Source organism: Gammaproteobacteria bacterium (assembly GCA_013696315.1).
Taxonomy (GTDB): Bacteria; Pseudomonadota; Gammaproteobacteria; order JACCYU01; family JACCYU01; genus JACCYU01.
Genome location: JACCYU010000099.1, coordinates 1 through 43,852, shown reverse-complemented (window position 1 = coordinate 43,852; position 43,852 = coordinate 1). Strand labels below are relative to the sequence as shown.

Annotated in this window: 40 protein-coding genes and 1 pseudogene; 16 read left to right on the top strand and 25 right to left on the bottom strand. The window is 59.8% G+C overall.

The annotated features are described in order from the left end of the window. From H0V34_05940 to H0V34_05895, 10 genes are all read right to left on the bottom strand, one after another. Window positions 1–167: hypothetical protein (locus H0V34_05940; protein ID MBA2491252.1), on the bottom strand; the 167-nt coding region annotated here is incomplete at its 3' end. A gap of 169 nt (window positions 168–336) precedes the next feature. Next, entirely contained in the window at window positions 337–1,530 is a 1,194-nt protein-coding gene (locus H0V34_05935; protein ID MBA2491251.1) for a hypothetical protein, read from the bottom strand. Between the two features lie 578 nt (window positions 1,531–2,108). Beyond that, window positions 2,109–2,654 carry a hypothetical protein gene (locus H0V34_05930; GenBank protein MBA2491250.1) on the bottom strand — a complete coding sequence of 182 codons (546 nt, stop codon included), beginning with the start codon at window positions 2,652–2,654 and terminating at the stop codon, window positions 2,109–2,111. 2 nt (window positions 2,655–2,656) lie between these two features. Beyond that, the gene (locus H0V34_05925) at window positions 2,657–4,393 is read right to left on the bottom strand and encodes an ABC transporter ATP-binding protein (protein MBA2491249.1); all 1,737 of its coding nucleotides are present in this window, start codon (window positions 4,391–4,393) and stop codon (window positions 2,657–2,659) included. Beyond that, window positions 4,390–5,490: a DUF1611 domain-containing protein gene (locus H0V34_05920; GenBank protein MBA2491248.1), complete on the bottom strand. Its 1,101-nt coding sequence runs from the start codon at window positions 5,488–5,490 to the stop codon at window positions 4,390–4,392. Before H0V34_05920 ends, H0V34_05925 begins: the two co-directional genes overlap by 4 nt. Window positions 5,491–5,625: 135 nt before the next feature. Further along, entirely contained in the window at window positions 5,626–6,057 is a 432-nt protein-coding gene (locus H0V34_05915; protein MBA2491247.1) for a response regulator, read from the bottom strand. 394 nt (window positions 6,058–6,451) lie between these two features. Continuing rightward, window positions 6,452–6,841 carry a response regulator gene (locus H0V34_05910; protein ID MBA2491246.1) on the bottom strand — a complete coding sequence of 130 codons (390 nt, stop codon included), beginning with the start codon at window positions 6,839–6,841 and terminating at the stop codon, window positions 6,452–6,454. 227 nt (window positions 6,842–7,068) lie between these two features. Further along, on the bottom strand, window positions 7,069–8,421 hold the full coding sequence (locus H0V34_05905) for a sigma-54-dependent Fis family transcriptional regulator (GenBank protein ID MBA2491245.1): 1,353 nt from the start codon (window positions 8,419–8,421) through the stop codon (window positions 7,069–7,071). Beyond that, a complete protein-coding gene (locus tag H0V34_05900; GenBank protein ID MBA2491244.1) occupies window positions 8,400–10,289 on the bottom strand; it encodes a HAMP domain-containing protein in 1,890 nt (629 codons plus the stop codon). Before H0V34_05900 ends, H0V34_05905 begins: the two co-directional genes overlap by 22 nt. Before the next feature lie 316 nt (window positions 10,290–10,605). Then, window positions 10,606–11,439 (bottom strand): hypothetical protein, encoded by an 834-nt coding sequence (locus tag H0V34_05895; GenBank protein ID MBA2491243.1) that lies wholly within the window; start codon window positions 11,437–11,439, stop codon window positions 10,606–10,608. 270 nt (window positions 11,440–11,709) lie between these two features. On the opposite strand from H0V34_05895, the gene H0V34_05890 reads away from it, so the two are divergent. From H0V34_05890 to H0V34_05880, 3 genes are all read left to right on the top strand, one after another. Further along, complete coding sequence (locus H0V34_05890) at window positions 11,710–12,633, top strand: hypothetical protein (GenBank protein ID MBA2491242.1); 924 nt, start codon at window positions 11,710–11,712, stop codon at window positions 12,631–12,633. Between the two features lie 198 nt (window positions 12,634–12,831). Beyond that, window positions 12,832–14,559 carry a hypothetical protein gene (locus tag H0V34_05885; GenBank protein ID MBA2491241.1) on the top strand — a complete coding sequence of 576 codons (1,728 nt, stop codon included), beginning with the start codon at window positions 12,832–12,834 and terminating at the stop codon, window positions 14,557–14,559. Window positions 14,560–15,081: 522 nt separating this feature from the next. Next, complete coding sequence (locus H0V34_05880) at window positions 15,082–15,660, top strand: PRC-barrel domain-containing protein (GenBank protein ID MBA2491240.1); 579 nt, start codon at window positions 15,082–15,084, stop codon at window positions 15,658–15,660. A 75-nt stretch (window positions 15,661–15,735) separates the two neighbouring features. On the opposite strand, the gene H0V34_05875 is transcribed toward H0V34_05880, so the two are convergent. From H0V34_05875 to H0V34_05865, 3 genes are read right to left on the bottom strand one after another with little or no spacing between them, the layout of a single operon-like run. Then, window positions 15,736–16,413, bottom strand: a complete 678-nt coding sequence (locus H0V34_05875) for a polysaccharide deacetylase family protein (protein ID MBA2491239.1) — start codon at window positions 16,411–16,413, stop codon at window positions 15,736–15,738. Continuing rightward, a complete protein-coding gene (locus H0V34_05870; GenBank protein ID MBA2491238.1) occupies window positions 16,391–16,954 on the bottom strand; it encodes a hypothetical protein in 564 nt (187 codons plus the stop codon). The genes H0V34_05875 and H0V34_05870 overlap by 23 nt, the downstream gene beginning before the upstream one ends. A 23-nt stretch (window positions 16,955–16,977) precedes the next feature. After that, a complete protein-coding gene (locus tag H0V34_05865; protein ID MBA2491237.1) occupies window positions 16,978–18,309 on the bottom strand; it encodes a hypothetical protein in 1,332 nt (443 codons plus the stop codon). A gap of 252 nt (window positions 18,310–18,561) precedes the next feature. Between H0V34_05865 and H0V34_05860 the strand changes: the two genes are divergently transcribed. Beyond that, window positions 18,562–19,272 (top strand): single-stranded DNA-binding protein, encoded by a 711-nt coding sequence (locus tag H0V34_05860; protein ID MBA2491236.1) that lies wholly within the window; start codon window positions 18,562–18,564, stop codon window positions 19,270–19,272. A 158-nt stretch (window positions 19,273–19,430) separates the two neighbouring features. Here H0V34_05860 and H0V34_05855 read toward each other — a convergent pair whose 3' ends face one another. Further along, window positions 19,431–19,655: a DUF378 domain-containing protein gene (locus H0V34_05855; protein ID MBA2491235.1), complete on the bottom strand. Its 225-nt coding sequence runs from the start codon at window positions 19,653–19,655 to the stop codon at window positions 19,431–19,433. Window positions 19,656–19,692: 37 nt separating this feature from the next. Here H0V34_05855 and H0V34_05850 point away from each other — a divergent pair, with 37 nt between their 5' ends. The 5 genes from H0V34_05850 to H0V34_05830 are packed head-to-tail and all read left to right on the top strand — an operon-like array spanning window position 19,693 to window position 23,535. Then, window positions 19,693–20,094 (top strand): hypothetical protein, encoded by a 402-nt coding sequence (locus H0V34_05850; GenBank protein MBA2491234.1) that lies wholly within the window; start codon window positions 19,693–19,695, stop codon window positions 20,092–20,094. Window positions 20,095–20,113: 19 nt separating this feature from the next. Then, window positions 20,114–20,509, top strand: a complete 396-nt coding sequence (gene sdhC, locus H0V34_05845; protein ID MBA2491233.1) for a succinate dehydrogenase, cytochrome b556 subunit — start codon at window positions 20,114–20,116, stop codon at window positions 20,507–20,509. After that, a complete protein-coding gene (sdhD, locus tag H0V34_05840; GenBank protein ID MBA2491232.1) occupies window positions 20,509–20,895 on the top strand; it encodes a succinate dehydrogenase, hydrophobic membrane anchor protein in 387 nt (128 codons plus the stop codon). The genes sdhC and sdhD overlap by 1 nt, the downstream gene beginning before the upstream one ends. After that, window positions 20,892–22,697, top strand: coding sequence for a succinate dehydrogenase flavoprotein subunit (locus H0V34_05835; GenBank protein ID MBA2491231.1), 1,806 nt, complete (start codon window positions 20,892–20,894; stop codon window positions 22,695–22,697). Before sdhD ends, H0V34_05835 begins: the two co-directional genes overlap by 4 nt. A gap of 52 nt (window positions 22,698–22,749) precedes the next feature. Beyond that, window positions 22,750–23,535: a succinate dehydrogenase iron-sulfur subunit gene (locus H0V34_05830; protein MBA2491230.1), complete on the top strand. Its 786-nt coding sequence runs from the start codon at window positions 22,750–22,752 to the stop codon at window positions 23,533–23,535. 46 nt (window positions 23,536–23,581) lie between these two features. On the opposite strand, the gene H0V34_05825 is transcribed toward H0V34_05830, so the two are convergent. Further along, a complete protein-coding gene (locus H0V34_05825) occupies window positions 23,582–24,034 on the bottom strand; it encodes a hypothetical protein (GenBank protein MBA2491229.1) in 453 nt (150 codons plus the stop codon). 106 nt (window positions 24,035–24,140) lie between these two features. On the opposite strand from H0V34_05825, the gene H0V34_05820 reads away from it, so the two are divergent. After that, window positions 24,141–25,541, top strand: a complete 1,401-nt coding sequence (locus H0V34_05820; protein ID MBA2491228.1) for a deoxyribodipyrimidine photo-lyase — start codon at window positions 24,141–24,143, stop codon at window positions 25,539–25,541. Between the two features lie 23 nt (window positions 25,542–25,564). Here H0V34_05820 and H0V34_05815 read toward each other — a convergent pair. Beyond that, a pseudogene (locus tag H0V34_05815) lies at window positions 25,565–26,478 on the bottom strand (SDR family oxidoreductase). Window positions 26,479–26,508: 30 nt separating this feature from the next. Here H0V34_05815 and H0V34_05810 point away from each other — a divergent pair. Further along, window positions 26,509–27,210 (top strand): BON domain-containing protein, encoded by a 702-nt coding sequence (locus H0V34_05810; GenBank protein MBA2491227.1) that lies wholly within the window; start codon window positions 26,509–26,511, stop codon window positions 27,208–27,210. Between the two features lie 33 nt (window positions 27,211–27,243). Here H0V34_05810 and H0V34_05805 read toward each other — a convergent pair whose 3' ends face one another. Continuing rightward, window positions 27,244–27,498: a DUF883 family protein gene (locus tag H0V34_05805; protein MBA2491226.1), complete on the bottom strand. Its 255-nt coding sequence runs from the start codon at window positions 27,496–27,498 to the stop codon at window positions 27,244–27,246. A gap of 467 nt (window positions 27,499–27,965) precedes the next feature. Beyond that, entirely contained in the window at window positions 27,966–28,220 is a 255-nt protein-coding gene (locus H0V34_05800) for a CsbD family protein (GenBank protein ID MBA2491225.1), read from the bottom strand. A gap of 480 nt (window positions 28,221–28,700) precedes the next feature. Here H0V34_05800 and H0V34_05795 point away from each other — a divergent pair, with 480 nt between their 5' ends. The 4 genes from H0V34_05795 (at window position 28,701) to H0V34_05780 (ending at window position 32,195) form a co-directional block, all read left to right on the top strand. Then, on the top strand, window positions 28,701–28,886 hold the full coding sequence (locus H0V34_05795) for a sigma 54-interacting transcriptional regulator (GenBank protein MBA2491224.1): 186 nt from the start codon (window positions 28,701–28,703) through the stop codon (window positions 28,884–28,886). A gap of 213 nt (window positions 28,887–29,099) precedes the next feature. Further along, on the top strand, window positions 29,100–29,759 hold the full coding sequence (locus H0V34_05790) for a peroxiredoxin (protein MBA2491223.1): 660 nt from the start codon (window positions 29,100–29,102) through the stop codon (window positions 29,757–29,759). Window positions 29,760–31,254: 1,495 nt separating this feature from the next. Further along, the gene (locus tag H0V34_05785; protein ID MBA2491222.1) at window positions 31,255–31,476 is read left to right on the top strand and encodes a hypothetical protein; all 222 of its coding nucleotides are present in this window, start codon (window positions 31,255–31,257) and stop codon (window positions 31,474–31,476) included. Window positions 31,477–31,643: 167 nt separating this feature from the next. Continuing rightward, window positions 31,644–32,195, top strand: coding sequence for a flavin reductase family protein (locus H0V34_05780; protein MBA2491221.1), 552 nt, complete (start codon window positions 31,644–31,646; stop codon window positions 32,193–32,195). 21 nt (window positions 32,196–32,216) lie between these two features. Here H0V34_05780 and H0V34_05775 read toward each other — a convergent pair whose 3' ends face one another. From H0V34_05775 to H0V34_05745, 7 genes are all read right to left on the bottom strand, one after another. Then, complete coding sequence (locus tag H0V34_05775) at window positions 32,217–32,561, bottom strand: small multidrug resistance protein (protein MBA2491220.1); 345 nt, start codon at window positions 32,559–32,561, stop codon at window positions 32,217–32,219. 237 nt (window positions 32,562–32,798) lie between these two features. Further along, entirely contained in the window at window positions 32,799–33,629 is an 831-nt protein-coding gene (locus H0V34_05770; protein MBA2491219.1) for a class I SAM-dependent methyltransferase, read from the bottom strand. 26 nt (window positions 33,630–33,655) lie between these two features. After that, window positions 33,656–34,993 (bottom strand): FAD-dependent oxidoreductase, encoded by a 1,338-nt coding sequence (locus tag H0V34_05765; GenBank protein MBA2491218.1) that lies wholly within the window; start codon window positions 34,991–34,993, stop codon window positions 33,656–33,658. A gap of 371 nt (window positions 34,994–35,364) precedes the next feature. After that, complete coding sequence (locus H0V34_05760; protein ID MBA2491217.1) at window positions 35,365–38,256, bottom strand: aminotransferase class III-fold pyridoxal phosphate-dependent enzyme; 2,892 nt, start codon at window positions 38,254–38,256, stop codon at window positions 35,365–35,367. Continuing rightward, window positions 38,237–38,632, bottom strand: coding sequence for a UDP-N-acetylglucosamine 2-epimerase (locus H0V34_05755; GenBank protein MBA2491216.1), 396 nt, complete (start codon window positions 38,630–38,632; stop codon window positions 38,237–38,239). The genes H0V34_05760 and H0V34_05755 overlap by 20 nt, the downstream gene beginning before the upstream one ends. Window positions 38,633–38,728: 96 nt before the next feature. Further along, on the bottom strand, window positions 38,729–40,204 hold the full coding sequence (locus H0V34_05750) for a UbiA family prenyltransferase (protein MBA2491215.1): 1,476 nt from the start codon (window positions 40,202–40,204) through the stop codon (window positions 38,729–38,731). A gap of 379 nt (window positions 40,205–40,583) precedes the next feature. Next, the gene (locus H0V34_05745) at window positions 40,584–42,302 is read right to left on the bottom strand and encodes a hypothetical protein (GenBank protein ID MBA2491214.1); all 1,719 of its coding nucleotides are present in this window, start codon (window positions 42,300–42,302) and stop codon (window positions 40,584–40,586) included. 717 nt (window positions 42,303–43,019) lie between these two features. Between H0V34_05745 and H0V34_05740 the strand changes: the two genes are divergently transcribed. Further along, window positions 43,020–43,778 (top strand): transposase, encoded by a 759-nt coding sequence (locus H0V34_05740; GenBank protein ID MBA2491213.1) that lies wholly within the window; start codon window positions 43,020–43,022, stop codon window positions 43,776–43,778. Window positions 43,779–43,852: the final 74 nt, after the last annotated feature.

The following is a 43,852-nucleotide window of genomic DNA, read 5'->3' as shown; positions in this document are numbered from 1 at the left end:
CGGCTTATCTTGATGATCGCCGCGATCACCTCGGACGCGCGGAGATCCATTGCGGCGAGCTGTAATCGACGATGGTTAACGAGCAGCGTCCAGGCCAGCAAAATCAGGCTCTGGTCTACGCAAAAGTAGTGCCGCCCGACGCCGATATAGCGATATTCTGTTTCCATCCCGTCTCGCCTTGTTAATCCTGGCGGCGTGTGCCGAAAGCTCGATTGTGCGTAACGATTCGACACCATGAAATCCATCGCGCCGTATGCCGTGCCCCGTCTATGCGCGGCGGCCGGCGAACAGTGTGAAAATTGCCGATGTCCAGCGATTACAACGAGGAACCGATATTCAGAAAAAGTATTGGAGGCGAGTTTGGACGAGGCTCTCGTCGGTCTTGTCGCCGTCGCTTTCTTCCCGTTGCACATGTACGCCGTTCAGCATCAGCTTGACGTGCTCCATGGGATACCAGTTGAGCCCTAAGGCGAAGGCCTCGCCACGATCGCCATCGAGCTCCTCGCCATCCTCGAAATCCACGTAGCTGTAGCGGGCGGCCAGCTCCCAGGCGCCGCGCGTGAAAAGCTCCAGAGGGCTGCTTAGCGATCGTAGACGTACAGGGCGCTCCGGCTCAACGCCATAAAAGATTCCGTTGCTCGTGCTGTAGTCGCGCCGTTCGCCGGTGAGGATCCAGTTCCCTTCGACGTAATAGCCCCAATAGCCCGCGTCCGGATCGTCTTCCTCGTCGTCCTCCTGATCGATGTCGGCGCGTATGTATTCGGTCCGTAACAAACGCGAATTCGCGCGCAGAGCGAACTCCAGACCGGTCAAAACATAATCATCCGTTTCTTCGGCATCCCGGCTCGATATAATCAGGTCCTCGAGCAGAAACGATTCCGGATCCGAGCTGAAGTCCACCTCATCGTCATCGGGCGGCCTGCGGAAGCTCAGGGCTCCACCCACATGTACCAGCAGATTGTCGCGGCGCCAGGGTGTGCCAGTGATCCTGCCGGTCAGGGCGTAATCATCGTCGGGATCGGCGATCGCGGGCGAGTCGATGAAGGGGCCGTACGCGCCTATCCGCGCGCCCCAGTACTCGCCGCGCGTGCCCATGTCGGCCCCGAAGTTATAGCTGGGTGCGAAGGCGGCTGGCAGCGGCCGCTCCATCAATGTGAGATCGTTGGAGCTTTCCAGCACGACCATGCTGAACGGCTCCTGCATCAGGCCGAGGCGCAACCCTACGTCATCGAAACCTTCGTAATCCAGCCGCAGATCATTAAGGCCCAGCTCGCCGTCGGGAAAGTTGGCGCGCACGCGAAATTCCCAGTCATCCCACTCAACGCCGAAGCCTAGACGCGCTCGGCGTACATCGAAGTCGCGCGTGTCCGCAGGGTCGGTCGTGGCGATTTTGGAGTCGAGCATCAGACGCCCGGAAAACTTCAACTCCACATCCTCGCCGACGTCGAAGGAAACGGCGGGCGCGCCAGGCGTGGTAACGATCAGCGCGGTTAGAGTCAGCGCACGCATTGCCGTCTGTTGTTCTGACATTCCTTTAATTCCGTTGCGCACCCGCGCTTTATCCTGGCGCCCCGCATGCGGCCGCGATATTGGAGCTAGTGTGTTAGGTTTGAATCTTTCCACCAGGAACGATTCAGATAAAACGGGTTCTGTATGTACCCGTAATCGCGTTTGCCGAATCGATCAACCGCCTGACTGATTCGCGTGCGGCACTTCCGTGTGCCGCGGAATCTCTGCTGCCAGCCCGTTTAGTTTGTCGCTCCTGTGCCCATTGCTGGTGGTGAACAGAAACTCAAACAGGTGAGTCGCCATCCAGCTTCGCTTGACGCTGCGCGAAAAGGAGTGATCGGCGTTGGGCAACGCGTAAAATCGGTAGATGGTGTTACAGTCATGGACGCGCGCCGCGGCCGACATCGCCGCGATCCAGCGCTTGCCTCGCTCATGCGGGTACGCCCCTGCTGCCGATCGATGCGCGATGACTGATTCAGCTTGGCGTCGCGCTCAATGTCTTTTTCGCCGACCAGTACGCAGGCCGGCACCTTCAGGAATCGCGCCGGATCGAGGCAGGTTTCCAGCCGCTCCAAGGCTCGGCGATGCCGTAAGGATACTTAAGCCGGGGGGTCCGGGAACGTGTACCATCCCGCCGCGCCGACGACGACCGCCGCTACCTTTTCCGGGTGGGCCATGGTATAGCGGTGCGCGAATTGCCCGCCGCCCGAATAACCGTACAGATGAATTTTCTCGGTAGCCACGTCGGTCAGGTGCCGCGCGTCGGCGATAATCTTCTCCAGCACACGATCCGGCCTGCCGTACTGTCGCTCGTTGCGCAGGCGCTGATAGCGACGAAAACGGTCGTTCGAGAACATCGGCGCTACCAGCACAGCGCCATAGCGCTCGGCGAACGGCGCCAGCAACATCGCATGCTCGCAGGCGTTGCGCGTGATACCGTGCACGCTGACTACGATAGGCGCATCCGCCGGACACCGGCGTGGCACATACAGGAAATACACCTGATCGGGATCGTCCGGCAGTGCGCGCACCAGCACGTGCCCCGCAGGCGCCTCTTTCATCGATTGCCGACGCGCGATGGATACCGGGGCGGGCGCGATGGAGGCAGCGTTCAAGGACACCTCGTCTGCATCGTCGATGGTCATCTTTAGGACGTCGCCTCGGACAGCGGAACATCGTTTGAGCCGCCGCTGCCAAACAGCTTCGCCGTAGGGCCGTTGGCTATCAGTACCTGCGCGGGCGGACCGGCTTCAATCAGCTCTCCCGCCTGCAAATGCCAGATCAGGTCTACGTTGGCCAGCCGCTCGGGCCGGTGTGTCACCAGGATCACCGTGCCTTCATACTGAGCGAGCACCCGGTCGAAGGCCGCATAGGCTATGGGGTCCAGATTGGATTCCGCCTCGTCCAGCAGCAGCACGGACGGTTGGCCCAACAGTGCCCGCGCCAAAGCGATGCGGCTACGCTGGCCGGGCGACAGATTACCGCCGCCCTCGGTCACGCGCGTGGCGAGCCCTTCGGGCAGTCTGCTGACCATCTCGTCGATGCCGCAGAGCGCGCACACGCGGGTCAGTTCGTCATCCGGCGCGTTATGCCAGCGGTAGCGAATGTTCTTGGAGATGCTCCCGCGCATCAGATTCAGGTCGGGGCTGACCATGCTAACCCTGCGGCGCAGAGACTTGAGACTATGCGCGGCGATGTCTTGACCGTCCAGCAGGATACTTCCCTGGTCAGGATCGATGAGCCGTGCCAGCAAGGACAACAGCGTCGTCTTGCCAGCGCCGTTGGGTCCAACCAGCGCCACCACGCTTCCAGCCGGCACGGTCGCGGTGAAGTCATTCAGGGCGCCTGCGAGGGATACACCGTCGAACTCCACCTGGCTGGGGCCGGATTGCAGGTTGGGCGCGTCCTCGGCGCCCGCGCCCAGCGGCGGTAACGCGAGGAAAGTCGATATCTTTAGTTGCGAGACTCGTGCCCCGTGCCAGTACTCATATACCCGGCCCAGATCGCGCATGGGCGACGCCAGCAGACCCACGATGATCATCGCCGCGACCACCGTGCCGGGCGAGGCATTGCCGAACAGCACCTCGGCGATGCCGAGCAGCAGCACGCTGCCGGTGGCCAGCGCAGTCGCGCCCTCGGTCAGCGCGCGCAACAGGCCCCTGATGCGCGCACGGTTCACCATGGCGTCCTTGAGCTGCAAATTCTGACGCTCGATGCGCGAGTGCTCGCGATCGGAGCGATTGAATAGCTGCACCACCTGCATGGAGGCGATTTGTTCGTTGACGTTGGCCGCGATGCGCACGGTGCGGCGGCGGGATTCCTTCACCGCCTTGTGCAGGCGTTTACCCAGCGCGAACGCGATCAACGCACTCGAGATCAGGACCACGCCGGCCGCCAGCGCCAATACCCAGTTCACCACCGCCAGTGCGGACAAGGCGGCTACACCGGCCACCCCGGCCACGATGAGGCGTCCCAGCCCCAATGCCGCCCATTGGCGCAGCGCGTTGAGATCACCGACGAAGCGCAACATCACGCCGCCACGGCTACGCCGCTGCATTGTGCGGGGGGAAAGCGAGCTCAGCCGCTCGAACAGCATCATGCGGACTTCAAAAATGTAGTCCTGCGCCATCCGCTCGGCATCGGTTAGTTCGCGCATGCGCAACCACCCTATACAGGCTGCGGCCAACACAAGCCCCAGGGCAATCCATGCCATCAGGATCAGCGGCTGCGGCACGGGCTCGCCGGTGCTGATCAACCGATCGAAGGCAAGCTTGATCAGCATGGCAGTGCCGATTGCGGCGGCGGCCTGCGCCAGGCCGTTGACGACCAGGCGACCGAGCAGCCTCTTGCGTCGGCCCGAGACAATGGGAGGAATGTTCATCACGCCGCGGCTGGTTCCCTGGCGCCGGCGAGCGCAGGCTGCCGCGCAAGCTCGCTTATAAATGCGGGATCTTGCAGCTGGGGGAGCCCCATGACCGGCAGCGACGTGGCATGCTGTGTTTCGCGCGCGGCCAGCGGTGAACGGCTGATGGTTCCGCTAACACCCAATACCGGCAGATTCCGGGCGCGTAGCCAGTCAACGCCCGCCATCGCGCCCAGCGCATCGCCGGCGGCGAAGATCATGCCGTCGACGTTAGCCGCGAACTGCGGCGACGCCAGGAGCGCCGCGGTCTCGGGCTGAATCAGGCCATCAGCGATCTCCAGCACGACGACATCCACCGCCGCCGCGCGCAGATGTCCCATTAGGGTCTCCATGATGGTAATGATCTGTTCACCCGAAATCAGGGAAGTGGAAGAAAAGCCGGCGTCCGTGAAATCCAGCACAGGATGCGCGCCGGCGTCGATCATCAGCCAGTAGTCTCCGCCGGCGCCGGTGCCGGTGAGCTTGGCGGCCGCCACCTTGAGTCCGGCTTTGATTCCACCCTTGATCAAATAGGCGGCGGTCGCGGTTTTGCCCGCGTTCATGGCGGTTCCCGCGACGGCCACGGTAAACGGGCGAGCGGCAGACACAGCCGCGGTTTCCAGCGTCCAGTCGCGAAGATTAAGCCGCTTGCCGTCCTTGTCCGCGACCAGGCCGATGGGGGTGATCCGCGTCGCGCCGCTGATGCTGTCGTGCCAGCACAAGGCCTGCGCGGCGACGCCGCCGCCCGCCACCAGGTGACATGGAGCCAGGTTTTTCGGTACCACCGCCTCGAACTGATCGGGGGCATAGCGGTCGCCGTAGCAGACGATCACCTCATCGCCGATGAACATCTGCGATCGCCGCCCGCCAACCAGCTGAAGGCTCTGATGCTTGCCCAAATGCGTGACCCGGGCGAGCACCAGATCGCCGGATTGCGGCTGCGTACCGAGGTCGGTGATCAAGCCAGCCATGGCGTCCGGAGCAACCCGCCGGGTGGTAAAAGCCGTCTTGGCGGCCAGCAACCGCTGCCTTGGTGAAGTGCAGTCGCCATCGGTATTGGTGTCAATCGTGATGTCCATAAGTGCCTCGCAAGTTAGATGTTCACAAAATTGTGATTGCTCGTGATGACCCAGGCGTGACAACAGACTGTTCCACGGCCGGTCACCCAGCGTATTCCGGACATACATTCCCTGGCGCGCACGCGATCGATTTGGTCATGCGTTCGCGCCGACCAGCGTCGCATCGACATGATTAGGGTCGGGTGCATCCGCGCCGCTTACCCTGAGCAAGTCCCACACGCGCTCACCAATTTCATGCAGAGGTGTTGGCTTGCCTAAGCAGAGGTCGATACCGTGCTCGTAGGCCGCCTTCCTGATCTCCAGCGAGTCGTGAGCGGTCAGCAAAATCGTGCATATGGACGGATGCCTTTCCAGCGCGTATCTGGCGATATCGAACCCTTCGGTACTGCCGCTGCCAGTCAGGCGCAGGTCGGTGATGAGCGCCGCATAAGCGTACCGGTTCAAAAGTGATTCCGCTTCCTTCTGGTCGCATGCGCAGTCGACCTGATAACCGGCGGCGGCGAGATAGTCCTGCATTGCGAACAGGATCGCTCGATTGTCGTCAACCAGGAGTATTCTGAAGTTCATGGCCACAGCTGTTACAAGGTGCGCGCCAGATTGTGTTACATTTTCATTAAAACTACATAGATTTATGATTTTATTATAAATTTTAACATTGCTCAAGACAGTTCCAGCGGCGAAAGATATGGCGGGAGCAGGGAAGTCTGAGTCTCAGAAAAAAAGTCCGGAATCAGGATGCTATAGATGCTTGCACGGCAGTCTTGGCGCCCAGCCGCCGCGCAAGCAAACCCCTGTAATTACTTAACTTGGAACGATACGATTTTGATGCTGCGAGCGCGGTCAGCCCGCGCCGCTATATGGCGAGAGGAAAAAGCGCGCACCATGCTACATGCTAAGGTGGGACCGGGTGGCGAAAATCGGGGAAAATAAAGGAGTGGGCGCGAACAGAAGCGTGTGCCGTTTATGAGGTACAGGCTGCCGTCTCTTCAAGCAGCTCGACTACAGTCTCGAGGATTTCGTCCAGCGGCCGTGGTTTGGACAGGCAGACGCTGACGCCCAGCGCGGAAGCCATTCGTTCGATCTCAGGGGTACCATAGGCGGTCAGCAGAATGCTGCGCGTTGAGGTATGGCGCTCCAGCGCGAACCGCACGATGTCGAGACCGTCCGTATCCTCGCTGCCGGTCAGGCGCAGATCGGTGATGAGTACCGCGTAGCTTTGCTCGATCAGCAGCGTCTCCGCCTCTTGCCTATCACGCGCGCAATCGACATCAAAGCCGTAAGCAGCGAAGTATTCCCGCATCGCGAACAGGATAGCGCGTTCATCGTCAACGATAAGGATCTTGGTTGCCATGACTTCCAATAGACGCCAGCGGACGGGGAGTGCGGGGAAGCACTGTAGCTGTTTACTCCTGGGACTTAAAGAACATTTTAGGTGGCATTGAACACCGGGAAGAGGAACAAGCAGTGCGAACGGCCTGCGTTTCAGACGCCAGGGTCTAACGATCAGGACACGCGCGCCTGGTATCAGGTTTCAGCTAGAATCAGAGCCTGACTGTTCGCCTGCGCGGTGAGGATTGTCTAATTTTTCTGCACATTGATGTCATGCCGCTTGATTTTCTGATACAGCGAGCTTCGGGGTATGCCCAGACGCGTGGCGGCGCGGTGCACATGGCCTTGTTCCGCGCCTAGCACACGCTCGATATGCCGCCGCTCCACCTCCAGCAAGGTCAGGTCCAGGTCGGGCATGGTCGCGTCAATCCGCGCCGTCTCGTCGAAACGCAGGTCGCGGCGATTCAACGTGTCGCTGTCGCTGAGCAATGTCGCGCGTTCCAGCACATTGCGCAACTCCCGAATGTTGCCGGGCCATGGATAATCGCGCATCGCCTGCTGCGCATCTTGTGCCAGCCTCAGATTATCGCGATCCAGCTCCGCCGTCAGCCTCGCCAGCAGAGCGCCCGCAATGATGGGGATGTCTTCGCGACGCTGCCGCAGCGGTGGTACGGTCAATGGGATGGTGCTGATACGGAAATACAGATCGCCGCGAAATCGCTGCTCCTGCACCAGGTGCTGGAAATCCTGATGCGTCGCGGCGATCAGACAGATGTCGACATGCCGGTCCTCCACTTCCCCTAAACGGCGGAAGCGCTTCTCCTCCAGCACTTTCAGGAGCTTGGGCTGCACCTGCACGCCCATGTCACCGATCTCGTCGAGAAACACGGTGCCGCGCTGCGCGACTTCGAACAGGCCGATCTTGTTTGCCACGGCGCCGGTAAACGAACCTTTCTTGTGGCCGAACAGCTCGGTTTCGAGAAACTCGTGCGAGAGGCCGGCGCAATTGAGGTCCACGAACGTCTCTTCCGCGCGCGGCCCGTGTGTGTGCAGCCATTTCGCCAGTACGCCCTTACCGGTGCCGGTCTCGCCCTGCAGCAGTATGGGTCGCTCGGCTGCTACGATCTTAAGCGCCTGCGTCTTAAGTTCGCGGATCAGCGGACTCTGGCCCATGAACGGATCGACCGCGTCGCGCGCCTGACGGGTCTGGCCAGCGAGCTGCTTCTGGTGGTTGCGCCGGTTTTCAAGCAGACGTTCGAGCACGGCGCGCAGTGCCGGAATTTCGATAGGCTTGGTCAGGAACTGCTCGGCGCCTTCCTTGATGGCCTGCACGGCGAGATCGATGGAGCCGTGGCCGGTCAGCACCACCAGCGGTACGCTAGAGTCGATATCTTTCAGACGCGGCAGCAGCTCCAGCGCATTCATGTCCGGCAGACGGTAATCGGCGATGACCGCATCGGGCCGCGCCGCGCGGAACACGCTTTCCGCCTGACGGCCATCCGCCGCTTCGCAGACCTCGAAACGATACGCTTCCAGAAAGTCGCGCAAGGCGAAACGGATCGACGCCTCATCGTCGACAATCAGGATTTTGCGCTTCGCCATGAGTCGCCGTCGCTCACGTCATCGGCTTCCACGGGCAGACGCACGGCCATGACCGCGCCCCCCTCCGGCCGGTTGGCGGCGCTGATTACACCGCCGTGCTCTTCGACAATGCGGCGCACGATCGCGAGTCCCAAACCCGTGCCGCCGCGGCGGCGCGTAAAGAAAGGTTCGAACAGGCGCTCGATATCGTCCTCCGCCAGCCCCGCGCCGGAATCCTTCACCGCGCAGCTGATCCACGCGCCCTCGTTTTCCGCGGCTGCCGTGGCTTCTATAGAAACCGCGCTGCCCGGCAGTGAATGCTGAACCGCGTTCTGCAGCAGGTTCTGAAAGACCTGCGAAAGTCGCGCCTTGTCCAGGCGGAGTTCCGGCAGGTCGGTCTCGATACGGCTGACGATTTCAACGCCGGCCTGAAACGCCAGCGGCTTGCCGTAATCGAGCAGTTCGCTCATCAGCCGGCTGAGTCGATCCACCTCTTCGCGCAGCACACTCGTGTAGCGGTGCACGTCCTCGCGGTCCTTGAACCGCGCGCCCATCGCGTCCAGGGTCGAGGAAATGCCGAACAGCGGATTGCGCACCTCGTGCGCCACACCGGCGACCAGCGCGCCCATGGCCGACATCGTTTCGCTGCGCCGCAGCCTGGCCTGCAGCCGGGCGCGTTCCTGTTCGGCGCGCTCGCGTTCGCCGATCTCGTGGCGCAGTTCGGCGACCGTGCTGTGCAGGTTCGCCTCGCTGGTTTCCAGCAAACGTTTGGAGACCAAAGTGGCCTGCAGCTGTTCGACCATGCGGTTGAAATCGCGCGCGAGATCGGTGAATTCGTCCCCACCGCGCACGTCGATGCGATAATCGAGGTTGCCGCCGCCGATCGCGTTGGTGCCGCACATGAGCCGCGTCAGCGGCTGGTTAATCAGGCGGATCAGCAGCAGCCCGAGGGCGATCGTGACAAGAATATAGGCGGGGATCAGATAGCTCGTGGTGTGTATGACGGCGTCGGCGGCCTGGTCGGCCTCCCTTCTCGGAATGGTCAGGTCATCCAGCGCGAGGATCTGGATCTCGTCGTCCAGCAGGTTGTCCATCGCAAAGCGCAGATCGACGAAGCGCGCGGTATTTTCATCGAGGGTGTCTTCCAGGCGTACGATGTCGCGCACCAGCACGCTGGTTTGATCCGACATTTGTTGCACGACGGCGACTCGTTTCCGGTTGCCCTGATTAAGGTCGAGCCGTTGGAAGCGCGCGAGGGCGTGCTTGAATTCCTGCTCCCTGATGAAGATCAAGCGGCGGTATCTCGTCGTCGATTCTTCCTGATAGGCGGTCGTCCATAAACCCATCTCGGCGATGGCGGCCTCCATTTTCATGGATTCCTCGACTTTCGGGAGCGCGTTTGGCCCGCGCCGGTCAATGGCGGGCTGGATTCGCGTGTCAATTATGCGGTCCATCTTTTCCAGGTTTCTGGTGACCTGCGCGAACATGCCAGCCTGCTGGTCTTTCGTTTCCATCAGCCGCGTGGCCAGGCGCTGGAACTCCTCGAACAGCACGCTGATCTCTTCGCCCAGCGCCCGCTCCAGTGGCGTATTGATCAGCCGCGTGTATTGTTTATGAAAGCGTCTGAAGTCCATATCGTCGTCCGACGCCCACGCGCGGTACACAGGATCGGCGTCGTCCAGATATTTCAGCACCGCCAGCCCGATGCCGTTGACATTAATCTCCATTTCGTAGGCGGCGAGACTGGTCGGCTCCTCGACCTCGGCGAGTGTGTCCACAGTCTTGTCCACGGTATTCAAGCCGCGATAGATAAACAGCATCGACAGCATGCCTAGCAGCAGAATGACGCCAAGACCGACAGCGACCTTGCTGGTGAATGAAAAATGCAAGGGCTTCATTGTATTGCAGTTCGGCTCGGCGTTACACGGACTGGTATCCCTCGCAGCGATGCGGCGCGCGCATGAACCGTATTTGCCGGAGCGTGATTTACTCTTGAAAATCCGAAGGGCATTTGTCAGCCGTCGCTAAACGGTGCGCATGATCGGCGGGGTGCAGCGGCTGTCGCCAGGCGGCATGGGGCGACCGCGCTCGGCGGCGCGCTGACCTGGCGCGCCGCATTAAGTCGCTTATGCGCGACCGCGATAGACCGTGTTCAAGTTCGCCAATCTCTTAAAGATAAGGCTGATCTCGTACAGTTGCACCAGGTTATAGATTGAATGGCACGGACAGCCCCACTGATCCTCGGATGACGGTTTCTGAAATCTCATCGCCTCCCGGGTCCGCCGGGTCAACATTATCCTGGTCAAAATTGTACGAATAGCCGTCGACGCCAATGATGTAATTCAGGCCGTTGGCAAAGAGACCGCTATCGGCGGGCGCTATCAGATTACCAATCCAGGCCGCTCCCGCGGTATAGCCCACGGTGTCGCCTGTAATGTCGGGTACCTCCACGTTTGAAAAGTCGATTTCACCATCGAATCTCGCGACCGCGACATTAAGCGCGAGCGTGCCCTTGAGCCATTCATTTATGTTGATCGGCAGGCCGTAATTGGCGCCCACAAAAGGCCCCTCGTTCTGGTAGTCGAATAACGCGACATCGGAATCGCCACTGAGCAAATTAAACCCCATATCGGAGCGCCGATATCCTGCGAACACGGAGAAGCGGTCCGTAACCGCGACACCGGCGGAGGCAGAATACTCGGCGCGGTCCCAGTCTATGGTCGCACCCGAAGGGTCATCCACACCTTGTGACTGTTGCAGTTCATCGTCTCCCGAGAACGCTCCCTGCGCATAAAGATCCACATAAAACCTGTCAACAAATGCGGTGACTCCCCCGCCGACAAACGGCAGTGTGTCATCCACCGAGATGGAATTTTCAACATCCAGCTCGTAATACATCGCGCCGGTGTTGATCCTTGGCTGCACCGTGAAGTCAAGTGCGGCGGCCGTGCTTGGCGCAAACACCACGCAACCGAATAACATGGCGTTGGCAACGGCAGGAAGCAGAGGATTTGTACGGCGGAGATACGCCTGAGCCATTGCTTAATTCCTTAGGTTAATGAAGCGCTTGGTAACCGTTACTTTCGAGGGTCGCCGTCACGGGCGCAGCTATGTGACGAACGTTTGCCGCTCGATGCGAGGCGGAGTATTGTTCACGCCATCAAAAGTGTCAACGCTCACGCCGACCATCGCCTGTCAATAGCTTGAGTACCATTTCCCGTGAATCGTTCAGTGCCGACGCTTGTGCGTCTGCGTCAAGGGCAATTCGGCGGGCGCCGACGTGGAGCGCGGCGGTGGCATATACTTTGCATGCTTCTAATCTGTTCGCTGCTCACGCTACAAGGCCTGCCCCATGCCGAGCCCAGGTATAGCGATTACGTCAATACGAAGATGAAACGCCTGCTGTTGAGAGCGGAGCTGGCTTTGGCAAGCGGTCAGCTCATTTCGCCACCGAACGATAACGCTTTGCTGTATCTGGAGCGGATACTTACGAAAAATCCCACGACCCCTCAAGCGCCTGAACTCTTGAATCAACTGTTCGCGCGCTTTATGGCGAGCAACGAGGCGGCTGATCATGCGCCGGAATTGGCGCGCATGAAGAATCTCAAGGCTATGGGTATCAAGGCGCGTCGCGATGAGCGACTGGTCAGGCGGGTGCTGCGTCCGGCACTGGTCGAGCTGAAGGACTGTCGCGTCTCGCTCGGTCTGGCCTCCCTGCAACTCGGGGAACATGCCGAGGCGGGCCGCCAGCAGCGGGCCGCGGCCCGCTTGGTCGTAAAATACCAGATGGAACCCGGCGGTCTGAGTTATCTTTCGCGGCGGCTTGCGGAGAATCAATCTTCGCGGGCCTCCTACGAGTGGAAGCGTTACGCGGAGCAGACGTATCGGCCGACGCAGGCTCGAGGCGAACCGGTCAGAAAGTATTTGCGCAAGGAATTCGAGAAATTGAAGGACTGCCGCGTGTCGCTTGGCCTGGCCTCCCTGCAACTCGGCGATCAGGCCGAGGCGAGGAACCTGCATAAGGCGGCGGCCGACCTCGCCGCACGATACCAGCTAAAGTTAACGGGTGTGAACTATTTGGCGCAGCTGGTAGAGCAGGGCACAGGGCCTCCAGCCAGGGCAGCTGACAAGGCTGCCTCTTATCCTGGCGCGCATGCGCCGAGGACATCACAGGGTGACAGTCCACAGACTTCGCCGTCTCGTGACGCACCCCGTGTATTCGGAACTTTCTAGGACGGTATGTCGATATCGGCAGAGACCCCACTTGCGCCGATGATCGATCGACATTGGCAGTACGCACAAGACCAGGCTCAGCGACTGGTCTCGGGTAGATTGCCAAAGTGGTCGCACGGACGAAAGCAACACAACGAGCAATATTTTGTCGATTGATCGATACTAATGACCAGGAAATCGCAATCAAGGAGATGCTGGATGCAACAGAGACACGGCAGAACGTCCATACATAATCGCTTGTCGGCGCACGGCGAGCTGTTTGAAGCCTGCTTCACGCGGCGCGACGCGAACCCAGCAACGCGGCTGCGAAGCGTGCAAGGGCTGCATAACTGGCGACATTTGCTCGGAGGCGTCGTGCTTTTGCTGCTGCTGTTGGGGCAGCCGGCGTATGCCGCGACGATCAACGTAAACGAGCGATGCACATTGGTGCGAGCCATCAACGCGGCCAATACCGACACCAGGGCGCGCGGAGTGTGTAAGCGTGGCCGTGGCGCCGACCGGATCGTGATGCGCCCGCACAGTCGGCAGATTTTGACAAGGGTCCACAATACGATTTTCGGCCCCACGGGACTGCCGGTTATCCGCAGCCCGATCGCCATTTTCGGCTATGGCAGCACGATCATGCGAAGGCCAGGAGCGCCCGGGTTTCGAATATTCGCGGTGGCTGCGTCTGGCAGACTCACGCTTGGTCGGCTCAACGTCAGGAACGGGTTTGCGCCGAAGCTCGGCGGTGGCGGCATTCGGAGCCTGGGCGCGCTCACCATGACCAAAGTTGCCTTCAACGGCAATCGCGCGCTTGGCAGTGGCGGCGGTTTCTGGGCTCAAAACATCGTCACCGTTACCAACAGCACGTTTGCTGGCAACCGGGGGTTCTGCCCACCCACGCTTGTACCCGTCATATGCAACGGCGGTGCTGGTTTCTATAGCACCGGGCAGGTTTTCGGCGGGCAGATTGCACCTGCCGCACTTACGGTAAATACCAGCACGTTTACAGCCAATGCCGCAGGTGGACAAGGCGGTGGCATGCAAGTGAATGGCGCCGCCACCGTCAACGACAGCACGCTCGCGGACAACGTCGCGCAACAGGGCGGGGCGATGGCCGTCGGTACGGCGCTGGCTAACGTTATCAATGACGCTCTCTCCGCGGCCAAAACTGTGCAACGCACCTGGGCAGCGGCAGCAAGCGCGCCGATGGCCAGCGTTGAAATCACTAACACCACCCTGACGGATAATGTCGCCACCAGGAGTGGCGGCGGTCTGGTCGTGGGTGACGGCAGTGATCTTACGTTGAACAACACGGTTATCTCGGGGAATACCGCGCCGCGGGGACGGGAAGCTGTAGCGCAAGCGGGTTCATTTGTCGAGGTCGATAACGCGAATACGATCGGGTTCGGTGGCAGCGCGGGTGTGGTGGGATTTGCCCCCGGCCAGACTGACGACATAGCGCCTCGGCCGCCCACGGATCCCACCCCAGGGGCGCCTCCACCACCGGTTGGAGCGCTAGCCCCACCGACACCGCCGGCTGAGCCACCGCCGCCCCGAGTGGCGCCCGCCCCGTCGCCGATGCCACCGCCACCGGACAGTGTGCCGTTGCCCGCGCCACTGATACCACGCGACCCAGTGTCACCGCCCGGCCCACCGTCACCACCCGACCCGGGGCCACCACCCAACGACGGGCCGCCGGCCAATAACGGGCCCTCGCCGGGCGATGGTACGCCATCAGATAACGCACCTCCGTCAGGCGGCGGGGGAGGGACACCTGATAACGGACCACCACCGGACAACGAGCCTCCACTAAATGACGATGGGCCTTCGAATAACCCTCCGTTAGGTAACGGATCGCCCGACCCGCCGGATGCGCCGGAGTTACCTGGTGCACCGCCGCCCGATAACATGTCTGCGCCAGATGGGGGGGCCGCCGCCTGATGCGGGACTACCACCCGAGAATCGACCACCGTCCGGTAACGCGTCGTTACCCGGTGCTGACCCATTTTTCGACACTGGATCTTTGCCCGATGCCGGCAACGACCAGCCAGTTGGGGATCCGTCCAGCCCCGCCGCCGCCGTCCGAGTCTGACTCTCAACCACGAGCCTGAGTATAGTCGCCAGCTAAACGAAACCTCTCGCGCTGATGCGCGCCGTGAAGTCTGTTGTTTATTATCGAGGCGCCGCGAGTTTTGGCCGGCGCCCGACCCCCCAGCTTACCTGTCGTTGTATCAGTTCCAATCCATCGGTGAAGGCGTTGGTTCGCGGTCAACAACCGGGCCATGCGGCGACATCTGCGCAATGCGCGCGCCAGCCTGCCCACGCTGAACTTGCCGATGTATGCGAGCAGCCGAAAGAAAGAGGAACCCACGAACCAGGCCGCGCGGTAGAACTTCGAATAAAGAAATTCTTGTACAATAATCGCAATGATGCCAAAAATTGGGATCCGAGGGCGTTATGGAAATGACAGCAGGTTTACCAGATGGCTCAGTGAAGCGCCCGGGGTTGTGCGGCGTGGCGCGACAAGCGCTGATCCCCGCGACGAAGTGGTCGGCACTGGTCTGCGCGCTGCTTGTAATGCGGGGTGCATACGCGCCACTGGTCCAAGCTGCCGATGGCACAGTGCCGGCGGCGCCGCGGCTGGGCAACGCCGGTGCGCTGATCGGGCTGCCGGCCGAGAACAATGCCGGCGAACGACTGGGCAAGGTGGTCGATGCAGTGACCGTCGTGGATCGGCAGGGTCGCCAGGTTAGTTACATGCTTCTGTCCCGGGCGGCTCTTGACGCCGACGACAGGCGTCTCTATCCGGTGCCGGCGCCGGCGCTTGGGTCCGACCCGGCGGGCCAGCGGCTGGTGCTCGACATGACAGGGGACGAATTACAGGCGACGGACGGTTTTCGGCCGGACGAGTGGCCGGCAATGACAGACCGGAACTGGGGCAAAAAGGTGCACGCCGAGTTCGGGCTTACGCCGTATTGGGAACAGCCAGGCCGGTCTATTGGCGGGCAACTACCCGAACCGCGTCAGTTGCCGGTTGAATAGCGACTTAAACCGGTCTGCAGCGTCGCGGCCCTCGTGTAGGTCGCGGAAACTATGGGTGGCTTTGCCGCGGACGTGTCACCCGGGTTGCCGGTCTGCCTTCGCCGCGCCCGAGTGCACCTGACCATCACCGGCCACGCCACGTTCCAGCGTTTCTGACGTCAGCCCATCGCGTTTCAGCCGCGAGAGAAACGCGGTCAATACCTTGAGCATCTCCCACGGGCGGTTGTAGCGCCAGGGTGCGTCGTGTAACAGCACGATGTCGCCGGCCCGGGCGCGCGCCAGTCTTTCCGCGATCCAGCGCGCGCGGCCCAGCGGCCCCCAGTCCTTGCCGCTCAGGCTCCACAGCACCACGGACTGGCCCTGGTCCGCCGCGGCTTCGGTCATGCAACGTCGCATGCGTCCATACGGCGGCCGGAAATACCGCGGCCGCGCGCCGATAACATTCGCGAGCGCGATGCTGCCGGCGGCGACCTCGTGGCGCGCGACGACCGCGCGCAGCAGGGCGGGATGCGCATGGCTCCAGGTATGATTGCCCACTTCGTGTCCAGCGGCGAGCACGCGCCGCGTCAGCCCGGCGTGACGCTCAGCCTGGGTCCCGACCATAAAGAAGGTGGCGCGCGCACCGGCTGCGGCCAGCAGATCGAGAACGCGCGGCGTGTATTCCGGGTGCGGACCGTCGTCGAATGTAAGATGCGTCTGCGAATCGTGCGCGGACAGACGCCGAATGATGTCAGTGCGCGGCGGCCTCTGCATCACTCTTCGACGGTCCCGCGGGCGCAAAATGTTGCAGAAGCTGTCCGCGTGTCAGCCAGTAAACGTAGGGTGTGAGATTACCCGGCGGGCCGGTTGTCTCGGGATAGAACGCATATAGCATGAGGCGGAAGTGCAGCTTCAGCCAGTGCGCGCGTAAGCCCGGTGGCATCGGTTCGGTCTCGAATCCTAAGTGGCGGCCACGGGCCGGCATCCAGGTGATGCCCCTGAAACTCGCCAGGTCTCCAAGCTCGGAGTCGGCGCGCACCTTATGCGCCAGCGCCGTCAGCGAATCGCGCAGCAGCCGCAGGAACACGAATTCGCGATGTCTAGGGTTGCCCGGCTGACGCCCGATGGCCGCGAGCCGCAGGTTGTCGAAATGAATGACGCCCAGCGGATCGCCGGGGGCTATGCGCGTGCCGTCCGCCAGCACCCGTACCGCGCCGCGATAGCGGGTGCGGCCAAGATAAATCAGCTCGCCTACCGCACGCAGCCCGAATGCCCGGCGGTAAACCCGCTCCTGCAACAGGTAACTGCCATGCACCGCGCGCCAGGGAAGCTTTGTAACTAGAACTTTTCCGCCGCCCACTGCGTGCCGGCCCCGCCTTGGGACTTTGCGTGGGTGACGGCCAGCGCCGCAATCTGTTCCGCGCTTTCCCGCCGGCCCAGCTTCCAGGCCTGTTCCTGCGCGCGGAGGAGCTTCTGCGGTGAACTTAGCAAGCCGTGAAGCGCATTGAAGAGTTGGCATAAGGAAACCTGCCGGCCGACGCCATGTTGCTCCAGGAATTGCAGATTGAAACCTTCCTGACCGCCCAGCGAAGTGGTCGCGAAAAACGGACGGCCGCAGGCCAGCGCCTCGGCAACGGACAGACCGCCCGGTTTGCCCACTACCACGTCGGCGGCGCGCAGCAACACCGGCATCTCGTCTGACCATTCGATCAGGCGCAGCCGACCCCGATACTGCTTCGCCAGTTGCCTGAGGTTGCGTATGTCGCCGGCCTCGGCGCGACCGATGGTGACCATGACCTGCGAGTCCAGCGCGCAGTCCATCAGACCTTTCACGGCCTCGCTGACGCCGATGCCGAACCAGCCGCCGGTCACCAGCACCACGCGCGCGTGCGCGTCCAGCCCCAGGCGCTGGCGTGCCTCCGCCTGCGAGGGCGGATGGCTGAATTCGGGCATTAACGGAATACCGGTCGCGTGTACGCGCTCCGGCGCGATCCCGCGCGCGTGCAACTGGCGCGCGATTGCATCGGTCGCGACGCAATAATCGCCGGATGTGCCGAACTGCACCCAGAATTCATGAATACCGTAGTCGGTCAACACGCCCAGGGTGGGTGTACCGATAAAATCGCCGCGACGCTTGACCACCATCATGAGCGCAGCCAGATAAACCTGCGTGGCGATGACGATATCGGGTGCGAAGCGGGCCAGTTCGGCTTTCAGCCTGCGCAGCAACAACGATCTTATCCATAACAGCAGGCCGCTGCGGATGAGTGTGTCCGGCACCGACGAGACGCGGCCCGTGAGCATGTCCAGCAAGGTCACCAGCACGGCCTGGTCGATGTTGCGGGTACGGGGCGCGAACCAGCGTTTCGGAAACCAGCGGATAACCAGCTTGTCCAGCACTTCCGCGAACGACGGCGGCAGCGGTTCCTTGCCCAGCAGTTGCTGCTTAGTGCGCGCGTGGTAAAGCTGGTCGTAGATCTCGGGGTGTTCGGTGGCGATCTGTAAATAACCGTCTTTCAGAGCGGCGGCGACCTTCGCGTCCATCAAGGTCCACAGGTCCAGCCTGTGGATGCGCATTTGCGGGTCTTTGCGCAGCAGCGCCGCCTCGACGGCTTCGGCCGCGCGGGTGTGCCCATTGCCCAGTTGGGAGGTTAAGACCAGCGTGCGCATCGCGGTTTGCGTGGAAGCGGCCAGGAGCCGGTGGGTTTAGTCATCTTTTTATACCGTAACGGCAACATGCCTGTTTTCGAACGCAAATGTCATTTCTTACATTCTGACGGGCAATTGCCTGACGCCACGCTCTTCGGTGGCCGCGACTATGCCGTACATCATATTATGTGTCCAGTGATATCAAGCCAATAAACTGTTTCGACGCCACGATTCCCCGCTAACGTAAACGCGCCGCACCAATTGCCTGAAGTTATGAACCTTGTCGAAACCGCGCGGGTGTTGCGCCTTGAGTTGCGTGACCTGCGTTTCGCCGCACCAGTGGCCTATGTTTACAGTCCGCTGGAATACGCCTGGGACAATCATCGGATCTATCTCGATCGCTTCGGCGCACGCCCGCGCGAAGCCGTGCTGATCGGCATGAATCCAGGGCCCTGGGGCATGATGCAGACCGGCGTTCCGTTCGGTGATGCGAGCATGGTGCGCGACTGGCTCGGCATCGTGGGCTCGGTGGACCAGCCACGGTCGCAGCATCCCGCGCGGCCGGTGCTGGGATTTGATTGCGCGCGCGGTGAGGTTAGCGGTCAGCGGCTGTGGGGGTGGGCGCAACAGCGGTACGGCACGGCGCACGCATTCTTCGCGCGTTATTTTGTGTTGAACTATTGCCCGCTGGGCTTTCTTGAGGCGAGCGGCAGAAATCGCACGCCGGACAAACTCTCGCGCGCGGAAAGACAGGCGCTGTTCGCGATATGCGATTCCGCGCTTGCGCGCGCGCTGGACTGGCTGTCCCCACGGTATGTTATCGGGATCGGCCGCTTCGCCGCGGAACGTGCTACGCAAGTGGCGGGTGACCGCAAGGTCGGCGTGATACCGCATCCGAGCCCGGCCGACCCTGCCGCGAACCGGGGCTGGGCCGAGGCTGCCGAGCAGGCGCTGTCGGCCATGGGCATGGAGCCCGCAAGCTGAGAACTAGCAGGCTGTTGAAAACCAGCCTGCTAATGCGGGGCATGGATGCCCTGCCCGCGAATTAAACACGCAAGTGTTTGATTCGCGCAGACGGGTCCGGACATGCGCCGGACCCGTCGAGTTGAAAAAGGGCAGGACGGCCCTTTTTCAACGTCCTGCTAAAGCGTGCGGCTGGTCCGCGGACGCCAGCGCTGTTGAATCGCCCTGAACGCGATCGCATGGTAAACGGCGCTCAAGCCCACCAGTATATATATCCCCCGCGTTGCTGCATGCGCGGGGCCAAACGCTATGGCCACCGGATTGAAGTCGAACGCCCCCACCGAGCCCCAGATAAGGGCACCGATGATAATCAATATGAATGTAATCAGGTCCACGGTTTTCAAGCAATGGCTCCCATTGTCGGTATAAAAAAAGTCTACGGTGCTTGTGGTCGTCACTCTCCTCCGCCATCCACACAGCGTCGCGATCGATATCGAAATCGTCAAATGCGGCGCCTCCGCGGCTGAGCTGATCGCCCAGCACCAGATGCCGCAGGCGGCTGGGTGGAAGTTTTCTTGGAAATCATGGCTAATCGCAGTGTCGCATCCGCGGCGGGCGACACTGCAATCAGTGGACTACATCTTGCCGGCGCGCGCAAACCCGGCGCCACGGCGAACGCAGCCAACTATTGAACCCAGTGCCGTTTTCACGTACTTTCGCCATCTTGCCCGGCAGTCGGTATTCGATTCATCGATGATTTTTTACTGTGGCGAATCACCGCCATACTGCTCTGCGCACGGCGTGAGCCAAGCGTCAAAAAAATCAAGCCGTACAAAGCTGTAAATAATTCGGAGCCGTTTGCATGACACCTGATTCGCGCCCCCTGTCACCGCATCTGCAGATATACAGGCTGCCGCTGACCGTCATATTATCGATTTCGCATCGCACTACCGGCGCATTGCTCGGCTTCGGTGCGTTCGTGTTCGTACTGCTGGTAGCCGCGGCCGCGGCGGGGCCCGATGCGTACGCTGGCGTGCATAGCCATGTAGCCGCGTGGTACGGACAGTTGTTGACGTTCGCATTCACCTTTGCGCTGTTCTTCCACCTCTGTAATGGCATCCGGCATCTGGCCTGGGATATAGGCTACGGTTTCGACTATGCCACCACGCACAACACGGCTGTGATCGCGCTGATTGCCTCGGCCGGCCTGACCCTGTTGTTGTGGATCGTGGTGATCGCCACGCGCTGGAGTTCGTGATGGCGGTGCGCACACCTGTGACCGCCGCGCGCGGCCTGGGCGCGGCCAAAGCGGGTTTTTCGCACTGGTGGCTGCAGCGCGTCACCTCGGTGGCGCTTGTCCCGCTGCTGCTGTGGTTCGCTTTCTCGGTCGCATCGTTCGGCGACATGCACTACGCGGCGTTTGTCGCCTGGGTGGGATCACCGATCCCGACCGTGCTGCTGATCCTGCTGCTGGCAACGCTTTTCTATCATCTGCAACTGGGTCTGCGCGTGATCATCGAGGATTACGTGCACGTCGAATGGATGAAGCTTGCCGGCATCCTGTTAACGAACTTCGCGTGCATTTTTCTAACGGTACTGGGTGTAGTGGCGGTGTTGAAGATTGCCCTGGGTGCCGGCGTATGAGTGAGGCACACAACAACGCATATACCATCGTCGATCATGCCTACGATGTCGTCGTCGTCGGCGCCGGTGGCGCGGGTCTGCGCGCGACCTTAGGCATCGCCGCGGAAGGTTTGACCACTGCGTGTATCACCAAGGTATTCCCGACCCGTAGTCACACGGTCGCGGCGCAGGGCGGCATGAGCGCCGCGCTGGGTAACATGGGCGAGGACGACTGGCGCTGGCACATGTACGACACCGTCAAGGGTTCGGACTGGCTGGGGGATCAGGACGCCATCGAATACATGTGCAAGAACGCCATGCAGGCCGTGATCGAGATGGAGCATTACGGCGTGCCGTTCTCGCGTCGCGACGACGGCCGCATTTATCAACGTCCGTTCGGCGGCATGACCACGCATTACGGCCAGGGCACGGCGCAGCGCACCTGCGCGGCCGCCGACCGCACGGGTCATTCGATTCTGCATACCTTGTATCAGCAGTCGCTCAAGCAGCAGGCCGAGTTCTACATCGAGTATTTCGCCACTGACCTCATCATGGACGACGAAGGCCGGTGCCGCGGCGTGCTGGCCTGGGATTTGTCCACCGGCGAACTGCACCGCTTCCGCGCGCACATGGTACTGCTCGCCACCGGCGGTTACGGCCGCACGTATTTCTCCTGCACCTCCGCGCACACCTGTACGGGCGACGGCAACGGCATGGTGCTGCGCGCCGGCCTGCCGCTGCAGGACATGGAGTTCGTGCAGTTTCACCCGACCGGCATCTATGGTTCCGGTTGTCTGATTACGGAAGGCGCGCGCGGCGAAGGCGGTTATCTCAAGAACGCGCAAGGCGAGCGCTTTATGCCGAAGTACGCGCCCAACGCCAAGGATCTGGCCTCGCGCGACGTCGTTTCGCGCAGCATTACCATGGAAATCCGTGCGGGCCGGGGTTTCGGTCCCGACAAGGACTACATGCACCTGCATCTGGAGCATCTCGATCCGAAGATTATCCACGAGCGCCTGCCGGGCATCGCCGAGACAGCCAGAACCTTCGCCAACGTCGATGTGACGAAAGAGCCGATCCCGGTCATCCCGACGGTGCATTACAACATGGGCGGCACGCCGACCAACCGCTTCGCGGAAGTGGTGACTTACAAGGACGGCAATCCGGAAACCGTGGTGCCGGGTTTGATGGCGATCGGCGAGGGCGCTTGCGTATCGGTGCACGGCGCGAACCGGCTGGGCTCCAATTCCTTGCTCGATATCATCGTGTTCGGACGCGCGGCGGCCAAGCGCTGCGCCGAGCTGGTCAAACCCGGCAACCCGCCAGGGCCGTTGCCGGCGCGACTGTCGGAGCCGGCGATCGCGCGCTTCGATGAACTGAGACACGCCAACGGCGGCACGCCGACCGCCCAGCTGCGCCTGCAGATGCAGAGAACAATACAGGAATACGCAGCCGTATTCCGCACCGCCGAGATCCTGGATGAGGGCACGCAGAAGATCTGCGCGCTCTTGGAGACGTTCAACAACGACATCCGCGTGACCGACCGCTCGATGATCTGGAACACCGATCTGGTCGAGACTTTCGAGCTCTCGAATCTCATCGCGCAGGCGCTGGTGACAATTGCTTCCGCCGCCAAACGCACGGAGAGCCGCGGCGCGCACGCGCGCGAGGACTATCCGGATCGCGACGACCAGAACTGGCTGAAGCACAGCATGGCGTGGGTCGGCGAGGGCGGTGAAGTGCGGCTCGAATACCGACCGGTACATCTGAATACGCTCACCGACGAAGTCGAAACCGTTGCGCTGAAAGCGCGAACGTATTGACGTGCTCTTTCCCCCTTGTTGGGGGAAGGCCTTAAATTTTCAGGAGATTGCAATGGCGCAGTTCCGGTTACCGGCCAATTCGGTCGTCAAGGATGGCAAGTCGTATCCTGCGACCAACGGTGCGCGGCGCCCCAAGAAATTTATCGTCTATCGCTACGATCCCGATGCCGGCGCCAACCCCAGAATCGATACCTTCGAGCTGGATCTGGACGAATGCGGGCCGATGGTACTGGACGCGCTTTTCAAGATTAAAAACGAGCTCGATCCGACCCTGGCGTTCCGGCGCTCCTGCCGCGAGGCCATCTGCGGCTCGTGCTCGATGAACATCGACGGCGGTAACACGCTCGCGTGTACAAAACGCATCGAGGAATGCCGAAGCGACGTCGTGAAGATTTACCCGCTGCCGCACATGCAGGTCATGAAAGACTTGGTGACTGACTTCACCCACTTCTTCGCGCAATACGCGTCGGTGAAACCCTGGATGCGGACGGAAACACCCGCGCCGCCAGACAAGGAGCGCCTGCAGTCGCCGGCGGAACGCCAGGCGTTCGACGACAACGAGCGCTGTATTCTATGCGCGTGCTGTTCAACGGGTTGCCCGAGTTACTGGTGGAATCAGGAGCGTTATCTCGGTCCCGCCATTTTGTTACTGGCGCACCGCTTTATCGCGGACAGCCGTGACGAAGCGACCGGTGAGCGGCTCGACGAACTCGAAGATCCGTTCAAGTTGTACCGGTGTCATACCATCATGAACTGCACCGCCACGTGTCCGAAGGGCATCAACCCGGCGAGGGCGATTGGCAAGATCAAGGAAATGATCGCCCAGCGGCACATGTAAAATTGTGCCGGGCTGATTGCCCGGCACGGTATGAGACAGTGTTTGTTTACCGCGTGGCGGTCGCGCGTGGCTCCTCGTCGCGCTGCGCCAGATCCTGAATGACGAAACGTTGATAGCGGTGCGCCAGGACATGCGGCCGGCGGCGCACGACGTTCATCACGCGTTCGACTTCGATTTCGTCTGGCGCGTAAACTGTCAGGAAAGTTGCGCCATTGCTGGCCGCGCGGGCATGTTTCTTGACAGCCGCGACGCTCTTGCCCAGCCGGGCCATTAGGCCGGTCGTGTTGATGTTGCGATGCGCCCGTGCGGCCATTTCCCACGGTTCATGCACCGCGCAATCCTGCTCGTGGTAGCCGCCGATGCGCAACTCGTGGCAGGTTTGCCGCGCGTCTTCGCCACGCTCGAAAGCGATGACGATGTAGCCGGTGGGATAAAATGCGCCGAAATCCTTTAACAACGGGTTGCCTTGTGCATCCGCCAATTGTCTGCGCCGTGTCATAGATATGACCTCTTGGATTGAAGCATAAAAGCAAATAATGTTGATGCAATGCAACATTGTTGCTGCTAGACCATAAAGAATCAACCCCCGAAAATCGGTTTTTTCTATGGCCAAGTCTTACAAGACCGCGGTTTTTGTCTTCCGGCGCGATCTCCGACTGGATGACAATACGGGCCTGCGCAAGGCGTTCGCGCTGGCCGAGCGCGTGCTGCCGTGTTTCATCTTCGATCCACGCCAGCAGGGTGACCAGAACGATTACTTCACCGCGCACGGATTTCAGTTTCTGCTCGAGTCGCTTGAAGACCTGGAGCGGCAACTGAAGGCGGCCGGGGGCGCGCTGTACCGGTTCGCAGGCTTGCCGCACGAGATCGTTGAGCGCCTGATCGAGCAGTGCGGCGCCGAGGCGGTAATGGTCAACCGTGACTACACGCCGTTCAGCCGGTTGCGGGATGGCGAACTGCAAGCGCTGTGTGCGCGTCGACACGTGTTCTTCGGCCAGTATCCCGATGTGTCGTTGAATGAGCCTGGCCGCACGGTGACCGAAGCTGGCACGCCGTTCAGGGTGTTTACGCCGTATTATCGGCGCGCCCGCCAGTTCGACGTGCCGTCGCCGCAGTCGCTCAAAGCCGGCGATTTCCACAAAGGCCCCATCGAATTCGCGCGCGGCAAGACTCTTTACGATGAACTGCTCAAAGAGCGCAACGCAGGCGCGCACGTACGCGGCGGACGCGATAGCGGTGTGGCGATTTTGCGGCGGCTCGCTGATTTCAACGACTACGGTCACTCGCACGATGCGGTAGCGCAAGCCGGCACCACCAGTCTCTCGGCGCACCACAAGTTCGGTACGGTGTCGATCCGCGAGGTCTATCACGCGCTGAAGAAGGAACTGGCGGCGGCCAGCGAGGAGATCATCCGTCAACTCTACTGGCGGGACTTCTTCACCCAGTTGGCTTTCTTCAATCCGTGGGTGTTCGGCAAGTCGCTGAAAACCAGGTTTGACGACATGCGATGGGACAATGATGAAAATCACTTCAACGCCTGGTGCGAAGGGCGCACCGGTTTTCCTATGGTCGACGCAGGCATGCGCCAGCTAAACGAGACGGGGTGGATGCACAATCGCGCGCGGCTCGTCACCGGTTCCTTCCTGACCAAGAATCTTCTCATCGACTGGCGCTGGGGCGAGCGCTATTTTGCGCGTCGACTGGTCGATTACGACCCTTGCGTGAATAACGGCAACTGGCAGTGGATTGCCTCGGTGGGGGTGGACACACGTCCCATCCGCATTCTCAACCCGTGGACGCAACAGCAGAAATTCGACAGCCAGGCGGAGTATGTGAAGCGCTGGGTGCCGGCGCTGCGGGGGCTGACACCCGAGGCCATTCATCGACTGCACGATTCGCGTCCGCCCGGGCTTAACGATTATCCGTCACCGATGATGGATCACACGCAGCAGTTTCACGCGGCGCGGGAACGTTACGAACAAGCGGGTTACGGACAGACGGGCTGACACCGGATGGAGATCCATAAAGCTCAGCTGGAGACAAAATCCCCACCGCTGGGATGCAGCGTTTCGCCGGTTATATAAGACGCGTCGCTGGAAGCCAGAAAGACGTAGCATGGGCCTACTCGGCAGGTTGGCCTGCCCGCCCCATGGGTGTGTTGGTGCCGAATGCGGCCACTTCATCAGGATCGAAACTTGCCGGAATCAACGGTGTCCAGATCGGGCCGGGCGCGACGCTGTTAACGCGAATGCCGCGTTCGACTAGCGCTTTGGCGAGTGAACGCGTGAACGCGGTAATCGCGCCATTGCTGGCGGCGTAATCGATCAAATGCGTGCTGCCGCGATACGCCGTGACCGAACTGGTGTTGATGATGACGCCCCCGCGCTCCAGCTGCGTGGCCGAAATTTCCTCAATGCCGGCAGTGGGGTGTTGCTCACCCGCGTGATTGACAAGAATGTCGAGTTTGTCGAAGCGATCCACAGTCGCCGCCACGGCCTCCGGCAAAATACCTCGTCACCGACGTCGCCCGTCAGCAAGAAACACGTACTGCCCTCGGCCTCGACCATCTGCCGGGTGGTCCGGGCGTCGTCGTGCTCTTCCAGGTAGATGATCGCAACATCGGCGCCTTCGCGCGCATAATGCACCGCCACCGAGCGCCCAGTGCCGCTGTCGCCACCGGTGATGAGCGCCACCCTTGTCCTGGAGCTTTGCGCTGCCGCGGTAATCATCGCGAATGGTGAGTGGCTGAGGCATCATCGGCTCCTCGCGGCCGGGCTGCACGGATTGATGTTGCGGATCGCGCGGCAATTGATCTTGGTCGTCGTTTTGCGTGTCGTCGCTACACGAGCTAAAAGCGGCAGACCTGCAAAGCCTGTTCCAGTTGGCGCTTACGAATTTGCCGGGGACAGGCTGGAAGGTAGTTACGCCACCGGCGAGCGACATGCTGCGCATACCCGAAAAACAGGAGGCACAGTGAGTGAAGAATCCATCGCCAGCGCGATACGCGCGGCGCTAGAGGTTGATGGAGACATCAATATGCATGCGTCCGCGATAACCATCAACGTGGAGGACGTCATTCATCTGGAAGGGGAGGTTGCGGACATAATCGCCAAGCGCAAGGCGCTGCGTATTGCCCACCAGCATGCCGGGGGACTGCCGATCGAGGACCGGTTGCGACTGGTGCCGGGCGAGCGCATTGCTAACGATCAGCTGCGCGACGCCGCGCTGGACGCTTTGCGCCGCGAGCCCGCCCTCGCTGAAATCGATATCAATACCGGTACGGATGCGCCGTCGGGTCAGGATCGGGACTGGATAAGGGTGACGGCTGTGGATTGCGCGATCAAGGTTACGGGCGAGGTGAAAAGCCTGTCTCACCGCCGGTTCGCGGAGGTGTTGCTGTGGTGGCTGCCCGGCAGTTGCGATATCTACAACCGCCTGCACGTGCGGCCGCCACAGGCCGATCACGACGAGGAAATTACGGATGTGGTGCGCATGGTGTTCGACAAGGAACCGACACTGGACGCCGAACAGATATCGGCGGTCACCCGCGACCGCGAGGTGACCCTACGTGGCGCGGTTACCAGCGAGGCGCAGAAACAAACTGCCGCGCGGGACGTATGGTATATCCCGGGCGTGCATGCCGTGCACAACGAGCTGGAAGTGCTGTCGCGCTAGTGTGCGGCGTGACAGCACACTGGCAAAACCGGCCTACCGCCGGGCGAACAGCACCGAGAGAAACGCGCCCACGGCCACCGCGACGCCGATCGATGCCAGCGGGTAATCCACCACGCAGTCACGCAGGCGGCCAGCGTAATCCTCGGACGCGCGGCGGGTGCTCCGCGCCGTGTCGTAGGCGCGCTCTTCGATAGCGGTACCCAATTCTTTCAGCCGCTGTCCGGCATCCGAGGCGCGTTCCACGGCCTGTTCCAGCGCGTCGCGTGCGCGATCTGATTTATATCGCATGAGAGCTACTCCGTTTGGATGAGATTTTTATTATATTCGATGTTAACGGTCCAATCGGCCAAAGTCGTCATCGACGCAAATGCATTTTGATCCAGCAGTACGATTGATTCCATACGATAGTCAGGTCGCTGTAAGCCGCGCAAAAAAAACCGTTCGATCAAGTGGGGAGGGGAAGAGGAGGCGATCAAACGGTTTAGGCTCAAAAAGAGCCCGCAATGGGAGAATGGACGCTAACGCATCGCGCTAATTGAAACCTCTATGAACTGTCGTTTCGGAATGAGCGCAGTATATATCTAAAACGCGCCTGGTGGAAAAATAATTTTATCAACTGTTAACTGCGTCAGATGTAGTCACTGTTATGCTCAACGGTTCCTCGCGATTCCTGCGCGTGCTGCCGATGAACTCGCGACGTCGGCCCGGCATCGCGCCCAGACCCGCGGGCGCCGCGCGCATCACCTGCGTCGCGCCTAGTGGCGTGACTTCAGCGGCGCCGACCCGGTCAGCCGCGAGCGATACCACATCGCGATCCGCTGTTCATAATACGCCACCGCGCCTTCGGCTTCATCGGCCGTGATCCCGTAAATCTCCTGCAGCTTCGTCACCAGCTTTTCGCGCTGGCCCTCGCAGGAGGCGAGATCAGCCTCGGTAACGCCTGCCAGATCCTGCTGGATGAATGCCTTGAGCCTGGACCAGTCGCTACCCGTCAATGGGTGACTCGACATTGCAATCTCCTGTGTCTGATTACCGTACAAAGAGTCTGGCGAATTGCGAAGCAAGCGGTGTACCAAAGTTCTGGATCAGCGGCGAGAATAATTCGGGCATTTCGGAGTGCTCGCGGCGCCGGGACGGTGTCGACATTGCCCATAAGACGATCCGCATTCTGGCGAAGCAGTGCGAGCCAGCACCGAGGTGACTTTGAGAGAAACGCTCGAGATTTATGTTTCAAAGGGGGACCTGTTATCGTCATCGGCTGAATATCGACTGCGCTGGGGGCGTTACCGCGCTTCACGGGCGCATCACTTATAGTCAGCATGCCGCGCGAAAACATCAGGGGAGTTCTATGCGTCACGTCCCTGTCGATGATGATCCGAGCTTTACACTAGTACTTTCCGAATAGATTAAGGGTCTGGAACCTACCTTCCGCCCTGCGCGCAATCTCCCTGGGGGCGATTGAAGGCGAACGTGGCGCGGGCAATGATCTGGTGGCGAACTTGCACCCACAGACTCAGTGGGTGCGCAATAGTGGTGCGCTGCCGGCAAGTCTGAAGGGTAATAAATTGTTTGGCCATGAGCGCGGGGGTTTCACGGGCGCTTGGTATCAGCCTCAAGACCATGTACAACAAGGCTCAAGCGCTATCAGGCGCATTGACCCGGGCGCATTAGACTAGGGGCGATTGTAATATTTACGCCACGTTGTAATTTTTATAGCAGCGTTAACTTGCCCCCCGAAACGACACCGTACCGAGGCGCATCAGGGTCGAAATTTCCGCTTGCGGGTCATTGCCCCAGGATGATCTAGTCTTGAACACGGCGGCGGTCTTGAAATGAGACCGCCCGAAGTTTATATACCCCTTACTTACGCCACTACCTGGAGGATCATAATGTCACTAAGACTCGGAGACACCGCGCCCGATTTCAAGGCCGAAACCACCGAAGGCCAGATCGACTTTCACAAATGGATCGGTGACGGCTGGGCCGTGCTGTTCTCGCATCCCAAGGATTTCACCCCCGTTTGCACCACCGAGCTGGGCTACATGGCGCGCATCAAGCCCGAGTTCGACAAGCGCAATGTCAAGATCATTGGCTTGAGCGTGGATCCGGTCGGCGATCACAGCAAATGGGCGAAGGACATCGAGGAAACGCAGGGCACCGCGCCTAATTACCCCATGATAGGCGATCCCGACTTAAGCATCGCCAAGCTATACGATATGCTGCCCGCGGAAGCTTACGGCGACGCCAAAGGTCGCACGCCCGCGGACAACGCTACCGTGCGCAACGTGTACGTGGTCGGACCGGACAAAAAACTCAAGCTTATACTCATCTATCCAATGACCACGGGCCGCAACTTCGATGAAGTGCTGCGCGCGATCGACTCCCTGCAACTGACCGCCAAACACCAGGTCGCAACACCCGTCAACTGGCAGGATGGCGACGACGTCATCATCCCGACCTCGGTATCGGACGACGAGGCCCGGAAGAAATATCCGCAAGGCTTCAAGACGCACAAACCCTATTTGCGCACGGTCAAACAGCCGCAATAGCGATGATCGGCCAGGATGACCTTGCCTGCGATCGCGGGCAGGGTTCTCTTTGGCGGCGTCCGTGTCGCAAGGTTCAGCTCAGTGCCTACCTTGCTGGAACGTCTCCAAGCGGGGGATGGCGCGCGCACGCCGGTTTGGCAATCGTATCGGCCGCGAAGGTGCGTCCATTGGTCGAGACAGGCCCTTCTCGAACGATGGCTCATTGCTTATGGGCGCGTACAGCGCGGTAGGGCGAATAGAGCCCGCCACCCCATTCGACAAGCACACGCATGCTTTGCGAGTGTAGCCATCGACAGCCGCCGTGGAGTACGCGCACTGTTCGTTCATAACGATTTTGCACAGTGCGCCCCGCCTTCATCCACCCTACAGAAGATGTGGCAGGAAAATTCAGGTGAGTTCAATTGGTGGGCGATGCTGGGATCGAACCAGCGACCCCTGCCGTGTGAAAGCAAATTAAGCGAGTTTAAATCCTCCGCGAATAGAGCCATTTAGCTTTAAGCCATTCATACAAAGGAGATTATTGCCGCACGTTCCCGCACATGCTATCGTCATACTACCCTATACGTTGGAACCCCTGCCGAACCCCAACATACGGGAAAGTTAAGCCAAAAGATCGGGAGCGTGAATTGGTGATAACGCGGAACCCGGGCTCGCAGAAAGCCTAGCACGTCCGGCCTACGAAACTGACACTACAAACGATCGCAGACCTTAAAAAACTATTGCCCCGTGTGATGCGGCCCTGTGCACTCGGGCCCGATGCCTGCGCGGTAAGCTTGCTGTCGCTAGTGAATTGAGCCGCTGCTATATCGTCGCCGCTGAGACCCTCCGCCTGCATCCGCCACATATTGTCGAATAGCCGCGCCGAAGTCGCAACTCCGACGGATGACCATCTCGACGATGGGCCCCTACACCAGAACAATGATGCGGTCGAACGACGCGGCCTCTGCGCCACCGCCAGGCGCGTAAACGGTTATCCGATAAGCGGCTGAATGCGTGAAGTCAGGTAGTCTAGTCGTTTATAAGAGCATGGTGGCCAAGCCCGCCTGTCTAATGAACGAGGTCTATCTCGGCCACAACTAATGACAATATCTCGCCAGCGAGATGCAAACGTCTCCTAGACCGTGGTCCCCTTTCCGAGCAAACGGATACGCTTAAATCCGGTTCAGCCACTGAGCCGATACTCCCCCTTGACCTTCACTCGCGCGAGACGCGAAATGGTGTGAACATTTGTCGCCTTGGGCCGCCCTGAAGAGTCCCGATCCTATAGCGAGGACTAGCATGTTTGACAACTCACTTACCCAGCGGTACTTTTCCTAGGCGACGAAAAGGGGCGATTAAGTTCTTATACCCGAGATGAATCCGAAATAGAAACAAGGGTTGTTTTCTTGAGAATTTGCTTTGAGGGCCACAGGCACGCAGCGGTGACGGAAACCAAGACATGGGGCAGTGAACCTCATTGTGGACTCGGCTTCAAATTCGATCCGCAGTGGGCGCGATGGCACCAACCAACGAGGTGCTGCGCCAGTTTGTCGGTAATATGGCGCTGCTAGGGGCGCAGTCGCTCGACTATCGGAACCAGTCGCTCAACGAGCGTGTGCTCCACAGCGAGCATTGCGGTTTGTCGAAGATGGTCGCTCCTGCGGCGCGTGACGATATCGCCGTCAGAGCGGCTTTGGCCGCGAAGCTTGCTTGGTCACCACTGCTGCGGCTTCTTTGAGGCCTCGGCTGCGGGAACCGAACCGCGCCAGCTTGGCCCGGCATCAAGCGTTACAATTTCAAGAGCGCATTCAGGCGACCGTGGCCAAGTTCTTGTCTATTGTCCACAGACGAGGCGCGTACCCGCCTGATGCGCCGTCCACCAGGTGCAAAACAAGGATACTGCTGATGAACGCTCGATATCCCGATGAGGCCATTCCATTTAAGCTCACTATGGATGCGCGTGAATTTCGAGACGCGCTCGGGTGCTTCGCCACCGGTGTTACGATGATCACCGCTCGCGGTCCGCACGATGAGCTGATTGGCATCACCGCCAATTCCTTCAACTCCGTGTCGATGGACCCGCCGCTGGTGCTGTTCAGCCTGGACCGCAGCGCTTACAGCCTGAAGGCGTTCCTCTGCAGCCACAACTTCGCAGTCAACATCTTGAGTGCCGATCAGCAGGAACTGGCCCACCGATTTTCTAAGGCGCTCATCGACAAATGGAACGGTTGCGATTACGTGTTGACCGACACCGGCTGTCCGTTCCTAGCCGGGGCGCTGGCGCGCTTCGAGTGCCGCATCCATCACACGTACGGTGGCGGCGACCACGTCATCTTCGTGGGCGAGGTGTTGCGTTTTGAACACCGGCCTGAACGTAGGCCGCTGCTTTTTTATCGTGGCGTCTACACGCATGTAGACGGTGCGCAGCAACCCTGCGCTCTGCAATCACCCGAGTAAGTCGCCGGTGCGACTAAGGTCTCACTGCCCTCGAGAGGCCGTCAGTATACCGGCTGCGATTAGCACGATGCCGAGCCACTGGTGCATGCCCAAACGCTCTCCGAAAAGGTAGTTGCCCGCGATGGCGATAAGCGCGAAACCGGCTCCGGCGTAGGCTGGATAGACCAAGGAGACTGGCAGGTAATCCAGGGCCTTGGCGAACAGAAATGTATTGACCAGGTAACATAGACATGCCGCGATAAACCAGGGCGAGTACACGAGCAAGAACAATGAACTCCCCTCTGCGACCACGCGCGATTGCTTAAGCAGCAGGCCGGCTATGCTGTTGATGAACGCCACGAAGAATAGGATAAACCATGCATTCATGGCCTAGATCACCTCAATGGTTGTAAGAAGAGACCTCGGCCGCCGAAGACGGGCCACTCGGAGGATGGGAGGACTGGGAGGACTGGGAGGACTGGGAGGACTACAGCTTGTCGGCTGACTCCGGTCGCCCGCTACTTCAACATTAGCATTTCTCCGCCCGGACGGCGGTCCTTCATACGGCTCACGGGCTCGGACGAGCCTTCCTGTCAACGCGCGATCGTGTTCGATCCGGGATTGCTAGGCAACACGCTCGAGTACTATCCGGCGCTGGAGCGCGAAGATCTGCGGCGCGAGCGTTGTCAACCCATCATCGATCCATTTTAAGGTCTGAAGCACCCATCGTGGCAACGGGATAAAGAAGGTTTTGGCGGTAACGCCGCCACTCACCAGATACGCCAATACCTCACTGCACCCTCGATCGGTAATGCGGAAGAACGGAATTTCCCGGTGGAAGCGATCCTCATCGTCGAATAGCATGTTGGGAACCGCATTGTTCCCGGACCAAAGATCTTGGGTGTCGTTGGCCGGTGTGTTCGGGTCGAACACATTGACATCGTAAGAATAGCCCTCGATACGCATGAGATGGAGCATGACGCGCATCAACAGCGAACAGTTCACATCCTGGATCAGCATTCGTCCGCCCACCTTGAGGATGCGCTGCATTTCTTTAAAGAAAACTATCGGGAAGGGTACATGATGAATCATGTTCGACGCGACGACGAAATCAAAGGCATTGTTCTCAAAAGGCGTGCTGAGCGCATCGACATGTTTGACGTCTAGCCATTCGTGATCTGCGCAATCGGTGAGTAAGTATGATTTAGCCTGCAATATATCCTTGCCATATCCTTGGCCACAGCCGACTTCGATACCGCAGCTTTTCTGCGGATCGATAAATTTCTGCATCCAGAGAAAGCGATTGTTCAGCAAGAACACTAGATTCGGATTGATGCCGTCGTAGAACAACTTGCGAGCGTACTCGACGCCGCCCTCATTTTTCATGCGGTTTTCTTGGTGGCTCGGGAGGTAGCGCGATCCGAGCAGGACCGGCCGTGATTGAGCAACGGACATAGATTTACACTCCTTCGTGAATGCGCTCAGTGGAAACGCTGGCCGGGAATGCGGTTAAGATCCTCGATCATCCTGCCGACCCGCTGGGTGGTCCGGAGGTAGACGTCTTCCATCAGAATATGGGCGAATTCGCCATTTCGCCCGACACTGTACAAACCTTTGAGACCGGAGTCGCGTGAGAAACTCTTCCGTTCTTCCTCGTAGGCAAGAAGGTAAACAGGATAAGCAATCTTAGTGCGCAATACGCGCGCGCCTCTATAACGTGACTTGATGTCGGGTACGACGGACTGGAGCTGGTCGAGACACGTCGCGGCGAGCGCTTCGTCATCCGCACTCCAGTGTTGATCCCCTACATGACAGCCAATATCGACGGTGAAATAGGTCTGGCCCTCGGGAGCCGTCCAAGGCAGACAGATGGGCGGCTCCTGCACGCGGAAGAAGTCATACTGTTTTTCCGGGAACCACACCGCCACGTTGGGCATCAGGTTTCGGCCGTTGAGGAACAAATTGACGAAAATCATGTTGCTGTAGCGAAACTCCTTCAAGTACTCGAGGCGGTCCGTACCGGAAATCAGTCTCGGCAGAACGTTCACCGGTGCTGTACTGACGACCGCGGCAGCGGGTTGGGTCTGGCCATTCACATCGACGCCGACGACAGCGCCATTCTCCACGTGAATCTTCTGGACGGGGGATTCGAGCTTGACATTGCCATCGATGCCTTCCAGCAGGTGCTCACAAATCATCGCGATCCCACCTGTCGGGTAGGCATGCCAGACGCTCGCCTTCTCTGGCAGATCCTGGCAGTAGCCGATCGCCACCGCCTTGCGCGAGAGACGCCCAGCAATGCGCAGCATTACCGTCCGCAGGACATTGGGCAGCTTATTGCTGATCGTCGGCGACAGCTCCGCGGCTGAGGCGCCTGTCAGCTTCTCCATGAGCGGAATCGCGACCTCGCGGGCGAGGTCGCGACCGAAAGCCGCTTCGGCCCAGGCCGCAGCATCCAGCGCGGCTCCATCGGGTGCGCCGCTCAAGCGCTGCTTGAGTGCGCTCAAGCAGAATTTCGGGACGGTAATGAGACCGAATGGATAGCTGTAGACCTTGCCGTGGAGAACCACGCTTTCACCGAAATACTCAACATCCCGGCATCGCGCGTCGACGCCCAGCGTCTGCGCCAGCCGGTTGGTAATGAGATGGGTCCCAAAGTCGTAGCTGTAACCTTCGACATCCTTGAACGTAGAGGCGAGACCGGCGATGTTTTTCGATGCTTCGTACAAAGTAAATGGGATCTGCGCTGCCGCGAGCTGTCGTGCGGTAAGCAAACCGGCGTAACCGCCGCCGATGACGACAATAGGGTGCTGCTTCATGAAAGGTGACCTCTAGTTCCAGTGGCTGAGCTGACCGGACACGCGCCATCGGCGCGTTCCATGCGGAGCGCGCGCGAGCTTGCGTCCGCGGACAAACTCGCTTCTTCGACTTATCAGTAGCGCCGACCAACCGCCTTGCGATGATCCTGCGGGCCCCATACGCGCCCGCTCGCCGAGCTCGAGCTGATCCCCGAGTCGCAGAACAACGGCGCTATTACTCCCGAGTTGACGCGTTGCACCGCCAACATATTATCGAACCAGAGCGCGGATGCCAAACCGATGGCGGACTTAGGATGTAGCTTGACAATGCCTCCGGGAGTGAATAAGGCCCCTTGAAGGCTTAGTGGCCCGCCTCCCCGCCCGTCATCGAGCTATCCAGGGCTCTTGCGCAGAAAGTTCTTCGCGTAGTCGGTAATGATGCGGGTGATCCCGCGGGAGAGGACCTCATCGAGCGCCGCCACAAAGGTCTCGATCTGCTCGCGCGTAACGATGAGCGGGGGCTCGAGCCGGATGACGTTACGGTTGTACTCGGTGAAGGCCACCAGGATATTGTGGTCCTTCAGCAACAGGCTGCCGACGAAGCCGCACAGACTGCCGCGGAGCTTGTCGTCGAGAACGGAGACAATGCTGCGCAGGCCGAATGGCAGGGTCTGGCTGAAGTCTTGGAACTCGACCCCTACCATGAGTCCCTGACCACGCACCTCCTTTAAGATCTGTGGATAACTGCGGTGTACTCTGCGCAGCCGCTCCAGGAGGTAGGCGCCTTGCGTTGCGCTGTTGTCGATGAGCCCTTCGTCGTAGAGGACGTTCAGGGCCTCGATCGCGGTGCAACAGGTCTCCCCCATGCCTCCAAAGGTGGCCGGGCCGTGGATGAGGGCGGTCTTGGGCGTCCCGTAGGCCGTCATGTAGAGCGGGCGCCGGGCGATAATGGCGCCGATAGCTGCCTTGCTGCCCCCGAGCGACTTGGCCAGCGTGACGATGTCCGGCACCACCTCTTCGTGCTCGAACGCAAAGAAGCGGCCCGTGCGTCCGACCCCGCATTGCACTTCGTCGGCGATCCAAAGCACATTGTAACGATCGCACAGCCGGCGAACCTCCTGCCAGTAGCCGGGAGCTGCAAGGACGACCCCGGCGCCGCCCTGCACCGTCTCCAGAATCAGGATACCAATCGAATGATCGCGCTGGAGCGCCGCTTCGAGTGCGGCTGCGTCACCGAAGGGAATGCGGACACGATTATCCAAAAGCCGGAAGGTCGACTGGTAGAAGTCGGAATCGGTGACCGACAGGGCTCCGCGCGACTTGCCATGGAAGGAACGCTCGGCATATGCAACCGTGGAACGTCGCGGTCCCTGAACCTTCTCCGCCAGTTTGAGCGCCGCCTCGACGGCCTCTGAGCCCGCGGAGCCGAGGAACACCATGTCCAGGTCTCCCGGTGCGATGCTGGCGAGGTTCTTGGATAGGGCACTGGCGTACTGAGACATGAAGGCGATAGCGATCTCGTGGCGCTTCTCATCCTGAAATCGCTTGCGCGCCGCCAGGATGTGCGGGTGATTGTGCCCGAGCGCGAGTGAGCCGAATCCCCCGAAGAAGTCGAGGATCCTGCGACCGCGCTTATCCGTGTAATACATGCCTTCGGCGCTCTCGACGACGACCTCATTGAATCCCAAGAGTTTGAGGAAATGGAGCTGGCCGGGGTTCACATGATCGCGAAAAAGTTCGGTGGTCTCCGCCACACTCAGCTTTTTGGCATCTTCCACGGTCAACAGCCCAGGTTTGACAATTGCCACCCGGCCGCCTGGCGCTTGCCGATCGTTAATGTTTTCTCGCGTTACAGTCATGCTCATAGCTTGCCTAGCGGGAAGGATTGGCCCGCACCTTCTATTTGAACGGCCCAAGGTTGAATTGTCCAGTACTACAGGAGACAGAGTTTGTTGCCCTCGGACCCCGAGGCGGCGTGAGAGGTCCGAGCTCATGCGCCCGTGTGGGTCCAACTCGTCCAGCACCGCGCGGAAGCGATCGAGCTTGGGATACATGGCTTGGAACAGCTCGCCTGGCAGGCAGGCGTCCTTGGCGAGGTAGACACGCCCGCCATAATCGAGTGTTATTCCGCCCAGGCGGGCGATGAGCCGCTCAGTCCCTGGACGCCTGGGGAGATCCAGCGCCAGCGTGTAGCCGCGCATTGGGAACGACAGCAGTCCTTGGCTCTGGCCGCCGAGGGTCTTGAGCACGGCTAGAAACGAGGCGGCTCGGGCGCTGGCGACCTCCCCTAAGAGGCGCCGGATGGCCCGGTGGCTGTCTGCCTCGGGCACCACGCACTGGAACTGGTAGAAACCGGCCCGGCCGTACAGGCGGTTCCAGTCCAGGATAGCATCGAGCGGATAGAGGAATTGGTCGATCAGGCGATCGACCCGACGGCCTGACGGAGGCACCCGGCGATAGTACAGGGCGTTGAAGGCGCGCACAGTCCACGGATTGAGCGCGGCGGCGGGGAAGTCGAAGGGCACTCTTACTCGCCGCGGTGGTGACCTCGATAGCGCAGCGTCGGCGTGCTCTGCGGTCTCTAGAATACCGCGGCCTAGGCGAGCGTCCCCGGCCAATGCGTCGATCCAAGCCACCGAATAGGTGCAACGCGTGCGTGCCGTCTCGAAGGCCGCGAAGAAGGCTTCCAGGTCAGGGATCCGTCGCTCTTCGACCCGGACGGCGTTCGTGGGTACACGCCGCAGTGTAAAGCAGACCGCCAGCATGATGCCGGTGAGCCCCAAGCCGCCGATCGTGGCGTTAAACCACTCGGGTCGATCCTTGGGTGAGAGGCGCACGGTGTCCCCGCAAGGCAGCAGCAGATCGATCCAGCGGACATGGTCCCCGAAGCTCCCGGCGACGTCGTGGTTCTTGCCATGCACGTCATTTGCCACTGCCCCGCCGATGGTGACGAAGCCCGTGCCGGGGCTCACCGGCGCGGCAAAACCGAAGGGAAGGAATTCGCGCAGGAGCTCGTGAAAGGTGACGCCCGGTTCGCAGACTACCTCTCCATTGGCGGAATCAAATGACAGGATCCGATTCAGCTGTGTGGTGAGGATGACCCGGCCATGGCTATTGAGGGCCATATCGCCATAGCTGCGTCCGCCCCCGAAGGCGATCGCCGTGCCGTCTCGGGCGGAGTGCATGGCCTCGATGGCCTCGGCGCGCGTCTCCGGCAACGTAACCGAGGTCAGGCCACCACTGACCCGACCCCAGCCGTGCAGCTTAACCGCCTTGTGCATCATCCCTTGCGCGTACGCTCTTGAGTGGTCGGGCTAGGTCGCCAAGCACAGGATCAACAGTACGGCGATACCGATTCCGCAGCTCTTCCGCGAGCCCGGCGAGGACCACCAGATCGAGGATAGACCAAGAGCGCAGGCCGGCTTCAACGGGGGCGACGCGGAGGTTGCGCCTGTCGGCAAGCGTGGAGTTGGTACCGCCGTAAACCACCCAACCCGGCTTCTCGCAAACCGGGGAAGGCTCAACGGCATGCAGCATGCGGCCGGTCTGCGCGCCGAGGCAAAGCGAACCGAATTCGAGGCTGTAGCGAGGCTCGGGAATCTTGAGCTCACTAAAGAAGACTTGCGAGAAGTTTGGGTTGCCCCTGCCTCTAGTGAGCACCGCACAGTCAAATTCTCACCGTAGGGCCGCTCAACAAACGCGCGGTCGTTATAAAAGTTTCTGCGCTATCTCCGATAGCTGTGGTGGCGACAACACTCACCCCCACGGTATACCATCTAAGTTCGCGATTCCAAAAATCACCATGATCAAGCCAAAAATCAACCAGGATATGCGGTCCTTGGCAGCATAGACGATCGGATCGTCGTGCATTCGGCCGCGAGCGGTAGACAGCCATAGCCGACATTGCCAGAAAAGGATCAGAGGCACGATTCCCCAAAGGACATTCGGATTGGCGTATATTGTCCGAGCTGTAGTACTGTCTATGTAAAGCGCGAGGACAAGGCTGGAAACAAAACTGCACGCCACGCCCATGACTTTAAGCATTGAAAGGTCAGAAGCGCCATAGCCGCGTCCCGACACCTTCCGCTTCTCCTCTGAACGCAGAGCCGCCAATTCTGCGGTTCGCTTCAAAAACGCTAAAGCCAGAAATAGAAAGCTCGAAAAACTCAGGAGCCATGTCGATACACTGACGTCGGTCGCAAGTCCCCCGGTCAATAATCGTAGAGAATAGAGGCTCGCAAGGACGAAAACATCGATAAGCGGTTTCTTTTTGAGTGAAACGGAATAGGCGATCGACAAAACCGCGTAAGTAACGATCGCCAAGCCGCACTCGCTAGATACAATCGAGCCAAAAATAATTCCAATCGATACTAATATCGGGCCATACAATCCATATTGGAGCGGGAGCTTACCGCTAGCGAAGGGTCGGTATCGCTTACGTGGGTGTTGGCGATCACTATCTAAATCCAACAAGTCGTTGATGATGTAAACACCCGAGGCGGTGGCGCAAAAAGCGAAGAAGATCACCAAAGAAGCCAGGGCGATGGCGGGCTCCCATAGCACCAGGGCCGTCAGTGGCGCAATAAAAACAAGAATGTTCTTCGCCCACTGATAGGTCCGCATGGCCTTAAGCAACTGCACAAGAGATGACTCCCGTGCCGCGAATGTCTCACGGACTGTTGTTGCTGCGGCGGCCGCGCGGGTCACATATGATGAGGCATTCACCACGACAGCCTCTTTAGCTTTGCGCCAGATCGGAAGATCGCACCTATCATTGCCGACATAGATAAATCCCCGATTGCCGAAGCGATCCTCGAGAACGCGAGCTTTGGTCTCGCCTTTGAGGTTGGTGATCCCATCCGAGGCGATCACTTCATCGATGATGCCGGCTTCCGCAGCGATGGCTTCGGCAATCTTCCGGTCCGCTGCAGTTGCCAATACAAGCCTGTGGCCGCGCTCTCGTTGACGTTTCAGATAAGAGCGCAGTTCTTCGTCAAAGGGAAGATGCGCGATGTCCAGCGTGCAGCGCTTGGCAAGCTCTTGTTTAAAGTACGCCTTACCGTGAGTGAGCCATACTGGCGCCGTAAGCAGGACTGCCCAGTGTTGCCCCGCCGCCTTTAGCAGCATCTCAAGCATCAAGTCGGTCTTGACAAAAGTACCATCCAGATCGATACAGATTGGCTCGTACTCCCCAGCATCAGTCTCAGCCGTTACCAGCACATTTGCCTCCATTCACTGTCGCCTGCGCCGTTACACGATAGATGCTTGCGAATGGCGTTTAACCCATTGACCATCCGGTGAAACACCCTTGTCACCCGTACTTATACTCACGCCGATCGCACCTGTGCTTGACGATTACCGGAATAACGACATGGATGCGGCTCTCTACGCTTTCCATAGGAGACTCATGCGCCGAGCTGCGTCTCGTAATTGCTTACGACTTATTCAATTTTATGACATTAGGCGAGTGCCAGTTCATTAGCGCTAGTTCTCAACCGTTCCAGCGCTGGAAGATCGACAATTGATCGGCGGATCTTTGTGTATATGGATTCTGCCCCGTCTGTAGAAGAGATTGCAACATGAGCAAGGTAGATCATCCGATCATGCGGAGTCAGGGACATACAAGCGCCGTGGCATGTATGATCTCCATTGGGGTTTTACAGGCCAGGCCCGCCTGAGTGCTAACCTCTTTATAAGGGATCGCCTTTTCAAATCTGACGCGCGTCGAGCGGAAATCGCCAAAATATACTTGAACCGCTCCATCTACGCGTGCGAGCTCCGCCATTTGATTACCCAGCTTGTAGTTCCATTTGAGATTCTTGTACAGGTAAACTCCGCCAATAGTGAGGATGTTTAGCGTCAGCGCGACCGCCACGATGCCACCGACGATGTTCGCCACTCTGTCATGCACACTCACCAGAAACATGGTAATAATCACCGGTATACAGTACAACTGCGGCGCGAAACGCGCGTACCATCCCTCCTCGTGGATCAAGGCGGAAGCGAGCAGATACGCACTTATGCCCATTACAATCAGCCCGATCTTCCTCAAAGCAGGCGATCGCACAAGTGTCCACAGCAGTCCAATCACCGACAGCACCAGCACACCGCTAAACAGCGGCCCCCAACCGCCGATTCGCGTGCTAGGCGACCCGAAGGGTCGAATCTCGTCTAGGCTAGTCACCGTTAAAGGAATCTTCAACTCGGTTTCTGCGGTGAGGGAAGCTTGCGATTTGGCGAACACCGATTGATAAAGCTTTTCTACTCTGTTCAGACCCCTGAGGCTCACCGGCGTTGATTTAGGACCGTCCATAATGTCTACATGACCCTCGCCAAAGAGCGGAAAGAAAGGGTGTCCGTGATACAGCGTATTTGTGACATAGGGATTGTAGCCAACGACAAGCACGCCTGCTGCAAAACATAGAATGCTCGCCCATATTGCCCGCCGAAGCGGGCGAGTCTTACCCATGAGCGCCGCGGCCACAATAAATCCCAGACCGATGAAAGCAACATAGGGTACAGCCGTGAACTTAACGTTCAGCGCGATCAAGATGACGAAGCTCAACGAGGCAAGAGTAAGCTTGTCCACTGCGAGGAGTATCGCCGTTAGGCTGGCCACCAGGCAGACCAACAATGACGAGAGCTGGCCATCGATGTAAAAAGTTAAAGTTTGATACACGCTGACGGGGTTCAGCGCGAGCAACAGGCTGAAGATGAAAGCTATCCGGCCGTCGATCTGCTTGATACGTAACAATACGGATAGACACAGAAAGAATGATGCGAGTATCAAAAGCAGGTTGAACGTCTTGCCCTGTTCTATGTTCCCCGTGAGCTTGTACAGTGCGGCCGCTGTTATCCAGGGTCCTTTCGAGTAGTGGTTTATCCAGATGCTGCGTTGAACGTCTTCAGGCACCCGTTCGTAGACGGGATTCCAGCCGTTGGCCAATTGTATAATGGCCTCCTGGCGATAACCTTGGCCATCGAAAGAGAAGTCATAGAAACAGCCTGAGAACACTACGGTGGCGATGCACAGAAGGGCAAAGGACGATGCAAGCGCTGCTGCAGATACGGAGCCGTGTATCTCGGGCCTGCTGCGGTAGACGAACGGTGTCAGGAACGTGACAATGAATGCCGCGGCGACGTGGTAGGGCGTAATTTCGATTCTTGCGAAGAATAGAATACTCGTCAGAAGCAGAACCAGCGCAGTAAATTCCAGGAGCAGAAAGGCCGCATAATTGCTGAGATACGAGACTGTATCCCTTGGCACGGTACCCAAACGTTCGGTTAGACGTGCGCCTGCGTTTCTCTGGCGGCTTGCGTCGGACATCATGCGGAGCTCCTGAGGTTACCGGCGCGTATAGAAATGTGGTGGGCCATCTCCGCCCGTCTGCCAGCAATCATCGAAGGACCCGCTCGGCCGTTAAAAATACGATTCCGAGCGCTGTTGCCTTTGATCGGTGAAGACCCTGGTTTGGGTGAATCATCCTCGCCAATTTGGTTCGCATAGATGAACCGGCAGATGACGCTCGCCCCGTGTGCGAGCCTTCTGAGGGGCAGCGTCGAGTCCCAACGTCAAACGGGTGTCCACCCACGCTCGGGGTCTCAGTATATCAGCCACGTTCTGCATCGCGTTACTGTCTGTTTGCCTCGGATGAGGGCAGCACTTCAGCAAGTGGGACACGCCATAGTTGGCAGACACTTTGCTCAGGCGCTCAGCGCCGCCGCCCTTGTCCAGTCATGCCTGCCTGAAGACTACCAGATCAATGCCCAGGCTGAGCTCCCTAGTACGGCTATGTCACAAACCGACGGATGGGAACACCTCGAGCATGTAGGCCAGACCTGACCCTGAGGTCTCCCCTCAAACAAGTTAGTAGTTACGCAGTTGGACTGCGCTAATGTAAAGAAGCTAAATGAATCCGCCAAAGTCAGTTGCGAAGATTACATCAACTTCCTGATCGCCACACCGCGCGTCTGTTCCGGCGTTGAAGCGGCGCGCACCACGCCCGTCGAGGAGTCGCCGCCCGCACACGACGCCTTTACGCGCCTGTTGCATCGCCTTGAACCGGCCGCCGAGACGCTCTGGCAAGAAGCCGCGCCGCAGGTCGAACGCACAACAGGCATCCTCGTCGTTGATGATTCGACGCTCGATAAGCCGTACGCCAAGAAAATAGCATTGGTGCGGCGCCATTGGTCCGGCAAACATCGAGCGGTGGTCGAAGGCATCAATCTGATCACCTTGCTGTGGACGGACGGCGATCGCCACGTACCCTGTGACTACCGCCTCTATGACAAAGCTAATGATGAGTTGACCAAGAACGATCACTTCCAGGCCATGTTGCAGGCGGCCTGTGAGCGCGGCTTTCAGCCCGCTTGCGTCGTCTTTGATAGTTGGTACTCTAGCCTCGAAAACTTGAAAACCATGCGAGATTTCGGCTGGATATGGCTGACGCGGCTGAAGTCGAACCGGCTGGTGAACCCGGATCGGACAGGCTTGCGCGCCGTCTCGCTGATTGCGACCGATGCGCGAGGCTGTATCGTGCATCTGAAAGGCTATGGTTGGATTCGCCTCTTCAAGCTTGTCGCCCCAGACGGCGACTTTGAGTGGTGGGCAACCAATGACTTGCAGATGAGTGAGGTGGCGCGCGTCCGCTTTGCGGGCTTCGCATGGACGATTGAGAATTATCATCGTGGCATCAAGCAGTTCTGCGGCGTCGAGCGTGCGCAGGTGCGCGCGGCCAAAGCGCAACGCAATCATATCGGCATGGCGTTGCGTGCATTTCTCAGACTAGCAGCCTGTCGGACTTGAGAAGCCGGCTCGCGTCGCGAGCGCAGGTTTCGAGTCGTGTTGATGGTTCATCGGTTCGCTGACGGGAGTGTTGG

What these genes read in the sequence shown, in the direction of transcription:
- H0V34_05935 (MBA2491251.1), bottom strand. Translation starts at nt 1,530, where the DNA reads ATGTCAGAACAACAGACGGCAATGCGTGCGCTGACTCTAACCGCGCTG.
- H0V34_05930 (MBA2491250.1), bottom strand. Translation starts at nt 2,654, where the DNA reads ATGACCATCGACGATGCAGACGAGGTGTCCTTGAACGCTGCCTCCATC.
- H0V34_05920 (MBA2491248.1), bottom strand. Translation starts at nt 5,490, where the DNA reads ATGGACATCACGATTGACACCAATACCGATGGCGACTGCACTTCACCA.
- H0V34_05915 (MBA2491247.1), bottom strand. Translation starts at nt 6,057, where the DNA reads ATGAACTTCAGAATACTCCTGGTTGACGACAATCGAGCGATCCTGTTC.
- H0V34_05910 (MBA2491246.1), bottom strand. Translation starts at nt 6,841, where the DNA reads ATGGCAACCAAGATCCTTATCGTTGACGATGAACGCGCTATCCTGTTC.
- H0V34_05905 (MBA2491245.1), bottom strand. Translation starts at nt 8,421, where the DNA reads ATGGCGAAGCGCAAAATCCTGATTGTCGACGATGAGGCGTCGATCCGT.
- H0V34_05895 (MBA2491243.1), bottom strand. Translation starts at nt 11,439, where the DNA reads ATGGCTCAGGCGTATCTCCGCCGTACAAATCCTCTGCTTCCTGCCGTT.
- H0V34_05890 (MBA2491242.1), top strand. Translation starts at nt 11,710, where the DNA reads ATGCTTCTAATCTGTTCGCTGCTCACGCTACAAGGCCTGCCCCATGCC.
- H0V34_05885 (MBA2491241.1), top strand. Translation starts at nt 12,832, where the DNA reads ATGCAACAGAGACACGGCAGAACGTCCATACATAATCGCTTGTCGGCG.
- H0V34_05880 (MBA2491240.1), top strand. Translation starts at nt 15,082, where the DNA reads ATGACAGCAGGTTTACCAGATGGCTCAGTGAAGCGCCCGGGGTTGTGC.
- H0V34_05875 (MBA2491239.1), bottom strand. Translation starts at nt 16,413, where the DNA reads ATGCAGAGGCCGCCGCGCACTGACATCATTCGGCGTCTGTCCGCGCAC.
- H0V34_05865 (MBA2491237.1), bottom strand. Translation starts at nt 18,309, where the DNA reads ATGCGCACGCTGGTCTTAACCTCCCAACTGGGCAATGGGCACACCCGC.
- H0V34_05860 (MBA2491236.1), top strand. Translation starts at nt 18,562, where the DNA reads ATGAACCTTGTCGAAACCGCGCGGGTGTTGCGCCTTGAGTTGCGTGAC.
- sdhC (MBA2491233.1), top strand. Translation starts at nt 20,114, where the DNA reads ATGACACCTGATTCGCGCCCCCTGTCACCGCATCTGCAGATATACAGG.
- sdhD (MBA2491232.1), top strand. Translation starts at nt 20,509, where the DNA reads ATGGCGGTGCGCACACCTGTGACCGCCGCGCGCGGCCTGGGCGCGGCC.
- H0V34_05835 (MBA2491231.1), top strand. Translation starts at nt 20,892, where the DNA reads ATGAGTGAGGCACACAACAACGCATATACCATCGTCGATCATGCCTAC.
- H0V34_05830 (MBA2491230.1), top strand. Translation starts at nt 22,750, where the DNA reads ATGGCGCAGTTCCGGTTACCGGCCAATTCGGTCGTCAAGGATGGCAAG.
- H0V34_05825 (MBA2491229.1), bottom strand. Translation starts at nt 24,034, where the DNA reads ATGACACGGCGCAGACAATTGGCGGATGCACAAGGCAACCCGTTGTTA.
- H0V34_05820 (MBA2491228.1), top strand. Translation starts at nt 24,141, where the DNA reads ATGGCCAAGTCTTACAAGACCGCGGTTTTTGTCTTCCGGCGCGATCTC.
- H0V34_05805 (MBA2491226.1), bottom strand. Translation starts at nt 27,498, where the DNA reads ATGCGATATAAATCAGATCGCGCACGCGACGCGCTGGAACAGGCCGTG.
- H0V34_05800 (MBA2491225.1), bottom strand. Translation starts at nt 28,220, where the DNA reads ATGTCGAGTCACCCATTGACGGGTAGCGACTGGTCCAGGCTCAAGGCA.
- H0V34_05790 (MBA2491223.1), top strand. Translation starts at nt 29,100, where the DNA reads ATGTCACTAAGACTCGGAGACACCGCGCCCGATTTCAAGGCCGAAACC.
- H0V34_05785 (MBA2491222.1), top strand. Translation starts at nt 31,255, where the DNA reads ATGGCACCAACCAACGAGGTGCTGCGCCAGTTTGTCGGTAATATGGCG.
- H0V34_05780 (MBA2491221.1), top strand. Translation starts at nt 31,644, where the DNA reads ATGAACGCTCGATATCCCGATGAGGCCATTCCATTTAAGCTCACTATG.
- H0V34_05775 (MBA2491220.1), bottom strand. Translation starts at nt 32,561, where the DNA reads ATGAATGCATGGTTTATCCTATTCTTCGTGGCGTTCATCAACAGCATA.
- H0V34_05770 (MBA2491219.1), bottom strand. Translation starts at nt 33,629, where the DNA reads ATGTCCGTTGCTCAATCACGGCCGGTCCTGCTCGGATCGCGCTACCTC.
- H0V34_05765 (MBA2491218.1), bottom strand. Translation starts at nt 34,993, where the DNA reads ATGAAGCAGCACCCTATTGTCGTCATCGGCGGCGGTTACGCCGGTTTG.
- H0V34_05760 (MBA2491217.1), bottom strand. Translation starts at nt 38,256, where the DNA reads ATGATGCACAAGGCGGTTAAGCTGCACGGCTGGGGTCGGGTCAGTGGT.
- H0V34_05750 (MBA2491215.1), bottom strand. Translation starts at nt 40,204, where the DNA reads ATGGAGGCAAATGTGCTGGTAACGGCTGAGACTGATGCTGGGGAGTAC.
- H0V34_05745 (MBA2491214.1), bottom strand. Translation starts at nt 42,302, where the DNA reads ATGATGTCCGACGCAAGCCGCCAGAGAAACGCAGGCGCACGTCTAACC.